Source organism: Actinoplanes sp. NPDC048988, assembly GCF_043197815.1.
Taxonomy (GTDB): Bacteria; Actinomycetota; Actinomycetes; order Mycobacteriales; family Micromonosporaceae; genus Actinoplanes.
In genome coordinates this window covers 56,904-111,240 of record NZ_JBICTW010000013.1, presented here as the reverse complement: position 1 = coordinate 111,240, position 54,337 = coordinate 56,904, and the positions used below count along the sequence as shown (strand labels likewise).

Annotated in this window: 57 protein-coding genes (2 of these 57 only partly in view); 24 read left to right on the top strand and 33 right to left on the bottom strand. The window is 71.9% G+C overall.

The genetic code is table 11. The annotated features are described in order from the left end of the window. The 3 genes in view from ACGFJ7_RS32475 to ACGFJ7_RS32465 are tightly spaced (at most 10 nt apart) and all read right to left on the bottom strand, a layout consistent with a single transcriptional unit that may run on beyond the window. Positions 1 to 999 carry the 5' portion of a bifunctional NADH-specific enoyl-ACP reductase/trans-2-enoyl-CoA reductase gene (locus ACGFJ7_RS32475; RefSeq protein WP_392645560.1) on the bottom strand. 165 nt of this gene lie to the left of the window's left edge, so only the first 999 of its 1,164 coding nucleotides appear in the window; it begins with the start codon at positions 997 to 999; the stop codon falls past the left edge of the window. A 10-nt stretch (positions 1,000 to 1,009) separates the two neighbouring features. Beyond that, on the bottom strand, positions 1,010 to 1,147 hold the full coding sequence (locus tag ACGFJ7_RS32470; RefSeq protein WP_360253396.1) for a hypothetical protein: 138 nt from the start codon (positions 1,145 to 1,147) through the stop codon (positions 1,010 to 1,012). Then, positions 1,144 to 1,446, bottom strand: a complete 303-nt coding sequence (locus tag ACGFJ7_RS32465; RefSeq protein WP_392645558.1) for a DUF6223 family protein — start codon at positions 1,444 to 1,446, stop codon at positions 1,144 to 1,146. Before ACGFJ7_RS32465 ends, ACGFJ7_RS32470 begins: the two co-directional genes overlap by 4 nt. Before the next feature lie 154 nt (positions 1,447 to 1,600). Between ACGFJ7_RS32465 and ACGFJ7_RS32460 the strand changes: the two genes are divergently transcribed. Next, entirely contained in the window at positions 1,601 to 2,779 is a 1,179-nt protein-coding gene (locus ACGFJ7_RS32460; protein ID WP_392645556.1) for a sensor histidine kinase, read from the top strand. After that, on the top strand, positions 2,776 to 3,456 hold the full coding sequence (locus ACGFJ7_RS32455; protein WP_392645554.1) for a response regulator: 681 nt from the start codon (positions 2,776 to 2,778) through the stop codon (positions 3,454 to 3,456). Before ACGFJ7_RS32460 ends, ACGFJ7_RS32455 begins: the two co-directional genes overlap by 4 nt. Here the strand turns inward: ACGFJ7_RS32455 and ACGFJ7_RS32450 are convergent. Genes ACGFJ7_RS32450 through ACGFJ7_RS32440 form a run of 3 tightly spaced genes read right to left on the bottom strand, consistent with a single transcriptional unit; the run spans position 3,419 to position 6,440 of the window. Continuing rightward, a complete protein-coding gene (locus ACGFJ7_RS32450; RefSeq protein ID WP_392645552.1) occupies positions 3,419 to 4,774 on the bottom strand; it encodes a nitrous oxide reductase family maturation protein NosD in 1,356 nt (451 codons plus the stop codon). The genes ACGFJ7_RS32455 and ACGFJ7_RS32450 overlap by 38 nt on opposite strands. After that, on the bottom strand, positions 4,771 to 5,709 hold the full coding sequence (locus ACGFJ7_RS32445; protein ID WP_360253386.1) for a glycosyl hydrolase: 939 nt from the start codon (positions 5,707 to 5,709) through the stop codon (positions 4,771 to 4,773). Before ACGFJ7_RS32445 ends, ACGFJ7_RS32450 begins: the two co-directional genes overlap by 4 nt. Further along, on the bottom strand, positions 5,706 to 6,440 hold the full coding sequence (locus tag ACGFJ7_RS32440) for a polysaccharide deacetylase family protein (protein WP_360253384.1): 735 nt from the start codon (positions 6,438 to 6,440) through the stop codon (positions 5,706 to 5,708). The genes ACGFJ7_RS32445 and ACGFJ7_RS32440 overlap by 4 nt, the downstream gene beginning before the upstream one ends. Before the next feature lie 161 nt (positions 6,441 to 6,601). On the opposite strand from ACGFJ7_RS32440, the gene ACGFJ7_RS32435 reads away from it, so the two are divergent. Together ACGFJ7_RS32435 and ACGFJ7_RS32430 are read left to right on the top strand one after the other, a co-directional pair. Continuing rightward, positions 6,602 to 6,874, top strand: coding sequence for a hypothetical protein (locus ACGFJ7_RS32435; protein ID WP_392645550.1), 273 nt, complete (start codon positions 6,602 to 6,604; stop codon positions 6,872 to 6,874). Next, a complete protein-coding gene (locus ACGFJ7_RS32430) occupies positions 6,862 to 7,518 on the top strand; it encodes a hypothetical protein (RefSeq protein WP_360253380.1) in 657 nt (218 codons plus the stop codon). The genes ACGFJ7_RS32435 and ACGFJ7_RS32430 overlap by 13 nt, the downstream gene beginning before the upstream one ends. Here ACGFJ7_RS32430 and ACGFJ7_RS32425 read toward each other — a convergent pair. Beyond that, entirely contained in the window at positions 7,474 to 7,920 is a 447-nt protein-coding gene (locus ACGFJ7_RS32425) for a hypothetical protein (protein WP_360253378.1), read from the bottom strand. The genes ACGFJ7_RS32430 and ACGFJ7_RS32425 overlap by 45 nt on opposite strands. A gap of 80 nt (positions 7,921 to 8,000) precedes the next feature. Between ACGFJ7_RS32425 and ACGFJ7_RS32420 the strand changes: the two genes are divergently transcribed. From ACGFJ7_RS32420 to ACGFJ7_RS32410, 3 genes are read left to right on the top strand one after another with little or no spacing between them, the layout of a single operon-like run. Further along, positions 8,001 to 8,681, top strand: coding sequence for a nucleoside/nucleotide kinase family protein (locus ACGFJ7_RS32420; RefSeq protein ID WP_392645548.1), 681 nt, complete (start codon positions 8,001 to 8,003; stop codon positions 8,679 to 8,681). A gap of 18 nt (positions 8,682 to 8,699) precedes the next feature. Beyond that, positions 8,700 to 9,881: a metallophosphoesterase gene (locus tag ACGFJ7_RS32415; protein ID WP_360253374.1), complete on the top strand. Its 1,182-nt coding sequence runs from the start codon at positions 8,700 to 8,702 to the stop codon at positions 9,879 to 9,881. Continuing rightward, positions 9,871 to 11,148 (top strand): hypothetical protein, encoded by a 1,278-nt coding sequence (locus tag ACGFJ7_RS32410; protein ID WP_392645546.1) that lies wholly within the window; start codon positions 9,871 to 9,873, stop codon positions 11,146 to 11,148. Before ACGFJ7_RS32415 ends, ACGFJ7_RS32410 begins: the two co-directional genes overlap by 11 nt. A gap of 32 nt (positions 11,149 to 11,180) precedes the next feature. On the opposite strand, the gene ACGFJ7_RS32405 is transcribed toward ACGFJ7_RS32410, so the two are convergent. Further along, on the bottom strand, positions 11,181 to 12,155 hold the full coding sequence (locus tag ACGFJ7_RS32405; RefSeq protein WP_392645545.1) for a GlxA family transcriptional regulator: 975 nt from the start codon (positions 12,153 to 12,155) through the stop codon (positions 11,181 to 11,183). Positions 12,156 to 12,255: 100 nt separating this feature from the next. Between ACGFJ7_RS32405 and ACGFJ7_RS32400 the strand changes: the two genes are divergently transcribed. Both ACGFJ7_RS32400 and ACGFJ7_RS32395 read left to right on the top strand, forming a co-directional pair. Continuing rightward, positions 12,256 to 12,636 (top strand): alcohol dehydrogenase catalytic domain-containing protein, encoded by a 381-nt coding sequence (locus tag ACGFJ7_RS32400; RefSeq protein ID WP_392645712.1) that lies wholly within the window; start codon positions 12,256 to 12,258, stop codon positions 12,634 to 12,636. After that, on the top strand, positions 12,633 to 13,181 hold the full coding sequence (locus ACGFJ7_RS32395; protein WP_392645543.1) for an NADP-dependent oxidoreductase: 549 nt from the start codon (positions 12,633 to 12,635) through the stop codon (positions 13,179 to 13,181). The genes ACGFJ7_RS32400 and ACGFJ7_RS32395 overlap by 4 nt, the downstream gene beginning before the upstream one ends. Before the next feature lie 307 nt (positions 13,182 to 13,488). Here ACGFJ7_RS32395 and chrA read toward each other — a convergent pair whose 3' ends face one another. From chrA to ACGFJ7_RS32360, 7 genes are read right to left on the bottom strand one after another with little or no spacing between them, the layout of a single operon-like run. Further along, on the bottom strand, positions 13,489 to 14,652 hold the full coding sequence (gene chrA / locus ACGFJ7_RS32390; protein ID WP_360253368.1) for a chromate efflux transporter: 1,164 nt from the start codon (positions 14,650 to 14,652) through the stop codon (positions 13,489 to 13,491). Further along, a complete protein-coding gene (locus tag ACGFJ7_RS32385; RefSeq protein WP_360253366.1) occupies positions 14,653 to 15,036 on the bottom strand; it encodes a VOC family protein in 384 nt (127 codons plus the stop codon). Continuing rightward, positions 15,033 to 15,758, bottom strand: a complete 726-nt coding sequence (locus tag ACGFJ7_RS32380) for a MarR family transcriptional regulator (protein ID WP_360253364.1) — start codon at positions 15,756 to 15,758, stop codon at positions 15,033 to 15,035. Before ACGFJ7_RS32380 ends, ACGFJ7_RS32385 begins: the two co-directional genes overlap by 4 nt. A 19-nt stretch (positions 15,759 to 15,777) precedes the next feature. Then, positions 15,778 to 18,141: a hypothetical protein gene (locus tag ACGFJ7_RS32375; protein ID WP_360253362.1), complete on the bottom strand. Its 2,364-nt coding sequence runs from the start codon at positions 18,139 to 18,141 to the stop codon at positions 15,778 to 15,780. Further along, complete coding sequence (locus ACGFJ7_RS32370) at positions 18,141 to 19,388, bottom strand: glycosyltransferase family 2 protein (protein WP_360253360.1); 1,248 nt, start codon at positions 19,386 to 19,388, stop codon at positions 18,141 to 18,143. The genes ACGFJ7_RS32375 and ACGFJ7_RS32370 overlap by 1 nt, the downstream gene beginning before the upstream one ends. Then, positions 19,385 to 20,320: a glycosyltransferase family 2 protein gene (locus tag ACGFJ7_RS32365; protein ID WP_360253358.1), complete on the bottom strand. Its 936-nt coding sequence runs from the start codon at positions 20,318 to 20,320 to the stop codon at positions 19,385 to 19,387. The genes ACGFJ7_RS32370 and ACGFJ7_RS32365 overlap by 4 nt, the downstream gene beginning before the upstream one ends. Positions 20,321 to 20,336: 16 nt before the next feature. Next, positions 20,337 to 21,170, bottom strand: a complete 834-nt coding sequence (locus tag ACGFJ7_RS32360) for a glycosyltransferase family 2 protein (RefSeq protein ID WP_360253356.1) — start codon at positions 21,168 to 21,170, stop codon at positions 20,337 to 20,339. A 528-nt stretch (positions 21,171 to 21,698) separates the two neighbouring features. Here ACGFJ7_RS32360 and ACGFJ7_RS32355 point away from each other — a divergent pair. The 4 genes from ACGFJ7_RS32355 (at position 21,699) to ACGFJ7_RS32340 (ending at position 24,523) form a co-directional block, all read left to right on the top strand. After that, complete coding sequence (locus ACGFJ7_RS32355; protein WP_360253353.1) at positions 21,699 to 21,851, top strand: hypothetical protein; 153 nt, start codon at positions 21,699 to 21,701, stop codon at positions 21,849 to 21,851. Positions 21,852 to 21,932: 81 nt separating this feature from the next. Continuing rightward, a complete protein-coding gene (locus ACGFJ7_RS32350; RefSeq protein WP_360253351.1) occupies positions 21,933 to 22,874 on the top strand; it encodes a sulfotransferase in 942 nt (313 codons plus the stop codon). A gap of 52 nt (positions 22,875 to 22,926) precedes the next feature. After that, the gene (locus ACGFJ7_RS32345; protein ID WP_392645539.1) at positions 22,927 to 23,838 is read left to right on the top strand and encodes a hypothetical protein; all 912 of its coding nucleotides are present in this window, start codon (positions 22,927 to 22,929) and stop codon (positions 23,836 to 23,838) included. A 253-nt stretch (positions 23,839 to 24,091) separates the two neighbouring features. Further along, positions 24,092 to 24,523 (top strand): response regulator, encoded by a 432-nt coding sequence (locus ACGFJ7_RS32340; RefSeq protein ID WP_360253347.1) that lies wholly within the window; start codon positions 24,092 to 24,094, stop codon positions 24,521 to 24,523. Here the strand turns inward: ACGFJ7_RS32340 and ACGFJ7_RS32335 are convergent. Both ACGFJ7_RS32335 and ACGFJ7_RS32330 read right to left on the bottom strand, forming a co-directional pair. After that, on the bottom strand, positions 24,504 to 25,598 hold the full coding sequence (locus tag ACGFJ7_RS32335; RefSeq protein WP_392645538.1) for a M20 family metallopeptidase: 1,095 nt from the start codon (positions 25,596 to 25,598) through the stop codon (positions 24,504 to 24,506). The genes ACGFJ7_RS32340 and ACGFJ7_RS32335 overlap by 20 nt on opposite strands. A gap of 16 nt (positions 25,599 to 25,614) precedes the next feature. Continuing rightward, on the bottom strand, positions 25,615 to 26,133 hold the full coding sequence (locus ACGFJ7_RS32330) for a winged helix-turn-helix domain-containing protein (protein WP_360253343.1): 519 nt from the start codon (positions 26,131 to 26,133) through the stop codon (positions 25,615 to 25,617). A gap of 223 nt (positions 26,134 to 26,356) precedes the next feature. On the opposite strand from ACGFJ7_RS32330, the gene ACGFJ7_RS32325 reads away from it, so the two are divergent. Beyond that, positions 26,357 to 27,322, top strand: coding sequence for a serine/threonine-protein kinase (locus ACGFJ7_RS32325; RefSeq protein WP_360254016.1), 966 nt, complete (start codon positions 26,357 to 26,359; stop codon positions 27,320 to 27,322). A 12-nt stretch (positions 27,323 to 27,334) separates the two neighbouring features. Here ACGFJ7_RS32325 and ACGFJ7_RS32320 read toward each other — a convergent pair whose 3' ends face one another. The 3 genes from ACGFJ7_RS32320 to ACGFJ7_RS32310 are packed head-to-tail and all read right to left on the bottom strand — an operon-like array spanning position 27,335 to position 30,286. Beyond that, positions 27,335 to 27,889 carry a Uma2 family endonuclease gene (locus ACGFJ7_RS32320; RefSeq protein WP_392645536.1) on the bottom strand — a complete coding sequence of 185 codons (555 nt, stop codon included), beginning with the start codon at positions 27,887 to 27,889 and terminating at the stop codon, positions 27,335 to 27,337. A gap of 37 nt (positions 27,890 to 27,926) precedes the next feature. Beyond that, entirely contained in the window at positions 27,927 to 28,766 is an 840-nt protein-coding gene (locus tag ACGFJ7_RS32315) for a universal stress protein (RefSeq protein WP_360253339.1), read from the bottom strand. Beyond that, a complete protein-coding gene (locus ACGFJ7_RS32310) occupies positions 28,763 to 30,286 on the bottom strand; it encodes an amino acid permease (RefSeq protein ID WP_392645534.1) in 1,524 nt (507 codons plus the stop codon). The genes ACGFJ7_RS32315 and ACGFJ7_RS32310 overlap by 4 nt, the downstream gene beginning before the upstream one ends. A 177-nt stretch (positions 30,287 to 30,463) precedes the next feature. On the opposite strand from ACGFJ7_RS32310, the gene ACGFJ7_RS32305 reads away from it, so the two are divergent. From ACGFJ7_RS32305 to ACGFJ7_RS32285, 5 genes are read left to right on the top strand one after another with little or no spacing between them, the layout of a single operon-like run. Further along, complete coding sequence (locus ACGFJ7_RS32305; RefSeq protein WP_360253335.1) at positions 30,464 to 30,814, top strand: STAS domain-containing protein; 351 nt, start codon at positions 30,464 to 30,466, stop codon at positions 30,812 to 30,814. 17 nt (positions 30,815 to 30,831) lie between these two features. Further along, positions 30,832 to 31,587, top strand: coding sequence for an alpha/beta hydrolase (locus ACGFJ7_RS32300; RefSeq protein ID WP_392645532.1), 756 nt, complete (start codon positions 30,832 to 30,834; stop codon positions 31,585 to 31,587). Further along, on the top strand, positions 31,580 to 32,827 hold the full coding sequence (locus tag ACGFJ7_RS32295) for a RimK family alpha-L-glutamate ligase (RefSeq protein ID WP_392645531.1): 1,248 nt from the start codon (positions 31,580 to 31,582) through the stop codon (positions 32,825 to 32,827). Before ACGFJ7_RS32300 ends, ACGFJ7_RS32295 begins: the two co-directional genes overlap by 8 nt. Before the next feature lie 9 nt (positions 32,828 to 32,836). Continuing rightward, positions 32,837 to 33,262 (top strand): DUF5990 family protein, encoded by a 426-nt coding sequence (locus tag ACGFJ7_RS32290; RefSeq protein WP_392645529.1) that lies wholly within the window; start codon positions 32,837 to 32,839, stop codon positions 33,260 to 33,262. Then, positions 33,259 to 36,195 carry a DEAD/DEAH box helicase gene (locus tag ACGFJ7_RS32285; protein WP_392645527.1) on the top strand — a complete coding sequence of 979 codons (2,937 nt, stop codon included), beginning with the start codon at positions 33,259 to 33,261 and terminating at the stop codon, positions 36,193 to 36,195. Before ACGFJ7_RS32290 ends, ACGFJ7_RS32285 begins: the two co-directional genes overlap by 4 nt. Here ACGFJ7_RS32285 and ACGFJ7_RS32280 read toward each other — a convergent pair. After that, the gene (locus ACGFJ7_RS32280) at positions 36,185 to 36,466 is read right to left on the bottom strand and encodes a hypothetical protein (RefSeq protein WP_392645526.1); all 282 of its coding nucleotides are present in this window, start codon (positions 36,464 to 36,466) and stop codon (positions 36,185 to 36,187) included. The genes ACGFJ7_RS32285 and ACGFJ7_RS32280 overlap by 11 nt on opposite strands. 331 nt (positions 36,467 to 36,797) lie before the next feature. On the opposite strand from ACGFJ7_RS32280, the gene ACGFJ7_RS32275 reads away from it, so the two are divergent. Beyond that, the gene (locus ACGFJ7_RS32275; protein WP_392645524.1) at positions 36,798 to 37,760 is read left to right on the top strand and encodes a hypothetical protein; all 963 of its coding nucleotides are present in this window, start codon (positions 36,798 to 36,800) and stop codon (positions 37,758 to 37,760) included. A gap of 111 nt (positions 37,761 to 37,871) precedes the next feature. Continuing rightward, positions 37,872 to 38,285 carry a hypothetical protein gene (locus tag ACGFJ7_RS32270; protein WP_360253321.1) on the top strand — a complete coding sequence of 138 codons (414 nt, stop codon included), beginning with the start codon at positions 37,872 to 37,874 and terminating at the stop codon, positions 38,283 to 38,285. Positions 38,286 to 38,288: 3 nt separating this feature from the next. Here ACGFJ7_RS32270 and gntF read toward each other — a convergent pair whose 3' ends face one another. The 11 genes from gntF to ACGFJ7_RS32215 form a co-directional block, all read right to left on the bottom strand. Next, a complete protein-coding gene (gene gntF, locus ACGFJ7_RS32265; RefSeq protein ID WP_392645522.1) occupies positions 38,289 to 39,602 on the bottom strand; it encodes a guanitoxin biosynthesis pre-guanitoxin forming N-methyltransferase GntF in 1,314 nt (437 codons plus the stop codon). 39 nt (positions 39,603 to 39,641) lie between these two features. Next, positions 39,642 to 40,706: an LLM class flavin-dependent oxidoreductase gene (locus ACGFJ7_RS32260; protein WP_360253317.1), complete on the bottom strand. Its 1,065-nt coding sequence runs from the start codon at positions 40,704 to 40,706 to the stop codon at positions 39,642 to 39,644. Beyond that, the gene (locus ACGFJ7_RS32255) at positions 40,703 to 41,017 is read right to left on the bottom strand and encodes an aldo/keto reductase (protein WP_392645520.1); all 315 of its coding nucleotides are present in this window, start codon (positions 41,015 to 41,017) and stop codon (positions 40,703 to 40,705) included. Before ACGFJ7_RS32255 ends, ACGFJ7_RS32260 begins: the two co-directional genes overlap by 4 nt. Then, positions 41,014 to 42,345 (bottom strand): LLM class flavin-dependent oxidoreductase, encoded by a 1,332-nt coding sequence (locus ACGFJ7_RS32250; protein ID WP_392645518.1) that lies wholly within the window; start codon positions 42,343 to 42,345, stop codon positions 41,014 to 41,016. Before ACGFJ7_RS32250 ends, ACGFJ7_RS32255 begins: the two co-directional genes overlap by 4 nt. Then, positions 42,342 to 43,082: an ABC transporter ATP-binding protein gene (locus ACGFJ7_RS32245; protein ID WP_360253313.1), complete on the bottom strand. Its 741-nt coding sequence runs from the start codon at positions 43,080 to 43,082 to the stop codon at positions 42,342 to 42,344. Before ACGFJ7_RS32245 ends, ACGFJ7_RS32250 begins: the two co-directional genes overlap by 4 nt. Continuing rightward, the gene (locus ACGFJ7_RS32240; RefSeq protein WP_392645516.1) at positions 43,058 to 43,897 is read right to left on the bottom strand and encodes an ABC transporter permease; all 840 of its coding nucleotides are present in this window, start codon (positions 43,895 to 43,897) and stop codon (positions 43,058 to 43,060) included. Before ACGFJ7_RS32240 ends, ACGFJ7_RS32245 begins: the two co-directional genes overlap by 25 nt. After that, a complete protein-coding gene (locus ACGFJ7_RS32235; protein WP_392645515.1) occupies positions 43,894 to 44,949 on the bottom strand; it encodes an ABC transporter substrate-binding protein in 1,056 nt (351 codons plus the stop codon). Before ACGFJ7_RS32235 ends, ACGFJ7_RS32240 begins: the two co-directional genes overlap by 4 nt. Before the next feature lie 11 nt (positions 44,950 to 44,960). After that, on the bottom strand, positions 44,961 to 45,455 hold the full coding sequence (locus ACGFJ7_RS32230) for a flavin reductase family protein (protein ID WP_392645514.1): 495 nt from the start codon (positions 45,453 to 45,455) through the stop codon (positions 44,961 to 44,963). A 105-nt stretch (positions 45,456 to 45,560) separates the two neighbouring features. After that, positions 45,561 to 46,763 carry an ROK family transcriptional regulator gene (locus ACGFJ7_RS32225; RefSeq protein WP_360253305.1) on the bottom strand — a complete coding sequence of 401 codons (1,203 nt, stop codon included), beginning with the start codon at positions 46,761 to 46,763 and terminating at the stop codon, positions 45,561 to 45,563. 91 nt (positions 46,764 to 46,854) lie between these two features. Then, positions 46,855 to 48,255 (bottom strand): SDR family NAD(P)-dependent oxidoreductase, encoded by a 1,401-nt coding sequence (locus tag ACGFJ7_RS32220; RefSeq protein WP_392645512.1) that lies wholly within the window; start codon positions 48,253 to 48,255, stop codon positions 46,855 to 46,857. A 41-nt stretch (positions 48,256 to 48,296) separates the two neighbouring features. Then, positions 48,297 to 49,184, bottom strand: coding sequence for a LysR substrate-binding domain-containing protein (locus ACGFJ7_RS32215; RefSeq protein WP_360253301.1), 888 nt, complete (start codon positions 49,182 to 49,184; stop codon positions 48,297 to 48,299). A 114-nt stretch (positions 49,185 to 49,298) separates the two neighbouring features. On the opposite strand from ACGFJ7_RS32215, the gene ACGFJ7_RS32210 reads away from it, so the two are divergent. From ACGFJ7_RS32210 to ACGFJ7_RS32200, 3 genes are read left to right on the top strand one after another with little or no spacing between them, the layout of a single operon-like run. Then, positions 49,299 to 50,177, top strand: a complete 879-nt coding sequence (locus tag ACGFJ7_RS32210; protein ID WP_360253299.1) for a DMT family transporter — start codon at positions 49,299 to 49,301, stop codon at positions 50,175 to 50,177. Between the two features lie 10 nt (positions 50,178 to 50,187). Further along, a complete protein-coding gene (locus ACGFJ7_RS32205) occupies positions 50,188 to 50,919 on the top strand; it encodes an SDR family NAD(P)-dependent oxidoreductase (protein WP_392645511.1) in 732 nt (243 codons plus the stop codon). A gap of 26 nt (positions 50,920 to 50,945) precedes the next feature. After that, complete coding sequence (locus tag ACGFJ7_RS32200) at positions 50,946 to 52,148, top strand: NAD(P)/FAD-dependent oxidoreductase (protein WP_392645509.1); 1,203 nt, start codon at positions 50,946 to 50,948, stop codon at positions 52,146 to 52,148. A 267-nt stretch (positions 52,149 to 52,415) separates the two neighbouring features. Here ACGFJ7_RS32200 and ACGFJ7_RS32195 read toward each other — a convergent pair whose 3' ends face one another. Beyond that, positions 52,416 to 54,337 carry the 3' end of an MMPL family transporter gene (locus tag ACGFJ7_RS32195; RefSeq protein WP_392645507.1) on the bottom strand. 3,148 nt of this gene lie beyond the right edge of the window, so only the last 1,922 of its 5,070 coding nucleotides appear in the window; the start codon falls outside the window, past its right edge — the gene reads right to left on this strand; it ends in the stop codon at positions 52,416 to 52,418.

Here is a 54,337-nt window from a genome sequence, read left to right as displayed (position 1 = left end):
CCACCGGTCGAGCCGGAGGCGGCCCGCCTCGTCCAGGTCGAACGGCGCCGCCCCGGTCAGCTGCTCCCACAACCGTATCGACTGCGCGACCGGCGACTGGAGCTCGTCGCCCAGCACCTCGCGGAGCAGGCTGACGTAGAGGGCGATCCCCGGGATCGCCGTGGACGCCTGCGTGACCGCCGCGCCGTTCACCGAGGTCAGGGCGCGGACGCCCGGCAGTTCGCTCAGTTCGGCGGCGGTGGCCTCGAGGTGGGCCTTGGCCGCCCCGATGGTGCCCGACCGGTAGATGCCCGAGGTCAGCTTCGACCCGATGTACGACAGCGCCACCGTCTGGAACCCGTCGCGGAGCAGCCCGCGCTCGGCCAGCGCGGCCACCCACAGCGCCCAGTCCTCACCGCCCATGACCTTGACGGTCGCGGCCGCCTCGTCCGCGCTCGCCGGTTCCACGGTGATCTCGCGGAGCGCCGGCGTGCCGTCGCGGTCGAACTCCAGCGTCCGCGTGGTGTGCGCGGCGCCCAGCGGCTTGATCACCGACTGGTGGGTGACACCGGCCGGGTCGGTCCGCCGGGGCGCGGCCACGCTGTAGATCAGGTAGTCGAGGCCGCCGAACCGCTTCGCGATCAGGTCCAGCGTCTCGTCCTTCGTCGAGCCGGCGAACGCGTCGCCGTTGACGAACGTGAAGTCCCGGCCCAGCTCACGGGCGAGCCGGCCGGCCGCGACCGCCCGGTACCAGCCGGCCGTCGCCGTCCGCCGGCCGGCGGGCCGCTCGAAGCCGAGGCCCACCCCGCGGATGCCGTGCCGGGCCAGCCCGGCGACCGTCGCGGCCAGCCCGTACCCGGCCGTGGCGCCGATGATCAGGGCGACCGGCCCGTCGGCGGGCACGTCGCGGGCGGCGCCGGCCTCGGACCGCATGCGGGCCACGGACTCGAAGCAGCCGGTGGGGTGGGAGTCGACCAGCAGGAAGCCCCGCCCGCTCGGGTTGACGACACGTTCGGACATGGGCGCGACCTTATCGCCCGGACATCCGCAGCAGCACACCCAGGAGGTGGGCGTCGCCGATGGCGCGGTGCGTGTGCTCGATGTCGCCAACCCCGCGGGCCGGCGGTCGGCGGTTCTCGGTGGCGGCGGCCCGCGCCTCGGAGTTCACATGATCGTCGATTTCCGCAACCGGAGCAGGGCCAGGACGCCGAGGCCGGCCGCGATCGGGCCGAGGGCCACGGCGGCCCAGCCGCCGACCACGCCGTTGCCCGTGCCGGGACCGCCGTCGGCGGTGGCGACGACCAGCACCCCGGTGAGGGCGCCGACGGCCCCGGCGGCCAGGGCGATCGCCGGGCGAAGGCCCGCCGAGCGGCCGGGCGGGCGGATCAGGGCCAGGATTCCGGCGATCACGCCGGCCAGGGTCAGCAGCGCGGCCACGGTGGCGATGAGGCGGTCGGTGGTGAACATCGGTTCCTCCGATCGGGAAAGGTGTTCCGATCCTCGTCCCGGGTGCGGCGCCGGTCATCGTGCCGATGTGGACAGTGCGCGCTGCCACGGATGCGGCATGGCACTACTGCGTACGGAGGACTCGCCCGGGGCGGTCCGCGGTTAGGGTGCCCGCATGGACACTGCGCGGGGCCGGGCGGTGGCTGTCCGGGACGCGGCGGCCGCGGTCTGGCGTACGGCGATCCCCGTCCGCGGCCGGGCGGTCGAGGTGCGGGACGTGGCCGTCGCGGCCGGCACAGCGACGGTCCTGGTGATCGCGGCACTGACCGGGGAGGGCGCCGGGACGCCGGCTGCGGGCCAGTGGCTCGGGTACGGGCTGCTGGCCGCCGGCGGGCTGGTGCTCGTCGTGCGCCGGTGGGCGCCGGTGGCCGCGCTGGTCGCCACGGGCGTGTGCGCGGCCGGCTATCAGGCGGCCGGGTTCGACGTGTTCGCCGTCGCCTATCTGATCGCCGTCTACTCCGCCGTGCGGGCCGGGCGCGGGGTCGTCACCGTCGTGACCAGCGTCGTCCTGCTGGCCGCCCTGCCCGTGGCGGCCGTCGCCGCCGGCGAGCCGGCCGGGGCGGCCCGGGGCGTGCTGGAGCTGGCCTGGCTGATCGCGGCCGGCGCCGCCGGCGAGGCGCTGCGGCAGGCCGAGCGCCGGGCCGACGAGGCCGAGCGCACCCGCGAGGAGATCGCCCGGCGCCGGGCCGGTGAGGAGCGGCTGCACATCGCGCGGGAGCTGCACGACTCGCTCACCCACCAGATCTCGGTGATCAAGGTGCAGTCGGAGGCCGCCGTGCACGTCGCCGAGAAGCGGGGCGAGCCGGTGCCCGAGGCGCTGACGGCCATCCGCGAGGCGGGCCGCGAGGCCTCCCGCGAGCTGCGGGCCACGCTCGAGGCGCTGCGCGACGACACCCTTTCCCCGCCGTACGGGCTCGAGCAGCTCCCCGATCTGGTGCGCCAGGCCCGGGCCGGCGGGCTGGACGCCACCCTGGCCGTCGACGGGCGCCGCCGGGGCGTGCCGGACGCCGTCGACCGGACCGCCTACCGGATCGTGCAGGAGTCGCTGACCAACATCGCCCGGCACGCGCGGGCCGCCACCGCGTCGGTCCGGGTCGGCTACCGTCCCGGGGCGATGACCATCGAGGTCGACGACGACGGCGACGCCACCCCGCGGTCGGCGCCCGGCCACGGCGTCGGGCTGCTCGGCATGCGCGAGCGGGTGACCGCCCTCGGCGGTGACCTGCGGGCCGGTCCGCGCGCCGGCGGGGGCTTCTCGGTGCGGGCGGAGCTGCCGTTGGACCGTACGACATGATCAAGGTCCTGCTCGTCGACGACCAGCCGCTGATCCGTGGCGGCTTCCGGGCGCTGCTCGACATCGAGGACGACATCGAGGTGGTGGCCGAGGCCGGTGACGGCGTCGAGGCCGTGGCCCTGGCCCGGCGGCACCGGCCCGACGTGGCGCTGATGGACGTGCGGATGCCGGTCGCCGACGGCGTCGAGGCGACCCGGCGCATCGCGGCCGACCCCGTGCTGGCCGGGGTGCACGTGGTCATCCTGACCAACTACGGCCTGGAGGAGTACGTCTTTCACGCGCTGCGGGCCGGCGCCGCCGGTTTCCTGGTCAAGGACGTCCAACCCGAGGACTTCCTGCACGCCGTACGGGTCGCCGCCCGCGGTGACGCGCTGCTGGCGCCGTCGATCACCCGCCGGCTGATCGACCGCTACGTGAGCCAGCCCCGGCCCGTGGCCTCCGCCACGGCGCTGACCGAGCTGACCAACCGCGAGCGCGAGGCGGTCGTCCTGGTCGCCCAGGGACTGTCGAACGATCAGATCGCGGCCCGCATGGTGATCAGCCCGGTGACCGCGAAGACCCACGTCAACCGGGCGATGACCAAGCTGCACGTCCGCGACCGGGCGCAACTGGTGGTGATCGCGTACGAGAGCGGCCTGGTCACCGCATCGTCGAGTGGGCGTCGTAGCTGGTCGTAGACCGCCACTGGTCGTAGGCGACGGTGGCCTCGGAGGTCGAGCCGTTCAGCACGGCGAAGGCGTTGTCGCCGGTCTCGTACGTGTTGCCGTCGATCGTCACGGCCGGCCGGCCGCCGTCGAACTGGAGGCGGTAGACGACGGTGCCGGAGTTGCGGACGACGGTGTTGCCGGTGATCTTCAGGCCGTCGACGCTGCCGGCGAAGTCGCTGCCCGTGGTGAGCAGGAAGGTGAACTTCTGCATGCCGCTGAAGGTGTTGTCGCTGACCGTGTTCTTCGCCGCGCAGCGCAGCAGCAGCCCGGTGTCGCTGTCGAAGCCGGTGGGGCCGTGGCCGCCGATCGCGCGGTTGCCGGTGAAGACGTTGTTCGAGCAGCCGCCGCGACCGCCCGTACCGGTCTCCAGCACGCCGTCGTTCGCCTCGAAGGTGTTGCCGGTGACGGTCAGGTTGGCGGCGTCGTAGATCTCGATGCCACCGCCGTCGGTGCCGTAGTCGGTCGAGGGGCCGTGGTTGCCGCGGACCGTGTTGTTGCGGAACACCGGTCCCGGGTCGGCCTGTACGAAGGTGGCGGCCAGGCCGTACCCGCCGAAGTCGTCGTTCTTCTGTGCGGTGTTCTGCACGATCACGTCCTGGTCGTGGACGTTGTTGCCGTCGACGACGACGCCCCGGCCGCCGCCGCTGACCACGATGCCGGCGCCGTTGCGCATGACCTCGGACCCGGTGACGTGCACGTCCCGCGACTGGGTGACCAGGATGCCGTAGCAGCCGACCGGCAACCCGGCCGCGTTCGTGCCGTGGCTGTCGCGCACGACGACGCCGCTGACCGTGACGTCGCTGGTGTCGTGGACGCGGATGCCGCTGCCGTGGTCGCCGGTGATGTCGACGTCGGCGTTCGGCTTGGGCACGCACCCCCGTACCGTCAGGTCGGCGATCGTCGTCCCGCTCGCCGTGACCAGAATGCCGTCGCGGACGCCGGACACACCCGCCACCGTCGCGTGCTCGGCCGGCGCGCTCATCACGGTCAGGTTGGGCCGGGTGATCGTGAACGGGTCGTACGTACCCGCCCGCACGAAGATCTTGGAACCGGCCGGCGCCACCTCGACCGCGTGCGCGATCGACCGCCAGGGCTTCCCGGGCGAGCCGTCGGCGTCGTCGGCGCCGCGCGTGGAGACCCAGTAGCCGGGGCCGGCGGCGTCGACGTCGGGTGGCCGTTCGGCGAAGAAGACGTGGTATCCGGCGGCCGCGCCGCCGGCGAGCAGGAGCGCGGCGAGCAGGGCGAGCCACCGGCGGGCCCGGCCACCGGCGCGGTGCGTTCCGCTCACCCGGTGAAGACGGGGTCGGCCGACATCGCCCGGTACGCGGTCAGCGAGGCGGCGGTCGAGTCGACGCGCCACTTCTCGGTGGAGCCGGGATGGGTGTCGGTGTCGAACCAGCACACGGCGCCGACGGCCGGACGGGTCTTCACCCACTGATGGAAGGCGGTGATCCAGTCCGGTTTGGTGCTGCCACCGCGGTCGGTCACCGACACTTCGGTGATCATGACGGGCTTGCGGGCCGCGTACGTCTCGTAGAACCGGTCGAACAGGTCGCCCGGTGCCTGGCCCGCGGCGTAGCCCGAGACACCGGCCCAGTCCACGTACTCGTCACCGGGGTAGTACCGGGGAAAGGCGTTCCCGTCCTCGTCCGGGTCGGAGTTCCAGTTCGGGCTCCACACCCAGCTCACGTTGTCGGCGCCCTCCCGGGCGAAGATGCCGTGGATCCGGCGGTACGCCTTGACGTACCCGGCCGGGTCGGGGGTGGACGGGGCGCGGTTCATGTCCCAGGCCCAGCGCAGCAGGGTCGGCACGGCCCGCCGCGCCATCCGCTGCGCGGCCCCGGCGATCAGCTTGTCCGAGGAGCCGTTGGTGACCTGCTGGTACACCGGGCCGCGCCAGGACATCATCGCGACGCTGGCCGACGTCACGTACGGCAGCGAGGTCGGCAGGGTGTCGGTCCACGAGTAGAACCGGTGCACGATGCGCTCCGGGCGGCCGAGCTGCCTGGTCCGCAGGGCGATCCCCTCGGCCGTCGTCAAACCCTTGAGCTGGGTGTACGCCCCGAGCAGCACCCGGCCCGGCCGGTAAGGCACCGGGCCGCCGCCGCTCAGGGCCGGACTGGACGCGGCCGGTACGGGTTTCTCCTCCGCGCGGTACGTCTTGCAGCCGGCCAGCGGGACGGCGGCCAGCGCGGACAGGCCGAGCAGGCGGCGGCGGTTCATGTCAGGTTCTTCCCGAACGTCCGGGCGACCCGGCGGGCGACCCGCCACCCGGGCTGGGCGAACTGCTTCACCTTGGGTACGAGGCCGGTCTCGCCGGTCCGGACGAGGGCCACCAGGTCGGCGCCGGTGTGGTCCGGGGTGGGCTGCAGGCGGGGGACGGCCAGGCGCTTCTCGGCCGGGGTGTGCAGGCGGCGGCCGACCTCGGTGGCGTTGTCGTATGCCAGCGAGGCCACCAGGTCGCGCACCCGCCGGCTGTGGTAGCCGTGCGGGTAGGCGAACGACCGTACCGGCACCTGAAGCCGTTGTTCCAGCTGGCGATGGCTGGTGACGATCTCGTCGCGGAGCTGGGCGGCCGGCAGCACGTCCAGCGGGTGGTGGATCATGCTGTGGTTGCCGATCTCGACGCCGGCGTCCCGCACCTCGGCCAGCTCGTCCCAGGTCAGCATCGGCCCGAAGTCGGCCGCCCACCGCCCGAGCCAGCCGGCCGTGCCGCCGAGGTGGCCGACCGACGCGTAGAGGGTGGCCCCGGCGCCGCTCTCCTTCAGAATCGGCACGCCCTGGGTGAGGAAGTCGCGGTAGCCGTCGTCGAACGTGACCGCGATCAGCTTCTCGCCGCCGCCCTCCTCGAGCAGGTTCAGGGCCTCGGTCAGGCCGGCCAGGCGGTAACCGGCGTCCCGGAGCGCGCTCAGCTGCTCGCGTAACAGCTCCGGCGGCACGGCGAGATCACGCATCGGGCCACCGACAGCTGACACGGAGTGATACATGAGTGCTGGCAAAACGGGCACGCGGTCGTCCTCCTCAAGATCCAACCTACGTCCCTCTACCGAAAGTCGTAGTCGAACTCCCGCTCCGGGCAGAGGCGCGCGCGACCTCCACCCGGAAGGGTGAGGTCATGACATTTGATCCCGTACGCTGCGCCGAGGCCGCCGGTCAGGCGGCCGTCGTGCTCGGCGTCGCCGTGCCCCCGGTGGCCTGGCGCGGGCTCGACGGCGCGACCGGCGCGGTCCTGGCCACGATGCTGGTCGTCATCACCGCCGGCATCTACGCCCTGCACGCGGTCACGTTCGACGCGCTGCGGATTTTGAACTCCCGCGCCACCGCGCCCGTATCTCCGGTCGACGACGGTTCGCTGCATCACCGGGAGCGATCGAGATGTTCCGACTGATCTACCTGCACACCGAGAGCGGCACCCCGCGCATCAGCGTCGAGTCCGGCAACTACGCCAGCGCGCGCAACGCGCTGACCCGATACCGCAGCGCTCCCGCCGCGTACTTCGGCGTCGGCCGTTTCGACCACGAGGGCACGCTGGCCGAGATCATCCTGGACCGGCTCTGCGGGCCGCTGGGCGAGTGCCCGCGCCCGGCCACCCTGGTGCACGCGGCGACGTACCACCGGCTCTGTGAGATCTGCGCACACGGCCTGGACGTGCTGACCGTGCCCGAGCTGGCCCGTCTGCTCGGCATCGCCTGCCGGCTCGCCCCGGTGCCGGCCCGGGCCGGACGGCACGCGGCGCCCGAGGAGCCGTCGCCGGCCGGCAACCGGATCGCCCGCGAACTGGCCACCCGGGTCGACGACCCCGGCTGGCGGCGGGAGCTCTGCGCCGAGCTGACGCGCACCCCCGGCGCGGTGAACGGCCTGCTCATCGGGGTGGGCGCGCTGACTCATCGGGACGTGCTCGACCTGTACCCGCGGCTGCGCACGCTCGCCGACGAGCTGCCCGCATGCGTGCGTGAGGAGCTGTCGCGGGCGACGTCGCGGCCGCTGTCACCAGCGGGTGTGGCCGGCCTGCGGCTCGGTCTGTCGCACTAGGCGGCCACGCGGGAACACGCGCAGCAGGGAGCCGTCGCGCTCCCGGACGGACAACCGGTCGTCCGGCGACCACCGCACGTCGACCACGGCGGTGAGGCCCGCGGCGTACACCTGAGGCTCCTGACCCGGCACCACCCGCCACAGACGCGCCCGGCCCGGGACGAGAGAGGTCTCGCCGACGTAGAAGGCGCCGTCCGGCCCGCGCGCGACGCCGCTGGCCACCGGGCGCAGCGCCATCGGGCCCGCCCACGGAAAGACCGCGACCCGGCAGCGGCGGCCGCGCGGCGCGATCCGGACCAGCGACGAGCCCTCGGTGACATAGACCCGGCCGTGCGGATCGACTTCCTGGTGAACCGGGACTCCCAGAAGAGTCGCGCTCAGCAGGGCAACCAATGTGATCATGTTTTACCCCCGTGCCCCCGATTCTGTTTTTCCGGCGACGGGCGCGCAGTCCTCGATCCGACCCGGGGTAGGTTCCGGCCATGAACTACACGTTCGAGGCGCTGGTGGAGCGGGCCAGGGCGCTCGTGCCGGCCGGTGGGCGCGCGGTGCTCGGCATCACGGGGCCACCCGGGGCGGGCAAGACCACGCTGGCCGAGGAACTGGTGGCGGCGCTGGCGCCGGACCCGCCGCCGGGCCTGACGGCCGGGGCGTGGGTGGCGCACGTGCCGATGGACGGCTTCCACCTGGCCGACGTGGAGCTCACCCGGCTCGGGCGGCGGGACCGCAAGGGCGCGCCGGACACGTTCGATCCGCTCGGCTACGCGGCCCTGCTGCGGCGGGTGCTGGCCGACGAGGACGAGGTGATCTACGCGCCCGGGTTCGAGCGGGTCATCGAGCAGCCGGTCGCCGGGGCCATCCCCCTCTTCCGGGACGCGCGCCTGATCATCAGTGAGGGTAATTACCTGCTGCTCGACGACGCTTTCTGGCGGCCAGTGCGGGATCTTCTTGCTGAGGTCTGGTACGCGGATCTGGATCAGTCGACGCGTATTGAACGTCTTATTTCGCGACATGTCCGTTTTGGTAAGGACCCGTCGGCCGCGTCGGAGTGGGCGACCGGGACCGACGAGCGCAACGCCGTCCTCATCGCCGCCTCGCGCCCGCGCGCCGACCTCGTCGTGCCGGCCTCGGTTATCCACAGGGTCGGCACCCCACCGGCCTGAAGTGGCATGCTTTCAGGCGTGTCCGTAGGTGAAGCAGTCGAGACCGAACCCCGCCGCCGCCCGTCCCGGGCCGTCCGCTTTGGATTGACCCTGGTCGCGGTCCTGGCGTTGCTGTTCGGCGTGCCCTGGTGGACGCTGTTCGGCTCCGGCAACGACTGGCCCACCGGCGTCTTCGTGACCGGCACGGTGGTCGTCGCGCTGGTGGCGGTCGCGTTCCCGGTGCTGATGTTCCTGGGCCACGGGCGCAACCATCGCGACGTTCCCGCGGTCATCGCCGACACCACGCTCGGCGTCGTCTGGGTCCTGTTCGTCCAGTCCCTCATCGGCCAGGTGCTCGCCCTGCTCCTCTGGGCCGCCGGCGTCGGCGACCCGGCTCGCCACCGCATCGCCACGGCGGTGGTCGCTGTGGTCTCGGTGGTCCTGCTCGCTTGGGGGTACGCGGAAGCGAGGCGCGTCCCGCGGGTCCGCCGGGTCGACGTGACCCTGCCGCGGCTGGGCGCCGGCCTCGACGGCCTGCGGCTGGTGCTGCTCACCGACACCCACTACGGCCCGATCGAGCGGTCCCGCTGGTCGCAGAAGGTGACCGAGGTGGTGAACACCCTCGACGCGGACGTGGTCGCGCACACCGGCGACATCGCCGACGGCGAGGTGGCCCAGCGCCGTTCGCAGGCGGCCCCGCTGGCCGACATCCGCGCCACCATGGCCCGGGTCTACGTGACCGGCAACCACGAGTACTTCAGCGGCGCCCAGCGCTGGGTCGAACACATGGCCTCGCTCGGCTGGGAGGCCCTGCACAACCGCCACGTCGAGGTCACCCGGGGCGGCGACACCCTGGTGATCGCCGGTGTCGACGACCGCACCGCCGCCGGCTCGGGAGTGCCCGGCCACCACGCCGACCACGAGGCCGCCCTGGCCGGCGCCGACCCGTCCCACCCTGTCCTGCTGCTGGCCCACCAGCCCGCTCAGATCGCCGGCGCGGTGGCGCACGGCGTGGACCTCCAGATCTCCGGCCACACCCACGGCGGCCAGATGTGGCCCTTCCACTACCTGGTCCGCCTCGACCAGCCGGTCCTGCAGGGCTTGTCCCGCCATTCCGGCCGCACCCAGCTCTACACCAGCCGGGGCACCGGCTTCTGGGGCCCGCCGTTCCGCATCTTCGCACCCAGCGAGATCACCCTCCTCACTCTGCATGCCGCCTGACCTACGCCTCCTTCCGGGCTACGGGCTGGGCGGCGTCCTCGACCCGGCACCCGCCGCCTCCGCCCCGCCGGGTGGGGCCGGGGGCGACGACGCGTACTGGATGCGGCGGGCGCTGCTCCGCGCGATGGAAGCCGAGGGCCGGGCCAGCCCCAACCCCACGGTCGGCGCGGTGATCGTCAAGGACGGGGTGCTGATTGCCGAGGGCGCGACCGAGCCGTACGGCGGCCGCCACGCGGAACGCTGCGCCATCGACAGCGTCGCCGACCGGGCGATCCTGCGCGGCGCGACCATCTACACGACCCTCGAGCCGTGCGCCCACTGGGGAAAGCAGCCACCCTGCGCCGACCTGGTCGCCTCGTGCGGTTTCGCGCGCTGCGTCTCCGCCCTCCGCGACCCCGACCCGCGCGTCGCCGGCGTCGGCCTCGACCGCATCCGCGCCGCCGGCACCGAGGTCGCCTTCGGCCCGCTCCGCGACGAGATCCAGGCCTGGCACCTGCCCTACCTCACCCAGCGCCTGACCGGACGGCCGCTGATCTCCGCCCTGGGCCCGGCCGCGACCCCGCACCCCTACCGCGACCGGCTACGCCACCAGTGCGACATCCTGATCACCGCCCTCCCCGCGCCACCGGCCTCCGGCTTCCCCGCGGCAGCCCAGCCCCGCTCCGGCCTCCCCGCAGCGACGCCGCCGGCTTCGGGCTTCCCCACGGCCGCACCGCCCCCCTCCGGCCTCCCCGCAGCGCCGCCGCCGGCTTCGGGCGTTCCCGCGGTCGCGACGACGGCTTCGGGCGTTTCCGCGGCCGCGCCGCCCGTTCCCGGCGTTCCTGTGGGGGCGTCGCCGGCGGCCGGGAGCTGGCGTGGCGTCATCTGGTGGGACCCGGACGGCCGTACCGCGCAGCTGAACTCGGCCGAAACCCGCCGGCTCAGTGCGCACGCCCAAGCCCTGGGCGTTCCGGTGATCCTCGTCGGTCCACATCCCGCCGACCTGCCGAACGTCGCGCACGTCGTGCGGCCGGCCGGGCCGGCGGCCTCCTGGCTTCGGGCGTATTCGGCGAGCGCCGAGCTGGCCGCGGCTGTCGGCGAGCAGCCCAACTGGCTGCTGATCGACGACTGCCCCGAGCTGGCCGTCGGTGACGCCCTCGAGGTGTTCCACGCCTTCGACCGCTCGCCACCGCCGTCCGGTGATCTGGTCGAGATCACGCGGGACGAGCTGATCGCCGAGTACTGCGCGAAGGAGCTCCTGTCCGTGCTCGCCGGCACACCTTGGTGACCGTCGAGGGCGCCACGTCGTGGCTCAGCGGATCAGCGCGTCAATGATGGTGCGTCCGGGTGGAACATGCGGCGGTACGCGGTCGGCGAGGTGCCGATCGCGGCCGTGAGGTGCTGGCGCATCGAGGCGGCGCTTCCGAAACCGGCTTCGGTGGCGACGCTGTCCATGGCCAGGTCCGTGGTTTCGAGCAGGCGCCGCGCGAGCTCCACCCGCTGGCGGGTCAGCCACTGGCCGGGCGTCAGGCCCACCTCGGCGCGGAAGCGACGGGAGAACGTGCGCACGCTCGTCCGCGCGTGCCGGGCCATCTCGGTGAGGGTGACGGGGCGGTGCAGGTTTTCCAGAACCCACTGGCGGGTCGGTGAGGTGGCCGAGTCGGCCGGCGCCGGAACGGGGCGGTCGATGAACTGGGCCTGGCCGCCCTCGCGCCAGGGCGGCACGACGCACTGGCGGGCGACCCGGTTGGCGACGTCGCTGCCGTGGTCGCGGCGCACCAGATGCAGGCACAAGTCGATGCCGGAGGCCACGCCGGCCGCCGTGAGCAGATCCCCGTCGTCGGTGAACAGCACGTCCGCGTTCACCCTGGTGGTGGGGAAGGTCCGCTGGAAATGGTCGGCGTTGTTCCAGTGGGTGGTCGCCGGACGGCCCTCGAGGAGCCCGGCCGCGGCCAGCACGTAGGAGGCCGTGCAGATGGACACGATCCGAGCGCCCGGCCGCAGCCGCTCGAGCGCGGCCTCGAGGCCGTCCGGTAGCCAGTCGCGGCTGCCCGCCGGCTCACACACGAACGGTGGCAGCACGAGCGTGTCCGCCGTGTCGAGCGCTTCCGCGCCGTGCTCGACGGCGACGGCGAAGTCGGCACTGGTTCGCACGGGCCGGCCGTCGAGGCTGCAGGTGATCACCTCGTACAACGGCCGTCCTGGCCCGTCAGCGGCGGTCCCGAAGATCCGGACCGGGATGCTGAGCTCGAACGGGTACACGCCGTCGAGCGCCAGAACCACCACACGATGCATGGCCAGATCCTGACACATGATGGCCTGACGGCCACTCGAAAGCCGGCGTCGCCTGCCACACAGTGGATCGCGCACAGGTCAAAAGCAGAGAGGCTTGCGGATGTACGCGATCGAGCAGCACCGCTTCGGCGGACCGGAAGTCCTCACCCTGGTGGACGTCGACCGTCCCGAGCCCGGACCGGCCGAGGTGCTGGTCCGCGTCCACGCCGCCGGTGTCAATCCCACCGACTTCTGGCACCGGGCCACCGGCGGGCTGGCCGGCCGCCCCGTACGGCTCGGCTGGGATCTTTCCGGCGTGGTGGAGGCCGCCGGAGTGGGCGCGGCCCTGTTCCGGCCCGGCGACGAGGTGTTCGGGGTGCCCGGCATCCGCAGCCCGCCGGCACGTACGCGGAATACGTCACCGTGCCGTCGCGGCACCTCGTCCGGAAACCGGCCGGTCTGTCCCACGTACAGGCGGCCGGTCTCGGTCTCGCCGGCTTGACCGCCTGGCAGGCACTCGTCGACGTCGCCGCCGTCAGCGCCGGCCAGCGGGTGTTGATTCACGGCGCGGCCGGGGGCGTCGGCCACCTGGCCGTACAGATCGCCAAGGCGCGCGGCGCGTACGTGATCGGCACGGCCCGGGCCGCCAAGCACGCCTTCATCAGATCCCTGGGCGTCGACGAACCCGTCGACTACCGCACCACGGACTTCGCCGACCACCTCCACGATCTGGACGTGGTGCTCGACCCCATCGGCGGCGAGTACGGGCCGCGGTCCCTGCGCACCCTCCGCCCGGGCGGCATCCTGGTCGCCCTGGCCTCGCCGGCCGAGGCCTACCTGGAGGAGGTGGGCGCCCAGCAGGCCAAACGAGCCCGCTTCATGATCGTCGAGGCGGACGCCGCCGGCATGACGTCCCTGGCCACCCTGGCCGACACCGGCCGCCTCCGGGTCGAGGTGGCTTCGGTGCTGCCCTTGAAAGACGCCGCCGAAGCCCACCGCCTCGGCGAACAAGGCCACCTGACGGGCAAAATAGTTCTCACACCCTGACACACAGGCCGGAATCTCCCGGTGAGCTCGCGAATGGACGGTGACCGCCGCGCTTGGTCGTTCTGCCGCATTCAGTGCCGGGTCGAGGCGAGCGTCCAGTTCGGCGGTCATGGCCGCGACCGCCGCCTGCGAGTCGACGGCGGCCGGCAGTTGCTGGACAGCGTCCCGGCAAGCCGGCACAGCGCGCCATTCGCCCGTAACGCCCTCGTACGTCCGGCCGCCTGGTGGCCAGCGGTCACGACGATCGCAGGTCTGGGGTCTCCGAGCCTGCCCAGCACGAACTGAGCGGGCGGCCCGCGAGGGACCGTCAGTGGGGGAGGGAGCCGCCGGCCAGGACTATGACGACGCCGGCGGTGGCGGCCGCCAGCAAGGTGAGGACGGGGCCCCGGCGCAGGAGCAGGGTCAGGACGGCGGCGCCGGCCAGGACGGCGTACTGCCAGGGCTCGGTGAGGGCTCGGATCAGCGGGACCGTCGAGCCGAGGATGGCGCCGATGGCGGCCGGGGCCGCGCCGTCGAGGAAGGCGCGGACGCGGGGGTTGGCGCGTAGCTGGTCGAAGCGGTGGGCGCCCAGCAGGATGAAGGCGAACGACGGGCCGAACGCCACGGCCGCGGCCAGCAGGCCGCCGGTCAGGCCGGCGGCGGCGTAGCCGACCACCGCGACCGTGTGGACGACCGGGCCGGGGGTGATCTGGCCGAGGGCCACGGCGTTCAGGAACTCGGCGTCGGTCATCCAGTGGTAGTGGTCGACGGCGTCGGCCTGCATGAGCGGGATGATGACGAAACCGCCGCCGTACGACAGGGCGCCCACCTTGAGGGCCACCCAGGCCAGGGAGAGCAGCACGCCGCCGCCGAGCCCGGTCGCGGCCAGCAGGGTGAGCGAGTGCGGCGGCCGGCCGGCCCGCGGCGCCGGGCTCGCGTCTCGGGGGCGCTGGGCCAGGACCTCGATGACGCCGCAGGCGATGAGCAGCAGGACCAGCCACGGGCCGACGGTGGCCGCGGCGGCGGCGCCCAGAAGCAGGTAGGCAGCCCAGCGGCGGCGGCTGCTCTGCACGGCGGCGCGCTTCCAGCCCGGTGGCATCAACGCGGTGCCGGCCTGGGCGGCGACCGCGGCCACGGCGGCGCCCGCGCCGGCGCCGGCGGCCACCACCCAGGTCGGTGGGTTGCCCAGGAACAGGGCGGACAGGGCCAGGATGGCGATCAGGCCGGGCAGGATGAAGGCGGCGCCGCCGACCAGAGCGCCGGGGCGGCCCCGCACGCGCCAGGCGCAGAAGATGGCCAGCTGGGTCGAGGCGGGGCCGGGCAGCAGGTTGCAGGCGGCGATGGCGTCCTCGAACTCCTGCGCGGTCAGCCACCGGCGCTCGTCCACGCAGAGCTTGCGGAGCAGGGCGATGTGGGTGGGCGGGCCGCCGAAGCCGACGCAGCCGATGCGGCCCCACTCGCGCAGGACCGTCGTCAGGGACGCCCGGTGCATTCAGGTGCCGGCCGGCTGGAAGAGCTCGACCGGGTTGCCGGCCGGGTCGTCCAGGACGATCTGCCGGCCGCCGGGGCCGCTGACCACGTCACTGCGGAAGACCACGCCGTCGGCGCGCAGCCGGGTCACCTCGGCGTCGATGTCGTCGACCAGCAGATGGATGCGGTTCCAGCCGCCCGGTGCCGGCTTCCGGCCGTCCGGCATGGCGCGGCCGGCCGAGCTGGCCGGGCCGGAGAGCAGCAGGCGCAGGTTGCCGCGCAGCACGTCGGCGAAGGCGGGCGGGAACGTGGTGTTCACGGTGAAGCCGAGGTGACCGGTGTAGAAGTCGATCGCGGCCTGAACGTCGTCCACCAGGTAGCGGACGTGCACTGTCGAGTCGGTCATGACGCCTCCTCGCGTCGTGATGAGCGAGCGATGGTGTGCCGGAGGAAGGTGATGCGGGACGTGAGCTCGTCGGCGACGAGTTCGAAGTCGGGGAGACCGGCGGGCTCGGGCATGCTCCAGTGGGCGCGGCGAGCGGGGCCGGGGAACTCGGGGCAGACCTCCTTGACCCGGTCGCACAGGGTGATGACGAAGTCGAAACGTTCGCCGGTGAACTCGCCGAGATGTTTGGGGCGGGCCGCGGACAGGTCGAGGCCGCGGGCGGCCATGACGGTCACGGCGTGCGGGTGGATCGGTTTGGGGCGGCTGCCGGCGCTGTACGCCTCGACGGCGCCCCCGGTGTGATGCCGGAGCAGGGCCTCGGCCATCTGGGAGCGCGCGCTGTTACCCGTGCACAGGAACAGGACCCGCCCGGAGCCGGCGGGCGGGGTGGGCGGCGGCGTCAGCGACAGCGCCGGGTGAAGGGCGGCCCCGGCGCCGGCCAGCAGGGCCGAGCACCGGGTCAGGTCGAGCGAGTAGTACGTGTCGCGGCCGTCGGCGCTGCTGCGCCGGGCGGTCACCAGGGCCGCCCGGCGCAGCTTGCCCAGGTGGTACGACACCAGGTTCTGCGGCTGGCCGAGCCGCGCCGTCAGCTCGCGCACGGCCAGGTCGCCGCCCGCCAGTTCGCTCAGCAGCCGCCACCGCACGGGATGACCGGCGGCGAGGAGGAACGAGGGCGGCGTCACGCCCGCAGATTACATCAAATCAATTTGATGCAATAGCGCTGGCCGAGCCGACCAGCTGGAAGATGGTCACGCCGGGACCCTGGTAGAAGACCTTCCAGTCGGACGAGGCGCGCAGGGCCGTCTCCAGCGACTGCGCCGCGTTGTCCGGCTCGGTGCCGAAGTAGTCGGTGTAGTCGTCCATGGCGTCGCTGACCACCAGGTAGTTCGTCTTGTAGTTCATCGCCCGGATGTACTGCTCGATGTCCGGCAGCCGCTCGCCGCTGATGCTGTTGGTGAACAGCGGGTCGCCGACCAGCGAGATGTCGACCGACACGTGGCCCTTGTTGAACGAGCCGTAATTTCCCTCGAGCTTTGTCGGGAAGTTCGGGGCGAGAAGGATCAGGCCCGAGTCCGGTTCGGCGTGCTCGTAGAAGTAGTCCGCCGCCACGATGTCCGTCGCCCGTACCTGATGCACGTAAAGCTGCCCCTGAAGCCCCTGGAGCCCGGCCAGCAACAGTGCCGCCATCAGCAGGCCCGACAGGATCATGGCCGGGACGCCGCGCCGGCCCTTCCCCGCCCAGAGCAGGCCGACCAGCAGACCCACGAAGGGCAGCGAGAACGCGAAGACCCGGTAGATCGCCTCGCCGCCGTAGTTGCCGCCGGCCAGCGTGGCCATCGGGGCGAAGCCGAGAACGACCGGGATGAGGACGCGGCCGACCTTCTTGCGGGTGAGGAAGACCGCCAGCAGCGCCGCCGCCCACAGGCCGATGGCCAGGACGCGGGACACCAGCGCCGAGAACTCCTGCTCGGGCGTGCCCCAGTTCTGCGCGTTGCCGCCGGCGTTGGACAGGAAGTCGAGGCTGAACAGCGTGTACTCGCTCGCCACAGAGACCAGGCGGGGGCCGATGAAGACGACCGCGATGGCGATCAGGCCGATCGTGAACAGGCGCGGGCGCACGATGCCGAGCACGGTCAGGATGATCACCGGGATCATCATCACGACCGGGGTGAGCTGGTGGGACACCACGATCGCGCCGTACAGGCCGGCCGCGCCGAGGCCGGCCCAGAGCCGGGTGCGCTTGTCGGTCGCCATCGCGTCCGGCATGCCCCGGACGAGCCAGCGGCGCAGCCGGTCGACGCGGCCCGTGGGCTCGCCGTCGAACGTCGGCACCACGATCAGCCAGCGGACCACGATCAGGAAGAAGGCCAGCATGAGCGGGAAGACGAAGGCCTGGGGCGAGAAGTAGCCGATGTCCACCCACATCGTGGCCTGGAAGAGGAACACCCCGACCGCGATGATGCGGCGGTCGCGGGTGAACTGGCGCAGCAGCGCGGCCGTGATGACCGAGGTGACCAGCGCGAAGAACAGCGAGGACCAGGCCGAGAAGGAGATCGCGTCGACGCCGGAGACGTGCGAGATCATCGCGACCACGGCGAAGAAGCCGGGCCACTGCTGGTAGATGTCGCTGCCGCTGATCAGGTGGCCGTTGTCGCGGATCAGGTCGACGACGCCGATGTGCTTGTAGGTCCAGGCGTACTCGGTCGTCCCGTCGAGCAGCGGCACCGTGGCCTGCATGATGACCGGGATGATGACCAGATGGGCGGCCATGACGTACGGGCGGGCCCGGCCGAACAGTTCGACAGCGAAACCGAGCAGCAGCAGCACCGCGCCGATCACGAAGGGCACGCCCAGGGCGGCCGTGAACCCGTACAGCCCGACCTGGTCCGGTTGAAGCGCGACCAGCGCCAGGATCCAGAGGCCGAGCCCGGCGGCCATGGTGAAGAACGGCAGCGCACCCAGCACTTGGCCGTTGTCGACGCGCTCGATCGGCGTGCCGGCGCCGCTGGGCGGGACCGAGCGAAGGCGGAAGTACTGAACGGCCGACCCGATGAGCGAGGCTCCGGCGAGAACACCGAGCCAGACGTACGGCTGCCAGACGTGCAGCCAGAGCGGGACCACCGCGACGAAGGTCGTGACCGCGAGGCTGCCGGCCATCGACAGCGCCCAGGAGATGAGGCGGCCGCGCGTGTTCGCGACCGACATGATCGCGGCGCCGGGGCCGAGCAGGACGAAGAGCACGAGCAGCGCGACCGCGGCGGGACCGCCGGCCGCCAGGCCGAGCAGGCCGATCGCCGACGCGATCATGCCGGCCGCCGCGAACTCGCGCCGGTGGTCGGTTCCGGCGCCGGCGTCGATGGTGGTCGTGCGCTCCAGCACCCGGTCCGCCGGGCCGCCGGTGGTGATCACCGGGGCGGGCAGCATGCGGGTCTCCGACTGGTCGCCGGGACTGAGCGGGATGCGTACCGTCCGCTCGCCGACCTCCAGCCGGGTGGTGGCGTCCTGGTCGACGGAAGTGATCACCGTGGTGGTGTCGACGTCCGGCTGGTCCGAGCGCGGTTGCATTACTTTCGGGCCTCCGTGTGTTTCGTGGCGGCGCGCCGTCCCCTGAAGTACGCCCGGGGCCCCGCGAGCATGCCGCGGCGGTTGGCCGAGAGAAGCTCCCGGGGGAAATCGTCGCGCAGCGTGGCCGTCCGCGGGGTGTCCTTGCCGGTCATGTCCCGCAGCGCGTGCGGTGCGAGCCGCAGCAGCGGGAAGATCAGGCCGGGACGCTTCACGAGCAGGCTGGTGTACGCGGCCACGAGCCCCGTGCCGTATCCGACCATCTGCTTCTGGAGCCCCTGGTAGTCGCGGCGGTGGTAGTGCCGGGTGACCGCCGACGGCTGGTACACGATCGTGCCGCCGCTGAGCAGCACCTGGGTGAAGGCCAGGGTGTCCTCGGAGCCCATGGCCGGCGAACCGGCGCCGAGCGCGGTGTCCCACATGCCGATCCGCTCGATCACGCCGGGCCGGAAGGTCATGTTGGCGCCGGTGGCGAACGGCGGCAGCGGGTAGAGCGGGCTCTGCCGGTGTGCGGTGTGCGGGCCGAAGGTGTCGGGCGTGAAGCCGCGGCCCTTGCTGTGCCCGCCGAACTGCTCGAACCAGATCTGGGCCCGGGTCTCCAGCTCGGCCGGGACGATCACGCCGGAGATCACGTCGGCCTCGGGGTGGTCGTGCAGGGCGCGGGCGATCTCGGCCAGCCAGTTCTCGTCGGCCACCTCGTCGTCGTCGATCCAGGCCAGGATCTGCCCGGGCGCGGCCTTGGTGGCGGCGTTGCGGGCGTACGACAGACCGGCCCGCGGCTCCCGCAGGTAGTCGACCGGGCCGCGCCGGGCGGCCGCCCGGACCACCTTCTCGGTGGCGTCGGTGACCGGCGCGTTGTCGACCACGAGGACGCGGAAGCCCGGGTAGTTCTGGGCGAGCAGGCTGTCCAGGCACTGCGCGAGCATCTCGGGGTGCTCGCGCGTGCAGATCACGACCGTGATGTGCGGTGCCGTCGCCAGGATCCGCCGGCGGGAGGCGAGGAATTCCTCGCCGCGGGCGCGCTCGATCTCGCCGGCCAGCTCGGCCTCGATGGCGGCCGTCAAGGCGGCCGGGTCAAGACCTTCCTCCGGTACGTCGACGAGCACGGTGCCCAGCGGTTCCGTGTGCAGGCGGACCAGCACCCAGGCCTGCTCGGCCCGGCGGCCGTCGGGCTGGACGGCCGGCACGGCGGGCAGCGCCGTGGCCAGGTCGACGTCGAGGACGACGGCGGGGAGGGTGGCGGTGCTCATCGGGCGGGCTCCAGCTCGGCCTGGGGGCGCCGCTTGGCGGCGACCGTCTCGACGGCGCCGCCCCAACCGGCGGCCACGACACCGGCGACGATGCCGCCGGCGCGCAGGAACCCGCCGGTGCCGAGGTTGCGCAGCACGGCTTTCGGCAGGGACCACAGGTAGGACCGTTCGGCGCCGAGCGTCTCGCCGCCGTCGTGCAGTCCGGCCATCTGCACCTTGCCGCGCCCCTCGGCGTAGCAGCGGTGCACGAAGAAGGTGAAGGTCGAGCGCTGGGCCGGGACCTCGTGGCGGATCACGGCCCCCGGGACGTACATCCAGTGGCCGCCGTCGAGCGCGCTCATCCGCAGGCAGAGCTCGGTGTCCTCGGGGCGGTTGCGGTCGCCCAGCTTGCCGAACCCGACCCGGAAGCCGCCGACGGCGTCGAAGACCGAGCGGCGTACGACCATGCTGGCCGACCAGACGTTGCGGATGGGGGAGGTGACGGTGGGCATGCCCGCGTACGAGCCGCCGACCGCCCACAGGAACTCGTCGGGCATCCACCGCGGGCGCTCGTGCTCCCAGGCCGGCTCGATGCCGCCGCCGGTGCCGACGACCCGCGGGTCGGCGAACGGCGCGATCAGGTTCTCCAGCCAGTCGGGCTGGGCGGTGATGTCGTCGTCCATGAAGGCGACCAGCTCGGTGGTGGCGTGGAAGGCGCCGGTGTTGCGGTTGCCGGAGACACCCTTCGCGTACGCGTTCTCGAGCACCGTCACGCCGGGCAGGTCCCGCTGAACGCGGCGGAACAGCTCGGGGTTGTGGTCGACGACCACGATCACCTCGGCCGGCTCGAACCGTTGCGACCGGGCGCAGGCGATGGTCCGGACGAGGGAGGGCCAGCGTTGTTCGGTGTGCGTCGGTATGACGATCGACGTGGCGGGAAGGGGGGAAGGCACGGGAGCGTCTCCTGGGTCAGTCTTCGAGAACGGGGGTCTGCTTGATCTCCGCGCTGACCGCGCCGGCCTCGCGCCGGAGGGCGGGAGTGCTGTGCTGGTGGACGATCACGCCGTCCCGGCGGCGCAGGCCCTTGCCGGTGGAGACGCGCATCCGGCCGTACTCGCTGAAGATGGTCCGCAGGACGCGGAAACCGTCCCGGAAGGTGTTGAGATTGGTCTCGCCGTGGATGCGGCGGTGCTCGATGCTGCCGACCTCGCCGACCTTCATGCCGTCGACGGCGGCCCGGATGTTGATCATCGTCTCGATCTCGAACCCGTCGCCCCACAGCTTCGTGCCGTCGGTCGGCCGCGGCAGCCGGATGTCGGGGAGGTCCAGCACCGGTACGACGCTGCGCCAGAACGCGTTGTAGCCGTAGCAGAGGTCGGTGAACTTCGTGCCGAACAGGACGTTCACCACCAGGTTGAGCCCGTCGTTGCCGAGCTTGCGCAGCTTGGTGATGTCGTGGCTGAAGCCGCCGTGGTTGAAGCGCGAGCCCTTCACGAAGTCGGCGCCGGCCACCAGCTTGGCCACGAACAGCGGGATCTCGGCCGGATCGGTCGAGCCGTCGGCGTCGATCATCACGATGATGTCGCCCGTGCAGGCGGCGAAGCCGCAGGCGAGCGCGTTGCCCTTGCCGGTACGCGTCTGGTGCACCACCACCACGTCGGGCCGCAGCTCGCGAGCCACCGCGACCGTGCGGTCGACCGAGCCGCCGTCGACCAGGACCACCTCCGTGATGTCCGCCGGAAGCTTCGCGAACACGTGCGGCAGGTTGCGCTCCTCGTTCAGCGTCGGGATGACAACGCTCACGGTCGGTGATGTACGACCGTCACCCTTCGTATTGCTGACGGAGGACGAAATATCCATGTCGGTCCCTTCCGAGGGTGGCGGTGGCGGCAAGAGGCATAAGGTTCTCGCCTCTGTCGCACCACCGTAGCAAGCAGCTACAAAGCGTCAACTAGAAGAAAAGACAGTGCTATTACGGCTCTCTGTGTGGACGCTGTGAGGGAACTAGGTGCAATGAATACGCTCCGGCAACACCGGCCGATTCTCGTCCCATTGTTACCGTGAGTAATGGACGGTCGAGCCCCGCTGGGTACGGACCGTGTAAAACGGGCGTACTTCGCGGAAGCCCTCGGATCGCCCAGCGGGGTCGGTAATAAAAATTTCGGAATACATCGCGTGAAGCTGGTCACCGCATGGCGACATCACTGTCCGTGAAGGCTTGGTTGCGAGTCGGTTGCCGAGGTTCCGACACGGCGCCCCGGCAACCACGGGTGAGCGGATGATCCGGGTACTGTCCCGTAGGTTCCGAGCGCGATTACTTGTGGTGAGGCGATGAGCACTGATGAAGCCCTCTGTGTCTGCGGGCATCCGCGGCGGGCGCACGAGCACTATCGCCCCGGGGCCGAGTGCGCGCTCTGCGAGGCGGCGTCCTGCCCGCGTTTCCGCCGTGTGACGTGGTGGCGCCGGCTGCTCGGCCAGGGCTGAGCCGGTGCCTCGGAGGTGCGAATGCCTACTAGATCTGTAGGCTAAGTCTCACTTGCGACCCGCACGTGGGGAGAGACTGCCATGCCGCTGCCCGATTTTTTGATCGCCGGGGTGCCCAAGGCGGGAACGACAGCGTTGCACGCCGCCCTCGTTCAGCACCCGGAGCTGTTCCTGCCCGCGGTCAAGGAGCCGAAGTTCTTCCTCTCCGACGGGCCGCCGCCCACCACGGGCGGCCCCGGCGACGTCCAGACCTACCAGGAGCACGTCTGGCGCCAGGAGGAGTACGAGGCCCTGTTCGCTCCCGCGCCGGCGACCGCCAGGCTCGGCGAGGCGACGCCCTTCTACCTGTACGACCTGAAAGCGCACGAACGCATCAAGGCGCTCATCCCGTCGGCGCGGCTGATCGTCCTGCTGCGCGACCCGGTCGACCGCGCCCACTCGAACTGGACGCACCTCTGGAACGCGGGCCTCGAGCCCGAGGCCGACTTCGTCACCGCGTGCCGGGCCGAGGAGTCCCGCAAGGCGGCCGGCTGGGCCGGCTTCTGGCACTACGTCAGCCTCGGCAAGTACGGCGAGCAGGTGCGCCACCTCTACGAGCACTTCCCGCGTGAGCAAGTGCTGCTGATGCGCTACCGCGAGCTCAAGGACGACCCGGCCGCCGCGCTGGACCGGGTCTGCTCGTTCCTCGGCGTCGCCACCGGCGTGCTGACCTCCATCCCGCGCGAGAACGTCAACCGGCACGTGGTCGAGGACGACGACGTGAACCGGATCCTGCGCTATCTTCTGCGCACCGGCGGAACCTTCGGGCATCGCTTCCCGGTGCCGCTGCGGCTCGCCGCCCGGGGGCCGCTGCTCACGCTGCTGCACCGCAAGAAGGGAACCCGGCCGGTGACCACCCCGCACGAGCGGGCCGCTCTGCTGCCGTTGTTCGCCGACGACATCGCACTGCTCAGTGAGGTGACGGGGGAGAAGTACGACGACTGGCTGTCAGTCGGCCGACACGCGAACGCCGAATCCCCCTAATCTTGATAGATGATGCATACTTGCTCTGCCCGCTCGCGCCGAAGGAGTCGCCTTGACCACCGGAATCTCGATGCTGCCCCTGCCCCGCTGGGACGACTCCACCGTGGTGGTCGAGCCTCCGGGTGAGGAACCCGGCGCCTGGGCCGGAGCGCCCAGCTCGATCGTGGTCGGCGGGCGGTTCTACCTCGCCTACCGGCTGCGCCTGCCGATCGGCGAGGGCCGCGGCATCGCCAACGTGGTCGCCGCCTCCGACGACGGGATCACCTTCACGCCGGTCGTCGAGGTGACCAAGGAGCAGTTCGGGGCCGAGTCGCTCGAGCGGCCCGCCATCGTGCACACCCCGGACGGCCGCTGGCGGCTCTACGTCAGCGCCGCCACCCCCGGGACCAAGCACTGGCGGGTCGAGCTGCTCGAGGCCGGCACCCTGGCCGGTCTGGCCGCGGCGACGCCACGCACGGTCCTGGCCGGCGACGACACGGTGGGCGTCAAGGACCCGGTGCTGCACCACGACGAGCACGGCTGGCACCTGTGGGCGTCCGTGCACCCGCTGGAGAGCTGGGACGACGCCGACCGGATGACCACGGAGTACGCGACCAGCCTCGACGGCGTGCACTGGACCTGGCGCGGCACGGCGCTGGCGGGCCGGCCGGGACAGTGGGACGCCCGGGGCGTGCGGGTCTCCTCGGTGCAGGTCGTGGGCGACGAGATCACCGTCGCCTACGACGGGCGGGCCACCGCCGGCGAGAACTGGGAGGAGCGCACCGGCGTGGCGCGGGGCAGGCGCCGGGCCGACGGCAGCTTCGGCGAGCTCACGGCCGAGGACCGCGAGCCGCTGGGCAGCCCGCACGAGCCCCACGGCCTGCGCTACCTGAGCCTGGTCACGCTGCCGGACGGCCGCCAGCGCGTCTACTACGAGGCCACCCGGGCCGACGGGGCCCACGACCTTCGTACCGAATTGTTCTGATGTGGTGAGAGCGTGATCACGATCCACGGGGTCCGTCCCCTCGGATCGATCTTGATGCTCTACCTTCGTGAGTGACGCCAGGTGTGCGCGGTAAACGGCCGCACCGTCGATGTCGGGGCCGCCCCCACAAGGGGCGGCTTCGGCATTTTCCGGCCACTGCACCCGTACGGCAACCAAGGTTTTCCTGTCCTGGACCCGGACCCCGCCGATGGGGCCCACCGCTCGGCACCCTCCGACGGTTCAGGAGAGATCAGTGGTTCTGGCAACGGCTTCGAAACAACAGTTCATCGAGTCGGGATGCGACGTCACCGACCCCCGGATCCTGGTCGCGGACGACGACGAGGACATCCGCGAGATCGTCGTGATGAAGCTCGTGGCCGCCGGCTACAACGTCATCACCACCGACAACGGCAGCAGCGCCCTGCACCTGGTCCAGGCCGAACAGCCCGACATGGTGATCCTGGACGTGGCGATGCCCGGCATGGACGGCCTCAGCGTCTGCTACGAGCTGCACTCGAAGGCGGCCACCGCGCAGATCCCGGTCCTGATGATGAGCGGCCGCGACCGCCCCCTCGACATCGACCTGGGCCTCACCGTGGGCGCCGACGACTACCTGGTCAAGCCCTTCAACCCGGCCGAGCTGGTCCGCCGGGTGCGCTGGCTGCTCATGGCCAACGCGGACTGAGCGCCCGCAGGAACGCGGTCAGCGCCTGCCGGTACGGCTCGACGGTGGTGAGGTCCGCGTACTCGCTCGGACCGTGCTGCCCGTCGCCACCCGGCCCGAAGATCACCGCGTCGATCCCCCGCGCGTAGTAGAAGCGGCCGTCGGCCGCGCCGTGCTTGCGCAGCAGCGTCCCCGGGAACCCGGCGTCCCGGACGACCTGCCGCAGCAGCCGGACGTCCTCACTACCGGGATCGGCGCGGTGCGGCGCCCCGAGCGCCCGCACCTCGGCCTCGATCCCGGTGACCGCGCGCAGGTGCTCGGCCACCTGCTCCCGTGTCCGGAGGTTGAAGTCGGCGTCCTCCGGCGGGAAGCGGATGTCGACCCAGGCCTCGGCGTCGGCCGGCACCTGGTTGACGGCCTGGTTGCCGGTCTCGATCCGGGCCACGTTCGCCGTCGTACGCCAAGCCTCCGCCACCGGTGACGGATAGCGTTCCAGCAGCCGCCGCACCCCCTCCACCACGGCCAGGACGGCGTTGTCACCCAGCCAGGGGTACGCGGCGTGCGCGGCCCGGCCGGTCGCCCGGAGCCGCACGTGGGCCAGCCCCTTCGACTCGGTGACGACCTCGAGCCGGCTCTGCTCACCGATCACCACGAACCCCGCCCGTACCCCCGCCTCGACCTGATGCCCGGTGCCGTCGAACCCGCCCACCTCCTCGTCGGTGACGAGCTGAAGACCGATCGGGTACGGAACCTCGCGCGCGACCTCGCGGAACACGGCCGCCATCACGACTGCCGCGAGCTTCATGTCCTGAGCACCCCGCCCGTACAGCCGCTCGCCCTCGCGCCTCGGCCGGAACTGCTCGTCGGCGCCCGGCACCACGTCGAGGTGGGCGTTGAGCACGACCCGGAAAGGCCCGCTCGAACCTTCGGTACGCACCAGCGCGCTCGGTTTGCCGTTCGACGTGAACCGCTCGACCGCGAACCCCGGGCCGGCCACGCCGAGCACCAGGTCGAGCGCCCGCCCCAGGTCGGCCGGCCGGTCGGCGGTCGACCGCACGGCGATGAGCTCGGCCGCCAGGTCCACGAGGTCTTCCATGGCCCCTATCCTGCCCCTACTGATGGCGGCCCGGATGACCGTGGAAGAGCGGGCAGCGGCCGTCGCCGTGCTCGGCGGCGCACAGCGGCATCGGGTTGATCTCGGAGGCGGTCAGCGACCACCGCACCCACCAGCCGGTGCCGCCGACCTGCTGGGCCAGGCCGGCGTGCGGGCCCGGATGAGGATGTTCCAGCTCGCAGTGCAGCACCGGGTCGAGGCCGTGGCCCGGCGGTGGCAGCCGGTTCAGCCAGCCCACCTGGGCATGGTCGAGCTCGATCCGGGCCGGGCAGCGGCTCGCGTCGGCGGCGGCCAGGCTGGTCACATAGGTGCCGGCGCCCTTGCGGGAGGCGACCAGGCCCTCGGTGCGCAGCAGGCGCAGGGCGCTCTGGATGGTCGCGCGGGCCACCTGGTGCTCGGAGGCCAGGACGTGCTCGGACGGCAGCTTCCCGCCCACCGGCAGGTGGCCGGTGACGATCTCGTGGCGGATCTCGGCGGCGATCTGCTGATACGGCGCGAGGATGTCGACGGTCGGCATTACTGGACTCTGCGTTGACTGGTCAGGTGCGGACAAGTACGCAGGCGCGTTCCGGTTGCGCGATCCGGACAACCATCGGGTCAGCGGCGGTGAGCCGCGCATCACGCGTTTCAGAAGGTGAAAAGACGAGGTGAGGGGTGGCACAGTAACGCGGTCGTGGCGTTTTCGTCCTCCGTGCGACGGGTACCGCCGACCAAAGATCAGTGGGGATGGTGGGGTGAAGATGCGGACGCTGGGCGGGCGCTATCAGCTCGTGCGACGGATCGGCGTCGGCGGCATGTCCGAGGTGTGGCGCGGACACGACCAGGTGCTCGACCGGCCCGTCGCGGTGAAGATCATGGCTCCGGCCGTCGAGGGAACCCTCGGCCAGGTGGGCGTCGACCTGGTGCGCACCGAGGCCCGCTCGGCGGCCCGGCTGGCACACCCGAACGTGGCCGGCGTGCACGACTTCGGCACGTCACCCGCCGTGGGCGAGGGGCGCGACGTCCCGTACATCATCATGGAACTGGTCGAAGGCCAGACGCTCGGCGCGCACATCGCCGCCGGCCCGATCGACTGGCGCATCGGGGTGCGCATCTGCGCCGAGGTGGCGGCCGCGCTGGCCGCCGCCCACGCCGAGAAGGTGGTGCACCGCGACATCAAGCCCGGCAACGTCATGCTGACCCCCGCCGGCGCGAAGGTCCTCGACTTCGGCATCGCGGCCGCGGTGGGCAGCCACGACCCCGACCCGGACGGCCCGGTCATGGGAACCCCCGCCTACGTGGCCCCCGAACGCTTCGAGGGCTGCCCGGCCACGCCGGCGTCGGACATGTTCGCCCTGGGGGTGCTGCTCTACCTGTGCATAGCCGGCCACCTGCCGTGGCGGGCCGACACCCCGACGGAACTGATACACGCCCAGCGCTACAACGACCCCATCCCCCTGCCCGAGGCCGACGGCCTGCCCCAGGAGGTGGTCGACCTCTGCTCCCGCTGCCTCGACCGCGACCCGGACCACCGCCCGACCGCCCTGGTGGCGGCCCTGCTGCTGGCCGAGGCCGTCGACGCCCGCGTCTACGTACCCATGCAGGACCTGGAGCCGTCCCCGGCCCGCCCCCGAGTCTCCCCGTGGGACACCCAGGCCGCCGAGGCCCCCACCTCAGTGGCCGTCCCCATGGACGAGGAACGAGCCGGCCGCCACCGCGCCGACTAGCCCAGCCGTGCGTCAGTCGAGATGGTCGGCCGGGCTGGTCTGCAGGAGCCATGCCAGGGGCATCTTGGCGCGTTCGGCGTATGTGGCGTCAGCGGAGAGTTGGTACAGCGTCACGGTGTGAGCGTCGTCGCGATCGACGACCCAGTACTGAGGTATGCCGGCGATGGCGTATTCGCGGCGCTTGGTGACCTCGTCCATCGCCTCCGAGCCGGGCGAGACGATCTCGATGACGAGGAGCAGGTCGGTGACCGCCAGCCAGACCGCTCGTGGTGGCGGCTTGCTCCAGACGCTGAGGTCGGGGATCCGCCCACCGTCCTGTCCGGTTCCTGGAACGCGGACACCCGCGACCTGGAGAATCTGTTCAGGCGGCCAGCCCGCCACGAGTAGCCAGGCAAAGAGCCGACTGGCGATCTGCGCGTGCTCTGAGTCCGCGGGCGGCATGACGGACAGCACTCCCTCGGGGCTGGTCTCGTATCGGTGACCGTTCGGATCCGCGGCGTTCATCGCCGCCAGGTCGTCGAGCGTCACCATGGCGGGCATGTGCATGCCGACGGTCTCCGCGCTCATGTGCCTATCGTACGAGACCAGCGTCCGTTGTTCTGGGTCAGCCGCTGCGGGGGACTACCACCACGGGGAGGCGAGCGCGGCGGATGAGGCGGGTGGAGACGCCGCCCAGGAGGACTCGGCGGGCGGGGCCGTAGCCTCGGGAGCCGCAGAAGAGGACGTCCACCTCGGTCAGGGTGGCCAGCTTTTCGACCACGTCGCCGGACTCGACGCGCCAGTCGGTGTGGGCGTGGGGTACGGACTCGGCGGCTCGGGACAGGGACAACTCGTACGTTTCGCGGGCCGTGTCGAGGAAGGCCCGCTCGGCGTCGTCGCCCACGAGGAACGGCAGGGACGCGTCGGCCTCGGCCACCACCGTGTAGAGACGCAGTTCGGCGCCCGTTCGGGTGGCCATCAGGGCCGCCTCCTCCAGGGCGCGGCGGCCGTCGGGGGTGTCCACGTAGGCCACGCCTATGCGGCCGAGCTTGCCCAGCGGGGTGGCCAGGCCGGCCGGGGCCACCGCGACCGGGCAGAGCGTGCCGGCCAGCAGGCGTTCGGCGGTGCTGCCGCCCGCGCCCACCACCAGCACCGAGGCCGCCTCCTGTTCGGCCAGGTCGTGCAGGCCGTGTGCGGCCGACGAGGACGCGATCAGGCGGTAGTCGACCTCCGTCGTCGTGCCCTCGAGGGCGGTGCGGGCTCCGTCGAGCACCCGGGTGGCCGCCCGGTGCCGGTCGGCCACCCACTCCGCGTCGACGCGGCCCGAGCCCAGGGCGGCCGGGGCCGGGTGCACCACGGCCACGATCAGGGGGACGCCCAGCGTCTGCGCCGTCCAGCTCGCCAGGGCCAGCGCGGCGGCGCCGGACTCGCCGCCGTCGTATCCGGTGACGACGGGGCCGGTCATCTCGGGCCTCCCTCGCCGGGGCCGGAGCCGGAGTCAGGGCCGGAGCCGGAGTCAGGGCCGGAGTCGGAGTCGGAGTGCTGGTCGCGGGCCCAGCCGGGTGTGGCGCGCGCCTCGGTGCGCAGGCGGGAGTTGCGGTAGCCGTACAGCCAATAGATGACCATGCCGATGGCGAGCCAGACGATGAACCGGATCCAGGTGTCCACGGGCAGGTCGGTCATCAGGTAGACGGCGAACGCGATGCCGAGCAGCGGCAGCACCGGCGACCACGGCACCCGGTAGGGGCGCGGCATGTCGGGGCGGGTCCGGCGCAGGACGATCACGCCGATGTTGACCAGGACGAAGGCGAACAGGGTGCCGATGTTGACCAGCTTGACGATCTCGCTGAGCGGGACCAGCGCGGCCAGGATCGCGATCAGCACGCCGAGCACGATGGTGAGCCGGGCCGGTGTGCCGTACCGCTGGTTGACCTGGGCCAGGCGCTGGGGGAGCAGGCCGTCGCGGCACATGGCGAAGAAGATGCGGGTCTGCCCGTACATGATGACCAGGACCACGCTGGTGATGGCGACGACCGCGCCCAGCGCGAGCACGGCCGCGGCCCAGCTGATGCCGGCGCCCTGGTCGAGGGCGGCGGCCAGCGGGGCGTCGCTCTCCTTCATCTGGTCGGGGGAGGCGATGCCGAGCGCGCCGACCGCGGTCAGCACGTAGAACAGCGTGCAGATCAGCAGCGAGCCGATGATGGCCAGCGGCAGGTCGCGTTCCGGCTTGCGGGCCTCCTCACTGCCGGTGGAGACCGCGTCGAAGCCGATGTACGCGAAGAAGATGACCGCCGCCGCCGATGTCACCCCGTCCACGCCCTCGGGGGCGAACGGCTGGAAGTTGCCGGTGCCGAAGTTGGCGAAGGCGACGACGATGAAGAACAGCAGCACGGTCAGCTTGATGACGACCATCACCAGGTTGACCCGCGCGCTCTCGGTGACGCCGCGGACCAGCAGCAGGGTGATGGCCAGGACCACGAACACGGCCGGCAGGTTGAAGACGCCGCCGTCCTCGGGGGACTTGGCGATCGCGTCCGGCAGGGCGACGCCGAACGCGGAGTCGAGGAAGGCGTTGAGGTTGCCGCCCCAGCCGACCGCGATGGCCGCGACCGACACCCCGTACTCCAGGATCAGGTCCCAGCCGATGATCCAGGCGACCAGTTCGCCCAGGGTGGCGTAGGTGTACGTGTACGCGCTGCCGGCCACCGGGATCGACGAGGCCAGCTCCGCGTAGGACAGCGCGGAGAACGTGCAGGCGACCGCGGCGAGCACGAAGGACAGGATGACCGCCGGTCCGGCGATCCCCGCCCCCTCGCCGATCACCACGAAGATGCCGGTGCCGATGATCGCGCCGACACCCATGGCGGTCAGTTGTGTCGCGCCGACCGCTTTCTTGAGTCCGTGACCCTCCTCCGCCGTCTCGGTGATCAGGGAGCGTACGTCTCTGACCGCGAAGATGCCCGGCCGTCCCGAAGTCGTCGCCATACCGCGTTCACCTCCCGTTATCACTATCCGCCGATGTAACGATGTGCCTACTGACTGTGGTCCGCAACTCAAGGACACGCACCGGGTGTCCGCTGTGGTGCCGGAAACACGCGGCAGCCTGCGAGGGTCCGTTCCCCCGGGGTACGGTGTGGCCACGGGAAAGAGAGGTTCTCTGCCATGGGCGAGGCGGTCATGACGACGCGGCGGCAGGCGGACGGCGCGATCGTCGTCGACGTCCGTGGCACCCTCGACGCGGCCACCGTCGGCGCCCTCCGCGAGATCCTGCTCGGCACCCTGCAGCGCGAGCGGCCGGTCACCCTGGTGGTCGACCTGACCTTCGTCACCTTCATGGACTCGCAGGGCATCGGCACCCTCGTCACCGGCCACAACGCGGCCCGCGAGGTCGGCACCCGGTTCATCCTGCGCAACCCGAGCGAGTTCGTGCACCGCCAGTTGCGCGTCACCGGCCTGACCGAGATGTTCGGCCTGCCCCCTTCTTCCTCACCGACGCAGACCTATACGCCCTGAGCGTTTAAAGTGCGTTCATGGAGCGCTCGGCCGGCCGTGAACCCGACTGGCTGAGCATGCCCGCGGCCGCCGGCCGCTGGCACGACCTCGACGTCAAGGCGCCGCAGCTCGGCGCCGTGCTCGCCGTGCGGGTCTGGGCGCCCGCCCAGGACACCGATCGCGTACTGGTCGTCCACGACGGGCCCGACTACGACCGGCACGCCGGGCTGGGCCGCTACGTCGCCTCCTCGATCACGGCCGGGCGGATCCTGCCCTGCCGGCTCGTCCTGCTGCCCGCCGGCGACCGCCTCGAGTGGTACGCGGCGTCACCCGCGTACGCCCGCAGCCTGGCCACCGAGATCCTGCCCCAGGTGGCCGACGGCCCGGTGGTGGGCATCGGCGCCAGCCTGGGCGCGCTGGCCATGCTGCACTGCCAGCGGCGCCATCCGCCGGCGTTCACGGGGCTGTTCCTGCAGTCCGGCAGCTTCTTCCAGCCCCGGTTCGACAAGCAGGAGTCCGGTTTCGCGCGCTGGCTGCGGATCGTCCGGTTCACCGGGCGGGTGCTGCGGGCCTCCGGCGGGCCGGCGACGCCGGTGCCGGTGGCGATGACCTGCGGGCGCGGCGAGGAGAACCTGGCCAACAACCGCAGCATGGCCGCGGCGCTGCGATCGCAGGATTATCCGGTCGCGTTCGCGGAAAACGAAGGTGGTCATGATTGGCCCGCGTGGCGGGACGCCCTGGATCCGCACCTCACCGCACTGCTGAACGGGCTTGAGAGGAGCCGCAGTGGCTGACGTCGAGCACACCATCGGACTGTTGCTGGGAACCGAGGACGACTGGCCGCGCGCCTACGAGGCGCTGCTGCGGCGGATCGGCACGATCACCGGGCCGGACGGCAAGACGCACCGGGTCAACGCGGAGCGGGTCACGATCGAGCCGTTCAACCTGCGCTACGAGCCGCGGCACGAGCTGGTGATCGACCGGCTCGCGTACTGGTACTACCACCCGCGCGAGTGGCTCAAGAAGATCGCGCTGATGGACGACGTGTACCTGCTGAACAGCCCGTTCACCTTCCAGTCGATGGAGAAGCACGCGGCGTACTGCGCGATGATGCGGCTCGGCCTCAAAGTGCCGGAGACGGTCCTGGTGCCGTACAAAAACCCTTTGGACAACAGCCGGTACGCGTACACGGCCGCCCGCTACAACCAGCCCTTCGACCTTGACCGTACGGCCGAGCAGGTCGGCTATCCGCTCTACATGAAGCCGTACGACGGTGGCGCCTGGGTCGGCGTCTCCAAGATCCGCAACCCGGACGAGCTGCACGCCGCCTACGACGCGTCGGGGGAGCGGCTCATGCACCTGCAGTCCTCGGTCGAGGGGTACGACGTGTTCGCGCGCTCGCTGAGCATCGGCCCCGAGACGATGGTGATGAAGTTCCGGCCCGACCAGCCGATGCACGCCCGCTACGAGGTCGACCACAGCTTCCTCTCGGCCGAGGTCGGCGACGAGGTGGTGACCATTTCACGGCTGGTCAACGCGTTCTTCCGCTGGGAGTTCAACTCCTGCGAGACTTTGGTACGCGGTACCGATGCGCACCCGATCGACTACGCCAACGCCTGCCCCGACGTGGCGATCACCTCGCTGCACTACTACTTCCCGTGGGCGATGGCCGCCCTGGCCCGCTGGACCACCTACTGCGTCGTCACGGGTCGCCGCCCCCGGCTCGACACCGACACCGCCGCCTATTTCGAGATCTCCGACGACGATTCCCTGTCGTACGCCGAGAAACTGGGCGAATATCGACGGCTCGCCGACGCGTACTTCGAGGTCGACCGCTACCAGGACTTCTGCGCCACCTATCTGGGGCACGTGGACGAGATCGTCAACGACTGGGTCTCGTCCGAGGAGTTCCGGTCGCTGCTGCGCGAGACGGTCCGCGCCACCTATCCGGTGCACGAGCACGAGAGGTTCCTCGCACACTTCGGGGGCCTGATCGACGCCTGGCAGCGCGATCATGTCGTACCCCCGGCCTAATGTTTGAGCGTGCAGATCCGCATCGAGGGACACGACCTGCCCGGCGCCCGGCCCGGGTCTTCCGCGCTGCGGCTGGCCAACGTCCATGTCGGGGTCCAGCGCAAGGCCGTGGCCGAGCTTCTGGTCCCGGCCTGGGCGCCGTCGGCGACGTGGGAGATCACCGTCGACGCGCGCGAGGTCGACGATCTGCTCGACGTCGGCGGGCCCTGGGTGCACGGCCGCCCGGGCGCCCGGTTCCTCTATCTGACCTGGGGAAACGTGGTCGGAGACACCTTCGAGATGTTCCGGCGGGCGAAACTCATGTTCGGCGAGGTGCCGACGGCGGTGCTGCGGGCGGCGTACGAGGGAAAGCTCTTGACCGGCTCCTTGGGGTTGACCGACGCCCACGGTGACCCGGTGTGCGCGCGGGTGCGGCCCGACTGGAGCGTGGCGTGACCGCCGTCGCCCAGGCCACCGTGCGGGTGCTGCACGGGTTCGTCGCGCGCGACGGCTCGTTGGGGCTGTGGGGCGAGTCCTCCGACCGGGCCGCGTTCGCCCTGCCCGCCTCCGCGCTGCCGGCCGGCGACCCGCGGCCACCGGTCACGCTGGTCCTGCCCTCCACCAGCGCCGGTCCGCTGCCCTCACCCCAGCTCGGCCTGCCGCCCCGGCGCGGCACACCCCGGCTGCGGGCCTGGACCGTGCCGGCGGTGACCGTGCCGTTCCTCGACGACGACCTGGCCGACTCGTGGGACGGGCGGCTCGGGTCGTCGGTTCTCTGGCTCGTCGAGCTGTGCGCGTTCGCGGCCGACCTCGTGCGGCGCGGGCGGGTGTTGCCGGCGGTCCACCCGCACGGGCCGGTCGCGCGCTGGCGGCCCGTGCTCACCGGCTTCGACGCGATCCACCACGCCGACCTGCTGCGCCGGCTGCCGGCGGCGGCCCGGGCCGAGCGGTCCCGCCCCGGCGACGTGGCCGGGCTGCCGGCGCCGGACGCGCTGGCCGCGGCGCTCGACCGCCTCGTCGACGGCCTGGTGCGGACCCGGCTGGCCGAGGCCGGCGTGCGGATCGGCGACGGATGGCTGACCGCGCTGACCGACGACCCCCGGTTCGTGGCCGCGCCCGCGCTCGCCGACGACCTGGCCGACAAGCTCGACGCCTGGTATGCGGGAGCCGTCTCCGGCGCGGCCGTGCGGCTGTGCTTCCGGCTCAGCCACGTCACGCAGGAGGGCGCGGAGCCCGACGCGGTGAACCCGGCCGGCACGCCGCCGCGCGAGGCCTGGCTGCTGGAATTCCTGCTCCAGGCCGTCGACGAGCCGAGCGCCCTGGTCACGGCGGCCGACATCTGGCACGACTCGTACGCGCCGCTGCGCCGCTGGACCCGGCACCCGCAGGAGAGACTGCTCGGCGGGCTCGGCCGGGCGGCCCGGCTCTACCCCGACCTCGAGGCGGCGCTGCGCGTCCCGCGGCCGGTCGACATGGTCCTCGACACCGAACAGGCCCACCGGTTCCTCAGCCACGCGGCCGTGCTCGAGGAAGCCGGGTACGGCGTGCTGCTGCCGGCCTGGTGGCGGCAGCGGCCCGGGCTCGGCCTCGGGCTCAACCTGCGGCCCCGCGAGGCGGTGCCGGCGGTGCTGCGCGACCAGGCGGCCGACCTGGGCCACATGGTCGACTACAACTGGGGGCTGGCCCTCGGCGGCGAGATGCTCACCGAGGCCGAGGTGACCGACCTGGCCCGGGCCAAGGTGCCGCTGGTGCGGTTGCGCGGCCGGTGGGTCTACCTCGACGCGGAACGGCTCGACGCCGGGCTGCGGTTCCTGGCCCGCGGCGGCGGCACGATGACGGCCGGCGACGCACTCCGGACGATCAAGCTGCTGCCGCCGGAGGAACTGCCGCTCCCGGTCACCGCCACGGCCGGGTCCGGGTGGATGGCCGACCTGCTCTCGGGCGACCTCGAACACCGGCTCACCCTGCTCGACCCGCCGCCGGCGCTGGCCGGCTCGCTCCGTCCGTACCAGATCAGGGGTTTCTCCTGGCTGGCGTTCCTGGACGGCCTCGGGCTGGGCGCCTGCCTGGCCGACGACATGGGCCTCGGCAAGACCGTGCAGTTGCTGGCCCTGCTGCTGCACCGGCGGTCCGGGCCGGCGCTGCTGATCTGCCCGCTGTCGGTGCTCGGCAACTGGCAGCGCGAGATCGCCCGCTTCGCGCCCTCGCTGAGCGTGTCAGTGCTGCACGGCGCCGACCGCGACGTCGCGCCGGACACCGACATAGTCCTGACGACGTACGCGACGGCGGTGCGCGACGCCGACCGGCTGGCCGCGGTGCAGTGGGACCGGGTGGTGCTCGACGAGGCGCAGAACGTCAAGAACAGCGCGGGGGCGGGAGCGAGGGCGGTACGGCGCTTCCCGGCCCGGGTGCGCATCGCGCTGACCGGCACGCCGGTGGAGAACAGGCTGGCCGAACTCTGGTCGATCCTCGACTTCGTCAACCCCGGCGTGCTCGCCTCGGCGCACACGTTCCGCGCCCGCTTCGCCGTCCCGATCGAGCGGTACGCCGACGAGGAGGCGGCGTCCCGGCTGCGCCAGGCCACCCGGCCCTACCTGCTGCGCCGCGTCAAATCCGACCCGATCATCGTCGATGAACTGCCCGACAAACGCCACGTACGCCACCTGTGCGGGCTGACCGGCGAGCAGAGCACGCTCTACAAGGCGATCCTCGAAGAGATGACGACCAGGCTCGACGAGTCGACCGACCGCTGGAACAAGGGCATCGTGCTGGCCGGCATGACGAAGCTGAAACAGGCCTGCGTCCACCCGGCCCTGCTGCTGGGCGACAACTCACCGCTGCCCGGCCGCTCCGGCAAGCTCGAACGCCTCGAGGAGATCGTCGACCAGGCCCTCGGGCGGGGCGAGAGCCTGCTGTGCTTCACCCAGTTCGCCCGCTTCGGCTCGATGCTGACGCCCCACCTGGCCGCCCGTTTCGGCGTGCCGGTGCGCTACCTGCACGGCGGCACACCCCGGGCGGCCCGCGACGAGATGGTGGCCGCGTTCCAGGCGGACACCCACCCCGGCGTCTTCGTCCTGTCCCTGAAAGCGGGCGGCACAGGCCTCAACCTGACAGCGGCCAACCACGTGGTCCACGTCGACCGCTGGTGGAACCCCGCCACCGAGGAGCAGGCGACCGACCGAGCCTTCCGCATCGGCCAGAGCCGCGACGTCCAGGTCCACACCCTCGTCTGCCTGGGCACCCTGGAGGAACGCATCGACCGCCTGCTGGCCGACAAGGGCGTCCTGGCCGCGCGGGTCGTCGGCAACGGCGAGGGCTGGCTGACCTCCCTGTCCACCACCGAACTGCGGGACTTGCTGATCCTCGCCCCGGAGGCGATCAGTGACTGACTCCCGCACCTACGACCTCCCCGGCGCCCACCCCCTCGCGTCCGCCGTCACTGGTCCTCATTCCCTCGCGCTCGGGGCCGTTGACCCTCATTCCCTTGCGCTCGGGGTCGCTGGTCCTCATTCCCTTGCGCTCGGGGTCGCTGGTCCTCATTCCCTTGCGCTCGGGGTCGCTGGCCCTCATTCCCTCGCGTCCGGCGTCGCTGATCCTTACTCCCTCGCGCTCGGGGTTGTTGGCCCTCGTTCCCTCGCGTCCGGCGTCGCCGACCCCCACCTCCTTGTCCTTGCTGGGCCGACGCCCGCCTTCTTCCCTGCGCGGCTGGTCCTCCGCCCGCGCCCTTTCCGCCTGTCCTTCACGTGCGTCGCTTCGCGTCTGCGCCGCCTGTCCTTCACGTGCGTCGCTTCGCGTCTGCGCCGCCTGTCCTTCACGTGCGTCGCTTCGCGTCTGCGCCGTCGGCCCTTCACGTGCGTCGCTTCGCGTCTGCGCCGCCGGCCCCTTACGCGCGTCCCTTTGCGCCTGCGGGGTCGGCCCTCGGGTTACGTCCTTTCCGGGTGCGCAGCCGGCGCCTCACCCACGCGACTTTTGGCCTATTTTGGGACTGACGATGAATGATGAGCGGTTGTCGCTGGCGTTTCTCGGGACCTTCGAGTCGCTGCGGATGGGGCCGACCTTTGCGCGGGGGCGGCGGGACGAGCGGGCCGGGCATGTGCGGAGCCTGACCATCTCGGGGAGTCTCGTGGTGGCGCTGGTGCGGGGGCCCGACGATCCGCGGGCGTTCCGGGCGCGGATCGCGGTGCGGGCCTTCGGGGCGTCGGAGTGGGCGCGGGTCGAGGAGGACCTGGTCAGGGAGGCGCGCTTCGCGGCTGATCTGCTCGCGGGGCGGATGCCACCGGGCATCGGCCAGGTGTTTCAGGCGGCCGGGCTGTCGCTGGTGCCGTTGTCGCTGGACGAAGTGGCGATGGATTGCACCTGCGAGCGGTGGCCCATGCCGTGCGTGCACCTGGCGGCCACGAGTTACGCGCTGGCGCGCAGCTTCGAGGAGGATCCGTTCGGCGCCTTCACCTGGCGGGGCCGGGGCCGGGACGAACTGCTGCTGCGCCTGCGCGAGCTGCGCAGCGCCCGCGCGGTCACCGGCGATCCGGCCGCTTCCGCCGGCGGTCTGGGCGTTCCCGCTGGTGGCCAGGGTGCTTCCGCTGGCGCTATGGGCGCTTTCGCCGGTGGCCAAGGCGCTTCGACCGGTGGCCAAGGTGCTTCCGCCGGCGGTATGGGTGCTTCCGCTGGCGCTCGGGCCGCTTCCGGCGGCGGTATGGGCGCGTCCGCCGATTTCGGGGCGAGCGGGGCCGTGGTGGATGACGCCGTCCCCGATCTGGGTGATCAGCTGGGCGACGCGGCGGACTTCTGGGGGAGCGGGCTTGGCGAGCCGGCCGTGCCCACCGGGGGTCGGCCCGGGGCCGTGACCAGGCCGGACGCGTTGCTCGACCAGCTTGATCCGCCGGGGCTGGCCCATGATGGGCGCCCGATTGTGGACGTTTTGCGACCCGCGTACCTCGCGCTGCCGGAAACCTAGCGGAAGTCCGTTCTCCCACGATCGGGTTACACGCTCCGAAACCGGCCCGTGACTTTCCGTTTTCATGATCTCCTTCTTGGGACACAGCGTTTTGTCAAGAGAAGGTGTGACATGAACCGAATCACCCGAATGCTGATGGTTTCCGGTCTGGGTGTCGTCGCCGCCGCGACGCTGGGTGCTGGTACGGCCGTGGCCGCCACCGGCAGCAGCTCGAACGTCGCCCCGCAGGCGTCGTCGAGCACGGCGAAGCACTGGGACGACGATGACGAGCGCGTCGTCGGCTACTACCGCGACTACCGTCGCTGCGTCATCGCCGGCCGCATCGGGGAGCGTTTCGACCGCTGGGACGACGCCGAGTGCGTGCCGGTCGGCTACGGCTTCCACCGTCGCTGGGCCCTCGTGGTCGAGGACAACGACGACTGGGACGACTGGAGCGACAGCTGGTACAACTGGAACAGCGACGACTTCGGCGACCGCGGTCCGGGCTACTACCACCGCTACCACCACCGCAAGCACAAGTTCTGATCGTCAGATCAGTAAGCACCACATCGAGCCACGGCCCCGCAGGGCCGTGGCTCGACTGTTTGGGGCAGTCACGCGGTGGGTGCGGCGAGCCTGGCAGAGCAGGATGGCGGCGTAACCGTGGGAGCCGTGCTGGGCGGTGGGGACGACCTCGATTCCCTCGTGCAGGGGCTCGAAGTCCGGGTGCAGGGCGGCTCGGAGGTCACGTTCGTCGATGTCGGCGGCGGGGAAGGTCTTGCCGCCCACCGTGTAGCCGCGGCAGCGGCGTAGCGCCGCCGTGAGGAACAGGCCGCCGGGCTGGACCAGGCCGGTGATGTGCCGGGTGAACATTTCCCAGGTGGCGCGGTCGTTCGTGGCCGAGTCCGCGCAGTAGGCGCTGACCACCGTCGGGTAGCTCCGGTTCAGCGGGCGGGGGTGGCGGGCGTCCACCCGTACCAAAGCGGTGATTTTGGCCCTGGTCATGTCTTCACGGGTGGTCACCTCGTCGTCGGTCGGATGGTCGATGCCCTCGCATTGCAGTGTGTAGCGGACGAACGGCCGCCAGTCGTGGGCGTCCGGGGCGCGGTCGATCCACCTCTGGATCGCGGCCAGGTTCTCGGGCAGGTAGTCGCCCAGATGGATCTCGGACGCCGTCGCGGCGGACGCGAAGACGTGGTGGAGGGTGGGGCCGGTCCCGAAGTACAGGATGGGCCGGTCGGGGTCGGTGTGGCGCATGGCGTCGACCAGGAACCTGATCGTGGCGATCTCGTCCGGCTCGACCGTGCGGTAGTAGTCGGTCAGATACTCGGCCGGCACCCAGTCGGTGTCGAACGACGCGTGCCGGCCCAGCCGGGTCCGGGTCAGCCGGGCGAGGACGGCCTCGTAGAACGCCGCGCCCAGGTTGGCGCCGGCGAGGAAGATCAGGGCCTCGTCGGTGGTGATCGAGTCGGTCGCGACCGCGGCGCCGAAGGCGGCCGTGTAGTACGGCACCTCCTTGACGACCTCGGTTCCGGTGTACGCCGCGGCGGCGGCCAGCCGAGCGGCGCGCTCACCGCCGAAACGGCGCCGGGTGACGTCGTACGCCAGCTTGGAAAGCACGTTGGTGCTCGTCCCGGTGGCCGCCAGCAGAGATCCGTTCGCCCGCAGGTTGGCCCGCAGCCCGAACACCCAGGCGGTGTAACTGGCGAGGACGACCGCCACCACCGGTCCCTGGCCGAGGCCGGTGAGCAGCCCGGAGGCGACCAGGCCGGCTCCGGTGACGGCCGCCCAGGCGTCCAGCGCGAGGGTGGACGCCGCGGTGGCCGCCAGGCTGACCGGCCAGGCGACGAGGGATCGGACCATGCCGCCCAGGGTCGGCCCAACCGGTGCTCACCTGCCAGGTCAGATAGTGGTCAATCGCTGCTCGGAGAGTAGGGGGATCAGGGCGTCGCCGACGCGGGCCGTCTCCCGGCGGTAGGGGGTGTCGGACAGGACGAAGTGCGTGATGCCCAGGTCGGCGTACTGGCGCAGGGCGGCCGCCACGTCGTCGGCGGATCCGACCAGCCAGGTCGTGCCGGCGCCGCCCCCGCCGTGACGGCCGGGCGCGGTGTAGAGGCAGGAGTCCAGGACGTCGCCTCGCGCGGCCAGGTCGAGCAGGCGCTGCTGGCCGACCGCCGGGCCGCGCAGCAGGTCGGGCGAGGCCGAGCGGGCGGCCATGTCGGCGACCTTCGCCTCGGCGTCGCGCCACGCCTGTTCCGTGGTGTCGCGGACCAGCGTGGTGATGCGCAGGCCGAACTCCAGCGGCGGCAGATCCCGGTCGAGGTCGCTGCTCAACCGGCGCAGGCGGGCGATGCGGTCGGCCACGCCTTCCAGCGGTTCGCCCCAGAAGAGCTGCACGTCGGCTTCGGTCGCGGCGACCTTTTCGGCGGCGGGGGAGGCGCCTCCGAAATAGAGACGAGGACCTTTGCCGTACGGCCGGGGCGCCACCGTCGAATCGGTGACGCTGAAGTGCTCCCCCTCGTACGACACCCGCTCCTCGGTCCACAGGCGGCGCGTGATGCGCATGAATTCCCTGGTCCGCGCGTAGCGCTGGGCCTGATCGCCTTCGACGTCGCCGTAGGCGGCCAGGTTGTCCTTCCCGCTCACGATGTTGATCAGCAGCCGGCCGCCGGAGAGCCGATCCAGCGTGGCCGCGGCGCTCGCGAAGTGCGCGGGCTGCCAGTAGCCGGGCCGGATGGCCGCGAGCGGCCGGAACGTGGTGGTCCGGGCGGCGAGCGCGGTGGCGACCGTGAACGTGTCGGGCCGGCCCCAGCCGGTGCCGATCAACGCTCCCGACCAGCCGTGTCTCTCGGCGGTCAGGGCGAGCTCGACGCTGTGGTCGAGGGTGCCGTAGCCGTCGACGGCGTCGTCGCCGCGGTGGCCGGGTTCGACCGTGTTCGGGATGTACCACAGGAAGGTGGGGCTCATGCGGCGCTCCGGCGTCGGCGGGACAGGTCGGTGATGGCCGGCGGCTGGTAGCCCTGGTCCCGCGACGACAGGGTGACGCCGGGTGGCACGATCTTGTCGATCTCGTCGAGGACGTCCCGGGACAGCCGGACCTGGGCGGCGCCGAGCTGGCCTGTGTCGACCAGGTTGATGCCGGCGTCGAGGGCGCGGTGGATGATCCGGACGCGGTCGTCGTGGTCGGTGTTGCCGCGCGAGCCGAACATCATGGTGCCGAGCGCGAGAGCGCTGACCTTGACACCGGTGCGGCCGAGCGGGCGAAGCGGAATGCTCATCGGGAGGCCGGTTCCCAACTGTTCGCAGGGCGGGGGAGTCCGTAGTGTTCGCGCAGCGTGGCGCCGGTGTACTCGGTGCGGAACAGGCCGCGCTCCCGCAGGATCGGGAGGACTTTGTCGACGAAGGCGATCAAGCCGGAGGGCAGAACGGCGGGCATGATGTTGAAGCCGTCGGCGGCGCCGCCGTCGAACCATTCCTCGATGGCGTCGGCGACCTGGACCGGGGTGCCGGTGAACGTACGGTGGCCGCGGCCGCCGCCGAGGCGGCCGATCAGCTGCCGCACGGTCAGGTTCTCCCGTTTCGCCAGGTCGACGATCAGGGTGAACCGGCTCTTGGCGCCCTCGATCTCGTCCTCGGTGGGCAGCAGCTCGACCGGCAGCGGCTCGTCGAGTCTCAGCAGCTCCTCGTCGAGGCCGAACCGTTCGGCGAGCTGCCGGCGGGCGTACTCGGGGCTGATCAGGCGCTCCAGCTCGGCTTCCCGCTCGCGGGCCTCGGCCGGGGTGTCACCGATCACCGGCACGATCCCGGGCAGGATCTTGATGCTGTCCGGGTCACGGCCCAGTTCGGCCGTACGCCGCTTGAGGTCCCGATAGAACGCCTGCCCTTCCGCCAGCGTCTGCTGCGCGGTGAAGACCGCCTCGGCCCAGCGGGCGGCGAATTCCCGGCCGTCCTCCGACGAGCCGGCCTGCACGAGCAGCGGATAGCCCTGCGGGGAACGCGGCACGTTCAGCGGCCCGTCGACCCGGAAGTGGCGCCCGTGGTGGTTGATCGCCCGGACCTTGCCGGCGTCGGCGTGGACGCCGGCCACCTTGTCGGCCCGGACCGCGTCGTCGGCCCAGCTGTCCCAGAGTTTGGTGGCGACTTCGACGAACTCGGCCGCCCGCTCGTAGCGGTCCCGATGGGCGGGCACGTCGTCGAGACCGAAGTTGCGAGCGGCGTCGGCGCCCGCGGTGGTGACTATGTTCCAGCCCGCCCGGCCCCGCGACACGTGGTCGATCGAGGCGAAACGGCGGGCCAGGTTGTACGGCTCGTTGTAGGACGTCGAGGCCGTCGCGATCAGCCCGATCCGCTCGGTGACCACGGCCAGCGCCGTGAGCAGGACCGTCGGCTCCAGCTTGCCGGCCGGCCGTCGCCCGGGATGGCCGTTCAGGACCGGGCTGTCGGCGAAGAAGACCGAGTCGAGTTTGCCGCGCTCGGCGATCCGGGCCAGCTCCTGGAAATGCTTCACGTCCCAGTCGGCGTACGGGTCGGACTCGGGCAGCCGCCACGACGCCTCGTGGTGGCCGACGCCCATCAGGAAGGCGTTGAGGTGCAGCTCGCGGGTCATCGCCGGCCCTCCTCGTCCACGCCCAGCCGGTCCAGCAGCAGCGTCCGCAGCGCGGCGAACCCGGCGTCCGAGCGGGACCGGTTCACCAGGTCCACCCGCACGTCGGTGTCGACGACACCCGCGTCCAGCAGGATCACCCGGTCGGCCAGCACGATCGCCTCGTCGACGTCGTGCGTGACCAGCAGCACCGCGGGCCGGTGGGTTTCGCACAGCTTGCGCAGCAGGGCGTGCATCCGGATCCGGGTCAGCGCGTCGAGAGCGCCGAACGGCTCGTCGGCCAGCAGCAGCTGTGGCTCCCGGACCAGCGACCGGGCCAGCGCGGCCCGTTGCTGCTCGCCACCGGAGAGCTGATGCGGCCAGGCCCTTTCCCGGCCGGCCAGCCCGACCTCGGCCAGGGCGTTCGCGCCGCGTTCCCGGGCGTCGGCGCCCCGCAACCCGAAGATCACGTTGTCCAGGACCCGTTTCCACGGCAGCAGCCGGGAATCCTGGAACACCACCGACACCGCGCCCGGCACGGTGATCTGCCCGTACCCGTCGACGTCGCGGTCGAGGCCGGCCAGCGCCCGCAGCAGAGTGCTCTTGCCGGTGCCGGACCGGCCGATCAGCGCCACGAACTCGCCGGGGGCGATGTCCAGGTCGAGCCCGTTGAGGACGCCACCCTTGCTGGTGAAGGAGCGATGCAGATTTCGTACCCGGACCGCCTGCTGAGTGCTCAGCCCTCGAGTGTCTGTCGCCATGCCAGCACCTTCCTTGCCGTGAGCCGGACCGCGCTGTCGGCGCAGTATCCGAAGACGCCGTAGATGACCAGGCCGACCACGATCACGTCGGTCTGCCCGTACTGTTCGGCGAGGCTGATCATGTGGCCGATGCCGGCGACCGCGTTGTACTGCTCGACGACCACCAGGCCCAGCAGCGACGACGTGACCGCGAACCGCATGCCGAGCAGGAACCCGGGCAGCGCCCCGGGCAACACCACGTGCCGGATGAAGTCGCCGCGGCCGATCCCGATCGTCTCGGCCAGCTCGGCGTACTTGCCGTCGATGCCGCGCAGTCCGTTGTGCGTGTGGACGTAGATCGGGATCAGGCTGATCAGCGCGATCGTGATGATCTTCATCTCCTGGCCGATGCCGAACCAGGCGATGAGCAGCGGAATGATCGCCAGGGTCGGCACCGACCGCTTGATCTGGATCGGGCCGTCGATCACCGACTCGCCGGCCCGCGACAATCCGGAGATCACCGCCAGGACCGCTCCGGTCACCACGCCGAGGCTCAGGCCGATGACCGCGCGCTGCAGCGAGGACAGGATGTTGGTGAGCAGGTCGTGGTCGGCCCACTGGTCCTCGAACGCCACCGCCACGTCCCACGGGGCCGACAGGATCGCCGGCTGGATCACGCCGGTCGCGGAGCCCGCCGACCAGACGGCCAGGGCGAGCAGCGGGCCGATCCAGAACGCGAAACGGATGCGCCGGCCGGGACCCAGCCGGCGGCGTACGACCCGGGCGTCGGTCTTGTCGTCGGTCTTCGGGGCCGTGACGTGCAGGGCGGCGGTCATGCGGCATCACCCGTGACCACCCGGGAACCCGCGGCCTCCGCCTGCACCTTCTCGAACCGGCGGTCGACCAGCGTGGTCACGTCCAGCTTGTCGTGGTCCTGCTCCTGGGCCAGCAGATCGGCGGTCTCCTGGAGGCGGACGATCGCCGCGTCCCAGGTGGAGGGGATGGCCTTGTCGCCGCCGATCTCGACGACGGCCTTCGCGTCCGCCTCGTCGAGTCCCTGGGTGTCCACGTAGTAGGCCTTCGCGACCTCGGCTTCGTGGTCGTTGGCCCACAGCAGAGCCTTGGTGCGCACGGCGACGTAGACCTTCAGTGCCGCCGCCTTCTCCGCGTTCTCGACGGCCGAGGTGAGGCAGTACAGCGTCGACGCGTCGTCGCGGATGCCGGTGTCGATCGAGGTGGCGCCCGGATACTTCGCCTCGTAGATCTTGATGTTCTGGGCGCCGATCGGCGCCACGTCGACGGATCTGCTGCCGAGCGCGGTCACGTAGGAGTCGCCGGTGCTGGTCAGTTCGACCAGCTGCACGTCCTTCTGGCTCAGCCCCGCCTTGCGCAGCACCCGTAGCACCAGCGCGCCCTGCGCCTGCCCGGCGCTGTAGGCGATCTTCTTGCCCTTCAGGTCGGCCAGTGAGCTCACGCTCACGCCGGGGGCGACACCCAGCTTGTAGATCGGGTGCTCCAGCGGATCGACGGTGACCGACTGGAACACGATCCTCGTCGAGGTGCCCGTCCACGCGGCGAACAGCGACGGGATGTCAGCGACCGCGCTGCAGTCCAGCTTGTCGGCGCGGAAGGCCTGGATGCTCTGCGGGCCGCCGCTGATGTTGGCCCACTCGACCTTCACCCCGGCGGCGGTCAGCTCCTTGTCCAGACCCGCGGCCCCGATGATCGCTTGTAACTGCGGGTCGCCGAGGCGCAGGGTGGTGCCGCTGGGGACCTTGTCGGGCAGGGCGGCGTTCAGTTCCAGGGTCGCCTTCGGCTCGTCGGCGCCGCACGCCGCCACCGCCAGCACCAGCGCCGCGACGGGGATCGTTCTCCAAAATTTGATCATGGCTACCTTCTTCACAGAACGTGGAATGTGCCGGCGTGATACAGCAGGGGGGCGCTCTCGGCGGCCAGTTCGGCCTCCTCGACCCGGCCGATGATCAGGTGAGAGCCACCGGCCGGGTGGCGGTGCTCGATCGAGATCCGCAGCCAGGCCGCCGCGTCGTCCAGGACGGGTTCGCCGGTCGGCAGCCGGCGCCAGCGGGTGGCCCCGCCGAACCGGTCGATGCCGCTGGTGGCGAACGTCCGCGCCAGCTCGGTGTGCCCGGCGCCCAGCAGATGCACGACGGCGGTCTCGGCGTCCCGCAGGTGCGGCCATACCGACGCGGTCGCCACGATGCTGAACGACAGCAGTGGCGGCTCGGCCGAGAGCGAGGCGAGCGACGTGACGGTGAGACCGGCCGCGCCGCGCCCCGCGTCGGCCGTCACCACGGCCACGCCGGCGGCGTGGCGCCGGAACACCTGCCGGAAGATGGATGTGTCGAATGTGGACCGGGAATCGATGACAGTCATGGGCTTCCCCGTTCGCGAGCGGAGGGAGCGTGCCGTTCTTCAATTCATACTATGCAGCTAGGTTTAGAAGGCAACTATGCGCCCGAGTGAATTAAGTAATGCCTGCTAGATCAGGGGAGAGGCGTACACCTGATCAAGCGCGACGGCGCCGCCGGCGACCGCCAGGACGTTGTTCGGGAAGCTCGACGCATAGACGGTTGTCACCATGTCGGCTCCCGACGACGACGCCTCGGCGGCCTCCGCGCGCACCGTCGCGAGGCACTCCGGCAGCCGGTTCGCCCCCGCTTCGGCCACCACGAGGACCTCGGGGTCGAACAGATCGAGCAGCAGGGCGGCGGCGCGGCCCACGAGACGGGCCCGCTCCCGCAGCATCCCCAGAGCCTCGGCGCCGCCCGCCGCGGCCGCGTCCACCAGCGCGTGGATGTCCGGCCGGTCGATCACCCCGGCGCCGTACGCCCGGCGCACCAGCGCCCGCTCACCGACCGCCGCCCGCAGGCAGCCCACACGACCGCAGGAACAGGGTTCGGCGCAGCCGTCGACCGGCAGGTGAGCGACAGCGCCGGCCGCCGACCGGGGACCCTGATGGACGACGCCGCCGGTGGCGAACGCGACATCCACGACGTTGCCCACGAACAGCTGCACCGCGCTCTGGCGTGCCCGGCCGGCCACCCGCCCGAGCAACTGCTCGGCCCGCAGCAGGGCCCGGGAGTTGCTGTCCACCCACACCGGCAGGCCGGTGGCCTCGCCGAGGGCGGCGCCGGCCCGGACGTCGCGCCAGCGGAGGACCGGATGCTCGACGACCGTGCCCCGGGCGGCGTCGACCCAGCCGCCGGTGGCCAGTCCCAGGCCCAGGATCCGCCGGCGGCGGCCGTGCTCGCGCCGTACGGCGGCGATGGTGGTGGCGAGCGCGCCGAGGACGCTGTCCGGGTCGCGGCGGCCGTGCGGGTACTGCCGCTGGGTGATCACCCGCCCGCGCAGGTCGAGCAGGGCGACCGTGGCGCGGGGGACCGCGATGTGGGCGCCGATGACGCCGACCGCGTCGGACTCGACGTCCAACGGCACGTGCGGCCGCCCGATCCCCGGCGGCCCGACCGCCTCCGGCGCCTCACGGACCAGGCCCTGACTCAGCAGGGACGTCGCCACGCCGGTCACCGTCGCGGCGGACAGTCTGGTCGCCCGGGCGATCGAGCTCCGCGCGATCGGCCCGTGGTCGAGGACGGCCCGCAGCACCGCCGCCGCCGTGTCCGGCGACCGGCGCGACGCGGGCAGCGGCAGGTCGGTGCGGCGGGTGGGTTGCACGCCGCTCACGGACCACCCGGGATCATTCGTCGACGCTAACCCGGCGATCACCCGGAGACGGCACTACGTCATCAGATGTTTGACAGTCAGTAATACGTACTCACCAAGGCATCGGCTCGTAGTCCTTGAGGAAGCACCCGTAGACGTCCTCGCCCAGCTCGCCCCGGACGATCGGGTCGTAGACGCGGGCGGCGCCGTCGACCAGGTCGAGCGGGGCGTGGAAGCCCTCCTCGTGCAGGCGCATCTTGGTCGGGTGGGGGCGCTCGTCGGTGATCCAGCCGGTGTCGACGCTGGTCATCAGGATGTCGTCGGCGAACAGGTCGGCCGCGCTGGTCCGGGTGAGCATGTTCAGGGCGGCCTTGGCCATGTTCGTGTGCGGGTGGCCGGCGCCCTTGTAGCCGCGGTTGAAGACGCCCTCCATGGCCGAGACGTTCACCACGTAGCGGCGCGGGAACGGTGACTGGACCATCGACTCGCGCAGGCGGCTGACCAGGATGAACGGGGCCGTGACGTTGCAGAGCTGAACTTCCAGGAGCTCCAGCGCGTCGACCTCGTGGACCCGGTCGCTCCAGCTGTTCGTCGACGTGGTGTCGGGGACCAGGCCGCCGGCGTCGATGGCCACCGAGCGGGCGGTCAGGGCCAGCGAGGTGATCTCGTCGGGGCTCAGGACGGCGGACGCGCCGGTGGTCAGGACCGCGGCCGGCGAGGTGCCGGCGCCGCCGAAGTACTCGAGCTGGGGCAGGTCGCCGGAGGGCAGCGGCTCCTTCTCGGCGGCGGAGATGGCGGCATAGGAGCCGGGCGTACGCCGTACGGTCTGGGCCGCGTTGTTGATCAGAATGTCGAGCGGACCGCGGGCCGCGACCGAGTCGGCCAGGGCGACCACCTGGGCCGGGTCGCGCAGGTCGATGCCGACCACATGCAGGCGCTTGAGCCAGTCGGCGCTGTCCGGCATGGCCTTGAAGCGGCGGACGGCGTCGTGCGGGAACCGGGTGGTGATCGTCAGGTCGGCGCCGTCGCGCAGCAGGCGCAGGGCGATGTACATGCCGATCTTGGCGCGGCCGCCGGTGAGCAGGGCGCGGCGGCCGGTCAGGTCGGTGCGGGCGTCGCGGCGGTCGTGGTTCTTCTCGGCGCAGGACGGGCACAGCTGGTGGTAGAAGGCGTCGACCTGGGTGTAGCGCTGCTTGCAGATGTAGCAGCCGCGGGCCTGGCGCAGCACCCCGGCCACGGCGGCCCGGGTGGTGCTCTTGAGCGGGATGCCGGCGGTCTCGTCGTCGATGCGGCCGGGGGCGCCGGTGGCGGTCGACGCGGTCACGGCGCGGTCGTTCGACAGGATGGCGTCGCGGCGGTCGCGGCGGCGCTGCATCTTGGCCGTCTTGTAGATACCCGCGGTGGCGCGGCGTACGGCCACGGCGTCGGGATGCTCCACGGGCAGGGACTCGACCTCGGCGAGCACCTCGAGGCAGAGCGCCAAGCGCTCGGGATCGACCCTTTTCTCCGACATACTGCCCTTATCCCTCGAGGTGAAACTTGCGGTGAACCACTCTACTTATCGAGTGCGGCGACCGTCTTCTCAAGGGCCTCGGCCAGGATTTCGGCGAGAGGGTTGGGACGGCGTTTCGGCATCACGATGCCGATGTAGCGGGTGGGGCAGGGCGGCCGGAGCGCGACGGTGGTCACGCCGCTGGTCAGCGCCACCCGGGGAATCATGCTGATGCCGACGCCGGCCCGCACGAGCGACTGCGCGAAGACGTAGTCGGTGCCGCGGCAGGCCACCTTGGGCTCGTAGCCGGCCATGGCCGCGTAATGCCCGAGCAGGTCGCCGACGACCAGGCAGCCGTGCACCCAGCGCTCGCCGGCCAGGTCGGCGATGGTGACGGCGTCCCGGCCGGCCAACTGATGATCGTCGGGCACCGCGATCCACATGGGGTCGTCCATGAGCGGGGTGAAGCACAGCCCGGCCGGCTGTGGCGGCGGCCCGTCGTAGTGGTAGACCAGCGCGAGGTCGGCCGCGCCCTCGCGGACCAGCGGGATCGCGTCCTCCGGCTCGTTCTCGAGGACGGCCAGTTCGACGCCGGGCCGTTCTCGGGCGAACCGGGTCAGGGCGGCCGGCAGGAGCCGCTGGCCGCCGCTGGTGAAGGTGGCGACGGTGAGCGTGCCGGTGCCGTCCTGGGCGAGCCGGCCGATCTCGTGTTCGGCGCTGGCCAGTTCGGCCGCGATGGCGTCACCGGCGTCGACCAGCACCCGGCCGGCGTCGGTGAGCTCGACGCCGCGCGTGCTCCGGGTCGCCACGACCGTGCCGAGGGAGCGTTCCAGGGCGCTGATCTGCTGCGACACAGCCGAGGGGGTGATCCGCAGGGCGGCGGCCGCGCGGTTGAAGCTGCCGAGGCGAGCCACTTCACGCAGGATCTCGAGCCGCCGTACCTCGATCATCCCGTCCAACCTCCCCGCCGCCGCCCTTGACTCGACGAAACAGTAAGAATTCCTAATCACCGCATCAGCACGTAGGTACTACCGCTTACCACCGTAGGCGACAAGGCTCGGGGTGTGAATCGTCGCGCCTGGCTTCTCTTCCTGCTCGTTTCCCTGCTCTGGGGTATCCCGTACTTCCTCATCAAGGTCGCCATCGAGGACCTCTCACCGGTGCTGGTGGTGGCCGGGCGCATCGCCATCGCCGCGGTGATCCTGCTGCCGATCGCGGCCGCCCGGGGCACGCTGAGCCGCCTGCGCGGGCATCTCGGCCCGGTCGTGCTGCTGTCGTTCGTGCACATCACCGGGCCGTTCCTGCTGATCACTTACGGCGAGACGCACATCAGCTCGTCCCTGACCGGCCTGCTCATCGCGATCGAGCCGGTCGTCATCGCGCTGCTGATGGCGCGCCGGGAGCCGCTCAGCCCAATCCGGATCACCGGCCTGGCCCTCGGTTTCGGCGGGGTGGCCCTGCTGGTCGGCCTCGACCTGTCGGGCGACCGCTGGGGCCTGATCGGCGCCGGCATGGTGCTGGTGGCGACGGTCAGCTACGCGGTGGCGACGATGCTGGTGCAGCGCAAGCTGAGCGACGTGCCGACCGAGGCCCTGACCGGCGCGACGACGGGGATCAGCGCGCTCGTCCTGGCGCCCTTCGCGGCGTTCGCCCGGCCGGCTTCGCCGGTCTCCGGCTCGGCGTGGGCTTCGCTGGTGGTGCTGGGCCTCTTGTGTACGGCGGTGGCCCTGCTCGCCTTCTACCAGCTGATCGGGCTCGTCGGGTCGACGCGGGCGGGTCTGGTCACGTACGTCAATCCGGTCGTGGCCGTCCTTCTCGGCGTGATCCTGCTGAACGAGCACCTGGGCGTGAGCACGATCGCCGGGTTCGCCCTGGTGGCGGCCGGCTGCTGGCTGTCGACGCGCCCGGCGCCGGCGATGTCACCCGCGCTGACCGCCGCATAGGGTGGGCGGCATGCGGATTTTGATCACCGGGGCACGGCGGGGGATCGGCGCGGCCATCGCCGCCGGGCTGGCTAGTCCCGGGGACACCCTGCTGCTGCATCATCTGGGCGCCGCCGCGGAGGCTTCCGGCGTCGCTGCTCTTTGCCGCGACCGGGGTGCCGCGGCTTCCCTGCTCGAGGCGGATCTGACCGATCCGGTGGCTGTTCGCTCGCTGGCCGCCGAGGCCGGGCCGGTCGACATCCTGATCAACAACGCGGCCCGCGCCTCAAACATCAATTTTCCCGATTTGTCGTACGATGAGTGGTCGCAGACCTTCGCGGTGAACGTGACCGCGCCGATGCTGCTGGCTCAGGCGCTCAGCGAAGGCATGGCCGCCCGGGGCTGGGGCCGCATCGTCAACGTGGTCTCGCCGACCGTCGTGATGGGCGGGCCGTCCGGACCGGCGTACGTCTCCAGCAAGGCCGCGCTGATCGGGCTGACCCGGTCGCTCGCCCACGCCCTCGGCCCGCACGGCGTCACGGTCAACGCCCTGTCGCCCGGCGCGATCCGCACCGAAGGTGAGGCCGAACTGGCCAAGGGCCACGACCAGGAGGCGCACTCGCCGCTGCTGGCCCGGCAGGCGGTGCCCCGCCCCATCGTGCCGGAGGATCTGGTCGAGACGGTACGGCTGCTGGTCTCCGACGGCTCGGCCGCGCTCACCGGCCAGGTGATCGAAGTCGGCGGGGGACTGGTCTTCCGCTGACCGGCGTCATCTTCCACTATGGCCTGATGACCGATACGACGTACGACGTCATCGTGGTCGGAGCCCGCTGCGCCGGGTCCCCCCTCGCGATGCTGCTGGCCCGCCGGGGTTACCGCACGCTCCTGGTCGACCGGGCCACCTTCCCCAGCGACACGGTGTCGACGCACGTCATCCACCCGCCGGGCGCGGCCGCGCTCCAGCGCTGGGGGCTGCTCGACCAGGTGGCGGCGACCGGATGCCCGCCGGTGGGCCGGTACTCGTTCGACTTCGGGCCGCTCACCCTGGCCGGCGCGCCGGGCAGCGCCGAGTCGCCGTACGCCTACGCGCCCCGCCGCACGCTCCTCGACAAGATCCTGATCGACGCCGCGGCCGGCGCCGGAGCCGAGGTGCGGCAAGACTTCACGGTCGACGAGGTGCTGGTCACGGACGGCCGGGTGACCGGCATCCGCGGGCGTTCCGCGAGCGGGGCGCCGGTGACCGAGCGGGCCCGCGTGGTGGTCGGCGCGGACGGGCGCAACTCGGTGGTCGCCAAGACGGTCGGCGCGGCCGAGTACGAACAGCGGCCGCCGCTGACGGTGGGCTACTACTCGTACTGGAGCAACCTTCCGACCGACACCTTCGAGGCGTACAGCCGCCCCGGGCGCGGCTGGGCGGTGTGCCCGACGAACGACGGCCTGACACTGGTCATCGGCGGCTGGCCACACGCCGAGATGGCCCAGCACCGCGACGACGTCGAGGGCACGCTGATGGAGACGTTCGCGTTGTCGCCGTCGTTCGCCGAGCGGATCCGCGACGCCAAACGCGAGGAGCGCATCTCCGGCATGGCGGTGCCGAACTATTTCCGTACGCCGTCCGGGCCCGGCTGGGCGCTGGTCGGCGACGCCGGATACAACCGCGACTTCATCACCGCGCAGGGCATCACCGACGCGTTCCTCGACGCCGAGAACCTGGCCGGGGCGCTCGACACGGCGCTGAACGGCACGAAGCCGTACGACGAAGCCATGTCCGGTTACCAGTCCCAGCGCGACGCCCGCGCCATGCCGGTCTACCAGATGACCCTGGGCATCGCCTCGCTCCAGCCGCCGGACGAGCAGACGGTCCAGCTGATGTCGGCGCTCGCCGGCAGCCAGGAGGGTCAGGACGCCTTCGCCCGCCTCAACGCGGGCACAACGTCCCCGGTGGAGTTCTTCGCACCGGAGAACGTGGGCCGCCTGCTGTCCCTCAGCTGACCGGCCGTCCCGGCCATCGCCGCCCGTCGCCTCTTCGATCAGCAGCCGGGTCGTGTCGGTGCCGAGGGTGTGCGGCATCTGCGCGGCGGCCGGGTAGTCGCGTTCGTCCTCGCCGCGGCCCAGGGTCGCCGGAGCGCCCTTGGCGGTGATCAGCAGCGGGTCGACCCAGGCGTCGTGGTCGAGGTCGTAGAGGGTCGTCTCGCCGGTGGCCGGGTTCGCCACACAGGCGAGCCGGTGCCAAGGCGCCGGCTCGCCTGTGTGGCGTGGTCAGTTGGCGGCTTCCGGGTCGTCGGTGCCGGCGGGTCGGGGACGGGCCGGCACCTGGTCGGCGAGGCTGGCCGGGCGGCGGGTGGGCTTGACCTCGGCCAGCGTCTCGGGCCGGCGACCGGCGTTCGGGTCCTCGTCGGTCGCGGCGGCCCTGGGACGGTCGGCCGGCGGGCGGGTACGGCTGTACTGCGCCAGATCGGCCGGCCGGGTCTCCCGAAGGTGGTCGCCGAGATCCGCGGGCCGGCGCCCAGGCCCCGGAGGCAGCGCCCGGGGCGCCGGGAACGACGGCAACTCGGGCATGGCACCGGCGCCCGCCTCGGAGACGGAAGCCTCGTTACGCCCCGAACGGTGCGGCAGAGGCTGATCCGCAAGCGAGGCCGGCCGCCGCCCGGCAGCGGGCTGGACAGGCACAGCGGGCTGGACAGGCACGGCGGGCTGGACGGCCGGCACCGGCTGGGTGGGCAGCGTGCGCTGCGTCGGCACTGCGGTTTCGGTGGGCGGCGTCGGCTGCGTGGACACCGTGGGCTGGCCGAATTGCGCCTCAGCGGGCTGCGTCTGCTGGGCGGGCGGTGTGGGCTGGCCGAATTGCGCCTCAGCGGGCTGCGTGGGCTGGGCGGACGGCATGGGCCGGGCGGGCCGAGCCGGCTCGGCCGGCCGGGCGGAGGCCGAGGGCTGCGGCTCAGTGAGCCGCGTCGGCTGGGCGGGTTCCTCGGGGCGGCGCTGGGCCGGGATGTCGGCGCGGCGCTGGGGGAGGTAACTGCTCAGGTCTGTCGGCCGGTCGCCGCGGCTGAACGGTAGGGCCGGGAGGGCGGGGAAGGCCGACGCCTTCGGTTCGGCTGGGACCGAACTCGCGGCGGGCGGTTCGGGCTGGGCCGGGCGCTGCGGAAGCGGCCGGTCGAGGTTGGCTCGGAACGGATCCGCCTCGGACGGCTGACGACGGGGCAACGGGTCGGCCTGGAACGCGCGCTGCGGCAGAGGCTCCGGGTTGGCGCGGAACGGGTCGACATCGGCCAACGTCCGCCGTCGCGGCAGGGGAGCGGCTTCCGCCGGCGCGGCTTCAGCCTCAAGCGGGACCGCGTTCTCGGCGGCGACTGGCGCCTCGACCGGGGTCACCGAAGGTGTCTCGGCGGCGAGTGGCGCCTCGGCCCCGGCCACCGAAGGTGTCTCGCCGGCCAGTGGCGCCTCGGCCGCGGCCACCGAAGGCGTCTCGGCCGCGAGAGGCGTCCGGGCCGGGCTCCTCGACGGCGTTCCGGCGGCGAGTGGCGGCCGGGTGGGGGTCGTCGTGGGCGTTCCGGTCGCGGATGGCGCCTGGGCCGGAGTGACCGAAGGTGTTTCGGCCGTGAGGGGCGTCGAGGTCGGTGTTTCGGCGGCGACAGGCGTTTGGGCCGGGGCTACCGATGGCGGAGTCGGTGCGGGGGCCGTGGGTGAGGCTTCGGCCGCGGGTGTGGGCTCTGGGTCGGGGAGAGGCTGGCGGCGCGGCAAAGGGGTGGACAGGGTGGGCGTCGTGGGGGTGGCTTCGGGGGGTGTGGCCGGGCGCTTCGAAAGGAGCGTGGGCTCGGCGGGGGTGGGGTCCTGCTGCCGGGCTTCTTCGATCTGCGCGGCGGGGATGCGGCGGGTCGAGGTCAGGTCGGGGGCGGTGAAGCGGGTTGTCGCTTCGAGGTCGGGGGCCTCGAAGCGGCTGGTGACGTCGAGCCCGGGGTCGTCGGGGGGCGGGGTTGTGGTGCGGGCCGCTTCGAGGTCGGCGGGGGTCAGCGCTCGGGTGCGTTCGAAGTCGGTGTCGGTGCCGGTGCCGGTGGCCGGGGGGATCGGGGGGAGGGCCAGCGGCTCGCGGTAGAAGGTGGGGGCCTCGGGGCGGTCGCCGAAGAACGGGGTGGGTGCTGAGGTATCTACCGGGTCGGGTTCGGCCGGTAGGGCGAAAGCGC

Coding starts and splice junctions, on each gene's coding strand:
- ACGFJ7_RS32235 (WP_392645515.1), bottom strand. CDS start 44,949: ATGATCAAATTTTGGAGAACGATCCCCGTCGCGGCGCTGGTGCTGGCG.
- ACGFJ7_RS32430 (WP_360253380.1), top strand. CDS start 6,862: ATGTTCCGACTGATCTACCTGCACACCGAGAGCGGCACCCCGCGCATC.
- chrA (WP_360253368.1), bottom strand. CDS start 14,652: ATGCACCGGGCGTCCCTGACGACGGTCCTGCGCGAGTGGGGCCGCATC.
- ACGFJ7_RS32205 (WP_392645511.1), top strand. CDS start 50,188: ATGCGGATTTTGATCACCGGGGCACGGCGGGGGATCGGCGCGGCCATC.
- ACGFJ7_RS32240 (WP_392645516.1), bottom strand. CDS start 43,897: ATGACCGCCGCCCTGCACGTCACGGCCCCGAAGACCGACGACAAGACC.
- ACGFJ7_RS32400 (WP_392645712.1), top strand. CDS start 12,256: ATGTACGCGATCGAGCAGCACCGCTTCGGCGGACCGGAAGTCCTCACC.
- ACGFJ7_RS32375 (WP_360253362.1), bottom strand. CDS start 18,141: ATGCAACCGCGCTCGGACCAGCCGGACGTCGACACCACCACGGTGATC.
- ACGFJ7_RS32310 (WP_392645534.1), bottom strand. CDS start 30,286: ATGGCGACGACTTCGGGACGGCCGGGCATCTTCGCGGTCAGAGACGTA.
- ACGFJ7_RS32200 (WP_392645509.1), top strand. CDS start 50,946: ATGACCGATACGACGTACGACGTCATCGTGGTCGGAGCCCGCTGCGCC.
- ACGFJ7_RS32355 (WP_360253353.1), top strand. CDS start 21,699: ATGAGCACTGATGAAGCCCTCTGTGTCTGCGGGCATCCGCGGCGGGCG.
- ACGFJ7_RS32260 (WP_360253317.1), bottom strand. CDS start 40,706: ATGAGCCCCACCTTCCTGTGGTACATCCCGAACACGGTCGAACCCGGC.
- ACGFJ7_RS32315 (WP_360253339.1), bottom strand. CDS start 28,766: ATGACCGGCCCCGTCGTCACCGGATACGACGGCGGCGAGTCCGGCGCC.
- ACGFJ7_RS32410 (WP_392645546.1), top strand. CDS start 9,871: ATGCCGCCTGACCTACGCCTCCTTCCGGGCTACGGGCTGGGCGGCGTC.
- ACGFJ7_RS32270 (WP_360253321.1), top strand. CDS start 37,872: ATGAACCGAATCACCCGAATGCTGATGGTTTCCGGTCTGGGTGTCGTC.
- ACGFJ7_RS32465 (WP_392645558.1), bottom strand. CDS start 1,446: ATGTTCACCACCGACCGCCTCATCGCCACCGTGGCCGCGCTGCTGACC.
- ACGFJ7_RS32245 (WP_360253313.1), bottom strand. CDS start 43,082: ATGGCGACAGACACTCGAGGGCTGAGCACTCAGCAGGCGGTCCGGGTA.
- ACGFJ7_RS32385 (WP_360253366.1), bottom strand. CDS start 15,036: ATGACCGACTCGACAGTGCACGTCCGCTACCTGGTGGACGACGTTCAG.
- ACGFJ7_RS32215 (WP_360253301.1), bottom strand. CDS start 49,184: ATGATCGAGGTACGGCGGCTCGAGATCCTGCGTGAAGTGGCTCGCCTC.
- ACGFJ7_RS32305 (WP_360253335.1), top strand. CDS start 30,464: ATGGGCGAGGCGGTCATGACGACGCGGCGGCAGGCGGACGGCGCGATC.
- ACGFJ7_RS32440 (WP_360253384.1), bottom strand. CDS start 6,440: ATGCGTGATCTCGCCGTGCCGCCGGAGCTGTTACGCGAGCAGCTGAGC.
- ACGFJ7_RS32250 (WP_392645518.1), bottom strand. CDS start 42,345: ATGACCCGCGAGCTGCACCTCAACGCCTTCCTGATGGGCGTCGGCCAC.
- gntF (WP_392645522.1), bottom strand. CDS start 39,602: ATGGTCCGATCCCTCGTCGCCTGGCCGGTCAGCCTGGCGGCCACCGCG.
- ACGFJ7_RS32335 (WP_392645538.1), bottom strand. CDS start 25,598: ATGGAAGACCTCGTGGACCTGGCGGCCGAGCTCATCGCCGTGCGGTCG.
- ACGFJ7_RS32420 (WP_392645548.1), top strand. CDS start 8,001: ATGAACTACACGTTCGAGGCGCTGGTGGAGCGGGCCAGGGCGCTCGTG.
- ACGFJ7_RS32425 (WP_360253378.1), bottom strand. CDS start 7,920: ATGATCACATTGGTTGCCCTGCTGAGCGCGACTCTTCTGGGAGTCCCG.
- ACGFJ7_RS32275 (WP_392645524.1), top strand. CDS start 36,798: ATGAATGATGAGCGGTTGTCGCTGGCGTTTCTCGGGACCTTCGAGTCG.
- ACGFJ7_RS32445 (WP_360253386.1), bottom strand. CDS start 5,709: ATGAACCGCCGCCGCCTGCTCGGCCTGTCCGCGCTGGCCGCCGTCCCG.
- ACGFJ7_RS32230 (WP_392645514.1), bottom strand. CDS start 45,455: ATGACTGTCATCGATTCCCGGTCCACATTCGACACATCCATCTTCCGG.
- ACGFJ7_RS32435 (WP_392645550.1), top strand. CDS start 6,602: ATGACATTTGATCCCGTACGCTGCGCCGAGGCCGCCGGTCAGGCGGCC.
- ACGFJ7_RS32325 (WP_360254016.1), top strand. CDS start 26,357: ATGCGGACGCTGGGCGGGCGCTATCAGCTCGTGCGACGGATCGGCGTC.
- ACGFJ7_RS32330 (WP_360253343.1), bottom strand. CDS start 26,133: ATGCCGACCGTCGACATCCTCGCGCCGTATCAGCAGATCGCCGCCGAG.
- ACGFJ7_RS32255 (WP_392645520.1), bottom strand. CDS start 41,017: ATGAGCATTCCGCTTCGCCCGCTCGGCCGCACCGGTGTCAAGGTCAGC.
- ACGFJ7_RS32300 (WP_392645532.1), top strand. CDS start 30,832: ATGGAGCGCTCGGCCGGCCGTGAACCCGACTGGCTGAGCATGCCCGCG.
- ACGFJ7_RS32320 (WP_392645536.1), bottom strand. CDS start 27,889: ATGAGCGCGGAGACCGTCGGCATGCACATGCCCGCCATGGTGACGCTC.
- ACGFJ7_RS32370 (WP_360253360.1), bottom strand. CDS start 19,388: ATGAGCACCGCCACCCTCCCCGCCGTCGTCCTCGACGTCGACCTGGCC.
- ACGFJ7_RS32350 (WP_360253351.1), top strand. CDS start 21,933: ATGCCGCTGCCCGATTTTTTGATCGCCGGGGTGCCCAAGGCGGGAACG.
- ACGFJ7_RS32460 (WP_392645556.1), top strand. CDS start 1,601: ATGGACACTGCGCGGGGCCGGGCGGTGGCTGTCCGGGACGCGGCGGCC.
- ACGFJ7_RS32220 (WP_392645512.1), bottom strand. CDS start 48,255: ATGTCGGAGAAAAGGGTCGATCCCGAGCGCTTGGCGCTCTGCCTCGAG.
- ACGFJ7_RS32455 (WP_392645554.1), top strand. CDS start 2,776: ATGATCAAGGTCCTGCTCGTCGACGACCAGCCGCTGATCCGTGGCGGC.
- ACGFJ7_RS32405 (WP_392645545.1), bottom strand. CDS start 12,155: ATGCATCGTGTGGTGGTTCTGGCGCTCGACGGCGTGTACCCGTTCGAG.